The organism is Camelimonas sp. FR25 (assembly GCF_059740505.1).
Genome location: NZ_JCAWFG010000103.1, coordinates 1 through 57,045 on the forward strand (window position 1 = coordinate 1; position 57,045 = coordinate 57,045).

Below are 57,045 nucleotides of genomic sequence, written 5' to 3' on the forward strand. Positions count from 1 at the left end.
TATAGGGCGAGGGCGCGGCGTCACAGCCAGGCGACCCAGCGCCACAGCGCCGCACGGCATCGTTCAGGGATCCATCCTGAGCGGTTGAGTAAAGACGTCAAAAAGGGCGTCATCCGGACAACATTCAGACACAGGGCGTGAAGCCCTGAGGTAAGTACCGGCTAAACTGTTGGGGAGACTGGCGCACCCGACACGATTCGAACGTGTGACCTCTGCCTTCGGAGGGCAGCGCTCTATCCAGCTGAGCTACGGGTGCTGACGTGTCGGGACAATATCCGAGCAGCGCGGGCGGCGCAATCGGTCTTGGCCGGGATGGGCGCGATTGCGTGGGGGTGTTGATAAGGCGGCGTTGGCCGTTGGGCGAACGAGGCGTGGCGGCGGCCGCGCGCAGGGCGGACTGGCGGCTTGCCTGGAGGGGCGGCGTCTTGAAGGGGGGACGGGCGTGGTTGGGCGCGGAGCCGGCTGCGCCTGACGGGCGGTGTGTCCCTTGGCGGTTACTTGTCGCGGCGGCGTGAGGTCGCTGGGTCTGCTGATCGACGGGGAATGGCGACAATCGCCGGATGGAGGCGGCGCGCCAGATGGCTCGATTCGCTCATGGCCAAGTGTAGCCAGCACTTGCGACAGTGAGCGAATGCGCGCCGCACAGCGTCGGCTCATTGTAGCCGGCGCTGTGCGGGGAACGTGGTTGACGGAAGGCGCGGTCAGCCGGCGGTGGCGACGGCCACAGCATAATTGACCGAAGTGACTGCCAGCGCCGCGGCGGCGGCTTCGCGGCCTTTTTTCTTGAAATGGTTATGGAAATAGGTGGTGTGCTCTGCGTGCTCGTGGAAATGGTGCGGCGTCAGCACAGCCGACAGCACCGGCACGCCGGTGTCGAGCTGCACGCGCATCAGGCCGGAGATCACCGCGTCGGCCACGAACTCATGGCGATAGATGCCGCCGTCAACCACCAGGCCCGCAGCCACGATGGCGTCATAGCCGCCCGTCTCGGCCAGCTTCTTGGCCAGCAGCGGGATTTCATAGGCGCCTGGCAGCTCGAAGAAGTCGACGCTGACCTCGCGGCCGCTTTCGGCCACAGCGTCGCGGAAGGCGTCGCGGCTCTGGTCAACGATCTCGCGATGCCAGGAGGCCTGGATGAAGGCGATACGGGTGGGGCGCTGGCCGGCGTCGGCGCCAGCAACATTAGCCGAAGAAACGTGTTGATTCATGATTGGCGTCCTCTTGTTTGCCACGACATGAATCAGGGCATACGGACGCAAACGCGCGCCAGCTCAGGCGCTGCTGCAACCGATCTCTTCCATCCGGACTGTAACCGTCGGCCCTGGAATCTCACCAGGTCTGCTTGACCCCTGCGTCGCCGATACGCCAAAGCGAAGCCGGCTACACAGGGCGCTCGCGGGCTCATGAGGCAGCGCTGTCATACAGCCCCGCGTCACATACCGCCGGTGGGGAATTGCACCCCGCCCTGAGATCATCGCCCGCTGTGAGGCGGACGCCACATTGTTAGCGGCGGCGACCGTGCTTGACAACGCCCGATGATGCAGCGGCCTGATAATTCGCAAAGCTGTTGCCATAACAGGGCTTATGGCGGGAAAAATCACCCGTTCTGGCGCGATCTTCGCCACCCAGCCACCGCCCCAAGACGTGTGGCGCAGCTCAGCCCTGCTCATCCAGCCAGCTCAGGGCGCCGTCAGCCGCAGCCGCGCCGAGGGCGAGGCAGGCCTGCAGCAGATAGCCGCCGGTGGGGGCGTCCCAGTCCAGCATCTCACCCGCGACAAACACGCCCGGTCGCGCCCGCAGCATCAGGCGCCCGTCAACGGCGCTGGCCGCCACGCCGCCTGCGGTGGAAATCGCCCGCGCCAGCGGCGCGACGTCAGTCACCGTCAGCGGCAGCCCCTGAATACGGCGCGCAAGGCCCGCGGCATCGCGTTTCAGGCTATCGCAGCCCTCAGCCATGTCGGCCTCGCGCAGCAGCGCCACCGCCACCGGGGCCAGCCCCGCCGCCTTGCGTAGCCAGGTGGCGCCAGATTTTGAGCCGCGCGGGCCATTGAGGCGGGTCGCCAGCTCCCGGGCGCTGAGATCAGGCCGCAGATTGAGTGTGAGCTGGGCGACCCCGTCCCGGGCCAGCGCGCCACGGATGGCGCGCGACAGCGCATAAACGGCGCCGCCCTCCAGCCCCTCAGCGCTGAGCACCGCTTCGCCACGCACACAAACGCCATCGCAGGTGAGGGCGACGCGCTTGAGCGGCGCGCCAGCGAATTTGCTCCGCAAGTGCTCTGACCAGGTGATGAGCGCCCCGCTGTTGGAGGGCGCCAGAGGGTTGATCGCCACGCCCGCCGCGCCCAACGGCTGCGTCCAGCCGCCATCTGCGCCCATGCGCGGCCAGCTGGCGCCGCCCATCGCCAGCACGGTCACATCTGCTGCGACGCTGTGCGGGCCATCGGGACCGACGAGGCGCAGTGCGCCATCAGCGTCCCAGCCGCGCCATTCGCTGCGGGTCACCAGTTTCACGCCCAGCCCGTCGAGCCGGCGCAGCCAGGCGCGCAGCAGGGGGGACGCCTTGAAACTCTGGGGAAACACCCGGCCGCTGCTACCGATGAAGGAGGGCTCGCCCAGGCTATCCGCCCAGTCGCACAGGGCGGCCGGGTCAAATGCGTCGATCGCGGCGGTCAGCCACGCAGGGGCGTCGCCATAGCGCGCCATGAACGCGTCGCGGGGCTCGGAGTGCGTCAGATTGAGACCGCCACGACCAGCCAGCAGAAATTTGCGCGCCGGGCTCGGCATCCGCTCATGCACGCTAACCCGCAGGCCAGACTGGGCCAGGCGGTCGGCGGCCATCAGTCCGGCTGGACCAGCGCCGATCACGACGGCGGAGCGGGCGGCGGCGAGGCCAGGGGCAGAGGGGCTCTCGGTGGTCATGGCGGGCCTTTCGGGGCGGCGCGAGCCCGGTGGCCCGCGTCTTGCCTGTAACATGCGACTGTCGACAACAGGCGCTGCGCATCAAGTAGCCGGCTGTCGTTGGGCGACATGTCCCCATTCGCCATGCCAGACGCAAGCATCTGTTGGCGCCATAATCCGCCATGCCTGCGATTCGTGACAAATACGCCGCCATTTTCCGTTCTCTCGCCGACCGGCGGCACCTGCTGATGCTGGTGTTTGGCTTCAGTTCTGGCCTGCCGTTCCTGCTGGTGTTCGGCACCCTGTCGGCCTGGCTTCGCGAGGCCGGGGTGTCGCGCACGGAGATCGGCCTGCTTAGCTGGGTGGCGCTGGCCTATTCGTTCAAATTCCTCTGGGCCCCGGCGGTAGATCGCTTCGAGCCGCCGCTACTCGGCGCCTGGCTGGGACGGCGGCGGGCGTGGATGCTGCTGGCGCAAATCCTCGTGGCGGCGGGGCTGGTCGGCATCGCCTTCTCCAATCCGGCGACGTTCCTGCCTGGGCTGGTCGGCTTTGCGCTGCTGGTCGCCTTCGCCAGCGCCACCCAGGACGTGGCGGTGGATGGCTGGCGCATCAATCTGGCGGAGCGGGACGAGCAGGCGATGTTTGCGGCGGTGTATCAGCTTGGCTACCGTCTCGCCCTGCTGTGCTCGGGCGCCGGCGCGCTTTACATCGCCGATTTCTTTGACTGGCGCAGCGCCTATCTGGCCATGGCGCTGGTGATGCTGGTCGGCATGGCGGGCGTGCTGGCGGCGCCGCGGGTGGCGGAGGCGCCGCCATCGTCGCAGCGCAGGGGCTGGGCGGCGGCGGCGCGCGACGCCATCGTCGCGCCATTCAGCGATCTGGTCGCCCGTAAGGGCGCGGCGCTCATCCTCATCCTCGCGCTGATCGCCATCTACCGCCTGCCGGATTTCGTCGCCGGCGTCATGGCCAATCCGCTTTACATCGACGCGGGCTTCTCCAAATCGGAAATCGCCAGCGTCTCCAAGGTGTTTGGCGTCTGGGTCGGCATTTTGGGCGCCTTTGCGGGCGGCGTCGCCGCCGTGCGCTTCTCGGTGATGCCGAGCCTGGTGTTTGGCGGCGTCGCCGCCGCGGCGTCCAATCTGATGTTCGCCTGGCTGGCGTTGCGTGGGCACGACCTCACGCTGCTCACGCTGGCGATCAGCCTGGACAATTTCGCCAGCGGCTTCGCCGGCTCCACTTTGATCGCCTACATGTCGGGGCTCACCTCGCCCGCCATGGCCGCCACACAATATGCCCTGCTCAGCTCGCTCTATGCCTTGCCGGGAAAATTTGTTGGCGGCGCCTCGGGTTGGCTGGCGGATACGTTGGGCTATCCGATGTTTTTCACGCTGACGGCGCTGGTCGGCGTGCCGGTGGCGCTGCTATCGCTGGCGGTGTGGCGGCTGGAGCGCAAGGCGCGGAGGCAGGCGGACGCAGACCAGCGCGGCGTCGACGAGGCGGTCAATGCGACGACAGCGTCGCGTGACGGGAAGCCGGCCTGAGCCAGCGCCCGCGCGCCAGCCCAGTGGAAAGCTGACAGCGCAGCACCTTGCAGCCGCGCATGATCCCTTGCACGCGACCTGCATCCAACCTCGCTCCACAAAATCATGACCCAATGAGCGGTGTCCACGATTGTGGCTATTCCGGCAATGGCGGCTTTGCCTAAAGCATGGCGACAGGCGAGCCCTGACAGGCCTGTGCGCCATGTGCAGGGTCAACCTGGCAATCGTGCCAGCATGCCAGTCCTCGGCCAATCCAGCGCCCGACGCAGCGGAAAGCCTTGCCCTGTCATGCCGGACCACGATGCACACAAGGCGTCGGGCTCTGGTCAGGCCCGAGCGGCGCTTGAGTTTTGCGGGTCGCGGACGCGTCAGCATTGTCGCGGCCTGGTATCAGGAGCGGTTCATGGACATCGTGATGCTGGTGGCGACCCATATGCTGCTCGTCGTGGTCGGCCTGTTGCCGATCATGAACCCGCTGGCGGCCGCGCCGCTCTACCTCACCCTGACCCGCAACACCCCTGAGGCCTTCCAGCGCCAGCAGGCGCGACGGGCGGCGCTATACTCCTTCGGCATTCTCGCCACCTTTTTGTTGCTGGGAAACGGCGTCATCGCGCTGTTCGGCATTTCGCTGGCGGGCATCCGGGTGGCCGGCGGACTGATCGTACTGGTGCTGGCGTTCCGTATCCTGTTCTCGGCGGACGCTGGCGTCGATCAGCCGGCGGAAACCGGGGAGGTCGCCGCGCGCGAAGGCGTTGACGTGTCGTTCTCGCCCCTCGCCATGCCAGCGCTGGCGGGGCCAGCCTCGATCGCCTCGATCATGAGCTATTCCACTGCGCTGCCGCGCCTGCATCCGGTGGCGGCCTATGGGGTGCTGCTGGCGGAAATCGCCATCGCCTGCCTGCTGGCCTGGGCGACGCTGGCGTCATCACGCTGGCTGGCGCGCTTCCTCGGGCACAGCGGTATTCAGGCGATCGCGCGGATCATGGGCTTCCTGATGGCCTGCATCGCCGTGCAGTTTATCGCCTCGGGCGTGCAGAGCTTTGTCCGGGCCATGGCGTGACGTCTGCGCGGACGGCCCGGGTCGGCGCGCCCGCCAGCATCGCCACGGTCGCCACAAAAAAAGCGGCCGCCCACAGGTGGTCCCAGGGAGCGGCCGCCGCAACATGTCATCGCAAGGACTTGTCGCCTCAGGCGACCTTCACCAGCAATTTGCCGAAATTCTTGCCGCGCAGCAGGCCGATAAAGGCTTCCGGCGCGTTCTCCAGCCCTTCGACAATGTCTTCGCGATAGACAATCTTGCCCTCGCGTAGCCATTGCGACACGTCGCGCTGGAAGGCGGCGGCGTCGGCGGCAAAATCCGAGACGATGAAGCCGCGAATGGTCATACGCTTGGTCAGCGCCTGGCGCATGAGCGCCGGCAGACGGTCAGGGCCGGGCGGGGTTTCCGTATCATTGTAATGGGCGATCAGGCCGCACAGCGGAATACGGCTGAAGTCGTTGAGCAGCGGGAACACCGCATCCCACACCGCGCCGCCGACATTCTCAAAATAGACGTCGATACCCTTGGGGCAGGCGGCCTTCAGCTGCGCGGCCATATCTGGGTCGCGGTGGTCGATGGCGGCGTCATAGCCCAACTCGTCGATCAAAAAGCGGCATTTGTCTGGCCCACCGGCAATGCCGACGGCGCGCGCGCCTTTGATTTTGGCGATCTGGCCGACCACGGCGCCAACGGCGCCTGAAGCTGCGGCCACCACCACGGTCTCGCCGGCCTTCGGCTGGCCGATGTTGAGCAGGCCGGTGTAAGCGGTCATGCCAGGCATGCCGAGCACGCCGAGGTAGTTCTGCATCGGCGCGGCGTTGAGGTCGATCTTGCGCAGATCGGCGCCGTCCGTGACGTAATAGCCCTGCCAGCCGGCGTAGCCGAGCACGGCGTCCCCGGGCCTGAAAGCGTCATTGTTGGAGGCGACCACTTCGCCAGCCGTGCCGCCGACGATGACGTCGCCAGGCTCGAGATTGCGGGCGTAGGATTTGGCGGCGCTCATCCGGCCGCGCATATAAGGATCAAGCGACAGCCACTGGGTCTTCACCAGCACCTGGCCAGGGCCTGGCTGCGGGATCGGGGCGTCAATGACGCCGAAATCTGACAGTTTGGGCTCGCCGACCGGGCGCGTCGCCATGGTGACCTGACGATTGACCGACATGTGTTCTCTCCCTGCATGGGGCGCTTGCGGGCCGCAGCCCTGCGCCTTTCTGACCATGGGCGGGACAGTTCCATGGGGCGCGGCTTCGCGCAAGCCAGCGGAGCGCAGGCTTTCAGGCGCCCGCGGCAGCCAGGCTCAGCTGGGAAAGGCGCTGTGCCTGTGAGCGGCTCCCTGGCGCCGCAGCCTCGCCCGCCTTGCGAGCATGCACTGCGGCCGGGTCAAGGCCATAGATCGTCAGGTCGCGTGGCGCCCATCCGCCGCGCAAGACGCCGTCAGCCTCGCACAAGACGCCGTTAGCCTCGCACAAGACGCCGTCAGCAAAAGAACGCGCCGTCAGCAAGAGAGCCCGCTGGCGGGACATGAAGCTGTGAGGGGAGAGCGGCGGCAGGCCTCGGCCGGCCCACGTCAGATCAGCAACGCAGGCACTGGCCTGAGGCTGACGAGCGGGCCCCAAACCCGGTTTTCAGCGCGGCATTTACAGCGCCAGCAACCATTAATCCGGCGTGTAGCGGTGCGGCGTGTCGCGGTCGCACAGGCTGCGACCAGGGCCGCCCGGGCCGCCGTCGGGGTTTGGTACGGTGGCGTTGCACCAGCTGTCACTGACCCAGCGGCCATTGAGAAACACCTCGCCGCGCATCGACCGTGACCCCAGTGGGACGACGCCGTCACGTGGGGCCGCCGCGCTGGCGGAGCCCGCGGTGACGACAATGCTGGCAAGCCCAAACAACAGGCCAGCCATGGCCGCGTGGGCGGCGCCGTGGCGGCGCGGGCTCAGACCCGGCGGGTGAATTGGAAACACGTCACGTAAATGCCAAGTCGACATGAGCGAAACTCCAGCATGAGCATAAATGACGACGATATCGCGCCAATGCGCCCCCCTCATACAATCCTTGGGTAAGGACATCGGGCCGTGCGGGCGCGCACCCGGCGACCATGGCGCTGGTTAACATGGCGCACGGCCAGCACGCGCCAATTCAGGCCAGAGGCAAAGCAGGCCAGGGCCCCCCGGAGACGGGCGGGCGCCGCCACACCACGCCAAGGTTAAGCCATAGGTGGGCGGTGCAGCCATTGAAATCAACGTGTTTCATGGGGCGCATCAACCCCAGCCAGCGCGGGGCGCGGCCTGTTGAACCCGGTCGGCGGCGGGGGATGGTCCGTCGCCGGGCATGGCTGAACGAGCAGGAAATTGCTATCACTGACGCCATGACCGCATCAGCCGCCACCGGGGTCGCCCCCGCCCTGACGCCCGACGACCAGGTTTTGCTGGTCGACGGCTCGTCCTTCGTGTTTCGCGCCTATTTCCAGTCGATGAACCAGGACAGGCGCTACAACACGCGCCCGTCGGATGGGCTGCCGACCGGGGCGCTGCGGCTGTTCTGCGCCAAGCTGCTGCAATTCGTGCGCGACGGCGCCCTCGACGTGAAGCCGACGGTGATGGCCATCGTCTTCGACAAATCCGAGGATTCATTCCGGCGTGAGCTATATCCGCAATACAAGGCCAACCGGCCTGAGCCGCCGCCAGAGCTGATCCCGCAATTCCCGTTGATGCGCGCCGCCGTACGCGCCTTCGGCCTGACGCCGGTGGAGATGCCGCGCTGGGAGGCGGACGACATCATCGCGACCTATGCCCGCGAGGCCTCGGAGGCCGGGGCGCAGACGCTGATCGTCTCCGCCGACAAGGATCTGATGCAGCTGGTTGGCGACGGCGTCACCTTCTATGACTTTGAATCCGGCGTGCGCGGCAAGCCAGGCTATCGCCCCGAACGGCGCCTCGACCGTGACGGCGTCATCGAGAAGTTCGGCGTCGCGCCCGAACAGGTGCCGGATGTGCAGGCGCTGGTCGGCGACGCCTCCGACAATGTGCCGGGCGTGCCAGGCATCGGCATCAAGACCGCCGCGCAGCTGATCAATGAATATGGTGGGCTGGAGGCGCTGCTGGCGGCGGCGCCGCAGATCAAGCAGCCCAAGCGCCGCCAGTCGCTGCTGGATAACGCCGATGTCGCCCGGCTGTCGCTGAAGCTGGTGACGCTTGACGCCCATACGCCGACGCCGATGCCGCTCAGCGACCACCGGCTGGTGGATTTTGACCCCAAACGCCTCGTCGCCTTCCTGAAGGCGATGGAGTTCAACCAGCTGGTCAAGCGGGCGGCCGAGCTGTTCGAGGTCGACGCTGGCGCGATTGAGCCGGACGCAGAGCTGGCGGCTGGAGCTTCGTCCGCCGCCGCCGGTTCCGGGGAAACTGCGCCGGCTCGCGCGGCCTCCCCTGAGGCCGCCGCCGGAACGACAGGCGCAGCGCCCGCCGCTGGACAGGCGGAGGCAGGGGCTTCGGCGCCGGCGGCGCTGGCGGCGGCGCGCCGCCTTGCCGGCGCGTCTACACCGGTGGACCGCAGCGTGTATGAATGTGTGCGCGACGCCAGCGCCCTTGAGCGCTGGATCGCCGCCGCCCGCGAAGCCGGCGTCGTCGCTGTCGACACCGAGACCAATGCGCTTGACGCCATGGCGGCGGATCTGGTGGGCGTGTCGCTGGCCACCGCCGCGGGCCAGGCCTGTTATATTCCGCTGGGCCATCGCGGCGGCGACGATCTGTTCAGCGCCGGCCTGCTGCCCGACCAGCTGCCGGTGGCGACGGCCATCGCCTTGCTCAAGCCGCTGCTGGAAGACCCGCAGGTGCTGAAGGTCGGCCAGAACTTCAAATATGATCTGCTGGTGTTCGCCCGCTACGGCGTGCGGGTCGCCGGCCATGACGACACCATGCTAATGTCTTACGTGCTCGATGCGGGCCGCGTCGGGCCTGGCGGCCACGGCATGGATGCGCTGGCGCAGAGCCTGCTCAATCACAGTTGCATCGCCTTCAAGGACGTCGCCGGTTCGGGCCGCAACGCCATCACCTTTGATCTGGTGGCCATCGACAAGGCGACCGAATACGCCGCTGAAGACGCCGACGTGACGCTGCGGCTGTGGCAGGTGCTGAAGCCGCGCCTCGTGGCCGAAGGCAAGACAGAAGTCTATGAGACGCTGGAGCGGCCGCTGGTGCGGGTGCTGGCCGATATGGAAAGCCGGGGCATCGCCATCGACCGGCAGCTGCTGTCGCGCCTGTCGGGTGAATTCGCCCAGTCGCTGGCGCGGCTGGAGGATGAGATTTACGAGCTGGCGGGTGAGCGTTTCAATATTGGTTCGCCCAAACAGCTCGGCGACATCCTGTTCGGCCGGATGAACCTGCCCGGGGCGCGCAAGACCCCGACAGGGCAATGGGCGACAGGGGCGCGTTTCCTCGAGGAGCTGGCCGACGATGGCCATGAATTGCCGCGCCGTATTCTCGACTGGCGTCAGCTGGCCAAGCTGAAATCCACCTATGCCGACGCGCTGCCGGGTTTCGTAAATCCGCAGACCCAGCGGGTGCACACCTCTTATTCGCTGGCGGCGACCACCACGGGACGGCTGTCGTCGTCTGATCCGAATTTGCAGAACATTCCCGTGCGCACCGAGGAAGGTCGGCGTATCCGCCAGGCCTTCGTCGCGGCGCCTGGTCACAGGCTGATCTCGGCTGACTATTCGCAGATCGAGCTGCGCCTGCTGGCCCATATCGCCGACATCCCGCAGTTGAAGCGGGCGTTCGCCGAAGGCATCGACATTCACGCCATGACGGCGTCGGAGATGTTCGGCGTGCCGGTGGAAGGCATGGACCCGATGGTGCGCCGCCGGGCCAAGGCGATCAATTTCGGCATCATTTACGGCATCTCGGCCTTCGGCCTCGCCGCGCAGCTCAGCATCCCCCGCGAGGAAGCCGGCGCCTATATCAAGCGCTATTTCGAACGCTTCCCCGGCATCCGCGACTATATGGACGCCACCAAAAAGCAATGCCGCGAGCAGGGCTATGTGACCACGATCTTTGGTCGGGTCTGCCATTATCCGGATATCGCCTCGCCCAACGCCTCGCAGCGCGCGGCAGTGGAGCGCCAGGCGATCAATGCGCCGATCCAGGGCAGCGCCGCCGATATCATCCGGCGGGCCATGACGCGCATGGAGCCGGCGCTGCAACAGGCCGGGCTGGCCGCCCGTATGTTGTTGCAGGTGCATGACGAATTGATCTTCGAGGCGCCGGTAGCTGAGTGCGACCGCACTATTGAGGTGGCCCGCAAGGTGATGGTCGAGGCGCCGCTGCCTCTGCTAGCATTGTCCGTGCCGCTGCAGGTCGACGCCCGTGCGGCCGACAATTGGGAAGAAGCGCACTGACGGCGGTCGCCGCCCTCACATCGCGCCAGGCATATGTGTCTGGAGGGACGTCCGATGACCCTATCCGCGCGGCTGGCGCTGTCCGACCGCGGCATGGCTGTGCTGGCGCGCTGGCGCGGCCCATGATCTGGCGCGCCTCCGTTTTCCCTTCCATAGCCGCGCCGCTCGCCACCCGATTCGGCGTCCGATCTGGCGTCGGCATCGCGCTGCTGACGCTGCTCGCGTCGGCGTCGGCGTCGGCGTCGTCGTTGACCTTGCCCGGCAAGGCGGCGCCATGGACAATTGGCGCTCTCGCCATGACCATCGCGGCGCAGCGTGAGCCCGCCGCGACATTGGCGCGGACCAGCATTCCGGCGTCGCTGTCTGGCAGGCTCGATGGCTTGCTGTCCCAAAGGAAATACGTCGAGTTGGGCGATGCGCTGGAAGGCGAGCATCGCGCCGGGCGTGGCCTGCCGGCGCGGCAATGGCAGGAGCAGCGGCTGCGCGATGGGGCCAGCGCCTATCTCGGCTTCGTCTTCAGTCGCGAGATGATGCGCGCGGCGAGCGGCGCGCCGCGACAGCGCAAGCCGGCCCTGCAGGAAAAGGCGGCGCTGATCGCCATTTACACCATGGCGGTGCTGACGATTGACGGCCCGCGCTGCGCCGACGCCTCCGCCGCGACGCGCCGCACCGAGCAATTGTTCGATCTGGCCGCCGAGGCCTTCGGCTGGGCGGCGGCCTTGCCGGAGGCGCGCCGCGAGCTCCTGATCGACGCCGCCCTGACGCTGGAGCAGCACACCTCTGCCCAGCGCGCCGATGATGCGTTTATTTGCCAGGGCGGCGCCGAGGACGTGGCGCGGGCGCTGGAGGACCCAGGCTCGCGGCTCGAACCGAAAACCACGCCGGACGGTGGCTACACGCTGACGCCGGCCACACCATCGGTTGCGGAATTTGTCGAGGCCAGCCGCTCGCGGCCATTGCAGGCGCTGGCCCGCCGCACCATCCGCGCCGATCTCTGTCGCATGCTTGAACAGATGCGCAGCTGAGGCGCACGCCATCTTCCTGACGCGAAGCACCGACACAAGCATGCTTCGCGTCGCCCCAAGGCCACGGGTGCGCCGCCCAGTCTTCCGGGAACTCCTCATGCGCTTCATGGATTTTCTTGGCGTCGCCATCGCTGGACGCGCCGCTGCCCTGACGCTCGTCGCCGTCGTCGTCGCGACGCTGGCGCCCACCCAGGCCGCCACTGCGGCGGGCCTGTGCCGCAAGCAGGCGTTTGAAGGCGTCGGCTACGTGGTGTGCGAGGCCAGCCTCGATCGCCATGAGGTGCGGATGTTTCTCAACGACCGCAGCGGTCAGCCCTATGGCCGGCTGGCGCGACTGGTCGACAGCGCCCCTGGGGCCAATCTGCTGATGGCCATCAATGGGGGCATGTATCGCGACGACCGTTCGCCGGTCGGGCTGTTCGTGGAGAATGGCCGGCAGATCCGGGCGGCCAATACGCGCAATGGCGCGGGCAATTTTCACCTGAAGCCGAATGGCGTGTTCTATGTCACCGCCACGGGCGCGGGCGTCGCCACGACCGAACGCTTCCTCAAGGCAAAACCCAAAGCGCTTTACGCAACCCAATCCGGCCCGATGCTGGTGATCAACGGTAAATTACACCCGCGCTTCGCCGAGGAGGGGGCGTCGGCCAAGATCCGCAATGGCGTCGGCGTGCGCGGCAGGTCGGTGGTGTTCGCCATCTCCGAGCAGCCGGTGAGCTTCGGCGCTTTCGGACGGTTGTTCCGCGATGAACTGAAGACGCCCGACGCGCTCTATCTCGATGGCACCATTTCCAGCATTTTCGCGCCCGATGTCGGTCGGCGCGACTGGCTGTATCCGGTTGGGCCGATCATTGGCGTGGCGCCACGCGCGCCAGTGGGCCAACAGCGCCCGCCCCCAAAGAGCCGCTGATACCAGAACCCGATGAGCGTGATAGATCGGGTTCTGGCTAAGCCCGTGCGGCGTCTGAGCCTTTCAGGATGCAGATGCGTCAGCATCTTCGCATCCTGGCTAAGCCCGTGCGGCGTCTGAGCATTTCAGGATGCGGATGCGTCAGCATCTTCGCATCCTGGTATGAGCCCCTGGTTGCGAACGGCTGCGACGGGTCAGGCGACAGCGCCGCAGCGTGCCCAACAAGTGACAGCGGAGACGCCTGTGGCGCTCCGCTGTCATGATCTGTCGTCCCGTTGCGCAGGCAGCCATGCTGACAGGCACACGCAGGGTAATGCTGGGAGCAGGGCGTAACGCCCGTTCAGGACGCCATTCGGGAAGCGCCGTTTACGCTGCCCTGGATCCTGGCCGTTTCAATTGTCCGTATCGACCAACGGGCCCTTGAGCACGTCGGGAGCCGCGGCCTGTTTACTGGCGTTGCGCAGCGGCTGGGTTGAAGACTGACCACCCTTGCGCCCTGCCATCGCGGCCAGCTCCCGGTTCTGGGAAAAGCTGCGGGCTTCAGGGCTGACATTCTTGCCGCCCTTGCGCCCTGCCGAAGCTGCAAGATCGCGATTGCGCGAGAAGCTGCGCTTTTCCTCTGGAACGCTCCTTCCGCCCTTGCTGGCGATTTCCTTCTGGCGCTCGCGATCCATCGACGCGAACCCCCGGCGCGACTTACCGGTGTTCTCGGTCATCATTGCACATTTACCCTCGGTTGCACCCACACGGAGGCAAGCGTCTGCATTCAGCGAAACGGCTGCTGGTGGTTCTGAATGTGTTGTGTTGATTGTCGACCGGTGTGGCGCTGCGCGGGTCGCGTCCAGTCATTATTATGTGGCCGTCGGCGCGCCCGACAGACCGCAAAGCTGCCCTGGCTATTTGCCATCGCGGCTTCGTACAATAAGAACTGGCGTCACCGGGTTTTGTTCCCAGAAAATTATCAGTCCGACGTTAGGGTTGCCGTTACGTCAAATAGGGAAAATTTTTCTCTCCCATCAAAGGCTTGGGCTTTGCCATATTCACGTTCCGCCTTGCCGGTCGAAGAGATTGTCGCGCCGCTGCAAACGGCCCTGGCCGGCGGCGGCGTCGCCGTGGTCATCGCTCCGCCGGGCGCCGGCAAGACCACCCGGCTGCCGCTGGCGCTGCGCGACGAGCCGTGGCTGGGCGGGCGCAAGCTGATCGTGCTTGAGCCGCGGCGGCTCGCAGCACGGGCGGCGGCGACGCGCATGGCGCAGACCCTGGGCGAGCCGCTCGGCGAGACCGTCGGCCTGCGTGTCCGCATGGAATCCCGCGTCAGCGCACGCACCCGCATTGAAGTGGTGACCGAGGGCGTGTTCGCCCGCATGGCGCTCGATGATCCGGAACTGACTGGCGTCGGCTGCGTGATGTTCGACGAGTTTCACGAGCGCTCACTTGATGCGGATTTCGGCCTGGCGCTGGCGCTCGATATCCGCGGCGCCCTGCGCGATGACCTGAGACTGGTGGTGATGTCCGCCACCCTCGACGGTGGTCGCGTCGCCACACTGTTGGGCGAAGACACGCCGGTGCTGCAGAGCGCCGGTCGGTCGCATCCGGTGGAGACGCGCTGGGCCGGTCGCAACGCCGGACAGCGGCTCGAAGACGACATGGCCGATGTCATCATGCGGGCGCTGCGCGCTCATCAGGGCTCGGTGCTGGCGTTCCTGCCCGGCCAGGGCGAGATCAACCGCACGCAAAGGGCGCTGACTGAGCGACTGGCGGGACTTGACGGCGGCGCCCTGTTCGATGTCGCGCCGCTCTATGGCGCGCTGCCGCCCGCGGCCCAGGACCGGGCGGTCGCCGCCGCCCCTGAAGGCCGGCGCAAGGTGGTGCTGGCCACGTCCGTGGCGGAGACCTCGATCACCATCGAAGGGGTGAGGGTGGTGGTCGATAGCGGTCTGTCGCGGGTTCCGCGCTATGAACCGGCGGTGGGCATGACCCGACTGGAGACGGTGCGCGCCTCCCGCGCCGAGGCTGACCAGCGCCGGGGCCGCGCTGGCCGCACCCAGCCTGGCGTGTGCTATCGCCTGTGGTCAGAGGCAGCCGAGCCAGGCATGGAGGCCTTCGCCCGGCCAGAAATTCTCAGCGCCGACCTGGCGCCGCTGCTACTCGATTGCGCCGCCTGGGGCGTCAGCGATCCGGCGACGCTGAGCTTTCTTGATACGCCGCCACGACCGGCGCTCAATGAAGCCGGCGCGTTTCTGCGCGACATTGGCGCCCTCGACCCCGATGGCCGCTTGACGCCGCTGGGCCAGGCGCTCAGCCAGCTGCCGCTGTCGCCCCGGCTGGCGCGTATGGTGCTGCTGGCCTCGGCCAGTGACAATGGCCAGCAGGCGGCGCTGCTCGCCGCCGTGCTGTCAGAGCGCGGCGCTGGCGGCGATGGCGTCGACCTGGCGGAACGGCTCGAGCGTCTGGCGCGGGACCGCACGCCGCGCGCCGGGGCGCTGCGCCGTATGGCGGACAATTGGGCGCGGCAGGCGCAGCATCTGGCGCGGGGGCAAGAGTTACGCGCAGCGCTAACAGGCGCATCGACCGACGCGAGCGCCCCATCCCATGCGCCTGTCCTGGCCCATGGAGCCGCGTCCGTCGGAGCATTGCTAGCTCTGGCCTATCCGGATCGCATCGCCCGGGCGCGTGGCCGTGACGGCCTGTTTCATATGGTCAATGGGCGCGGGGCGCGGCTGGAGCAGGGCGGCGCGCTGACGCGTTCGCAGTTGATCTGCATCGCCGAGGCGACTGGCGTCGCCGCGTCGGCGCGGGTGTTGCTGGCGGCGGCGCTGGAGGAGCAAGAGGTGCTGGCCCTGGGCGCTGGCCGCATCGCCGAGCGCCGCGAGGTGAGTTTCGATCGCGAGGCGCGCGCCGTGCGCGTGCGACTGCAGCGGCGGCTTGGCGCGCTGGTGCTGACCGAGCAGACGGCGGCGCCAACACCGGGCGATGATTGCGCCGGGGCGCTGGCGCGTGGCCTCGCCAGTCTCGGCCTCGAGGTGCTGCCCTGGTCAAAGGCGCTGCGGCAGTGGCGCGCCCGGGTGCTATTCATGCGGCGCGCCGCGGGAGGGGCGGGGGCGGATAATCCCTGGCCCGATCTGTCAGACGCGACGCTGGTCGCGGATATGGCCTGGCTCGAACCGTTCCTCGACGGCAAGACCGCCCTGAGCCAATTGGGGGCCGATGAGCTTGGCTCGGCCCTGCACGCTTTGCTGCCCTGGGAGTTGCAGCGCGCGCTTGAGGCCGGCGCGCCGACGCATTTTGACACGCCGGCCGGAACCCACGTCGCCATCGATTACAGCAGTGAAGAGGGCCCGGCGCTGGCGGTGAAGGTGCAGGAGCTGTTCGGGCTCGCCACCCATCCTGCCCTGGCGGGCGGACGGGTTCCGCTGGCCTTGCACCTGCTGTCGCCAGCGCAACGGCCAGTGCAGATCACCCGCGATCTGCCTGGCTTCTGGCGCGGCTCATGGGCGGATGTGCGCGCCGACATGCGCGGCCGCTATCCGAAGCATTTCTGGCCCGATGATCCGGCCTCCGCCCCGGCAACCCGCCGCGCCGGGCGACCGCCAGGGGCCTGACGCCAGACCACACCGGCTGGCGCGCCTGCGCCGCCTCGCTGATGTGCAGCCCAAAGAAAATGTGGCTCAGAAAATCTTGCGCTCGCCAGCCGGACCTTCGATCTTCATGCGGTCGGCCGTGGGCAGGCGGGCGACGATGTCCTGCAGGATCGTCGGCGACAGGTCGATGGCGTAGAGCTTCCAGCGCATGCCGCTGATGCGGAAGCGCCAGCCGAGCCGCCGCTGCGGATCGCCGTCGACGTTCAGATAAATCCGGAAATGCGTCAGGCCGGTGAATGAGGCGTTGGACAGATGGGCGAAGGCGTCGCCGACGCCGTCGATGCCGAGGCTGGCGGTCGCCCGCGCCTTGCCGTCCTCAACCGGCCAGCCGCGCTCCAGCAGTTCAGCCAGCGTTTCTGGCGTGGTCAGCTGGTTGAGCGCCGGATACAGCGCATTGGCGGCGATGCCGGAAGCGATCTGCTGGGCGAACGGGCTGGCGCCGTTCTGCTTGCCGTGGATGGTGAGATAGGCGCGGATGACCTGCCGGGTCAGCGAACGGCCCAGAGATCCCTTGTCGATGCGGGCCAAAATCGCGGTTGCGTCACGTTGTTTCACCGCGTCCGCCAGACCTGCGGCGGCGATGAACGGCGTCGCCATATAGGCCAGAACCAGAACGATAAAGGCGATGATCCAGAAGGTATAAGAGCGCAATAGCGCTGGCATGATAGCCGTCTCCACCCATACCAGAGAACGCAAACGATGCGCTTGACCACGAATCAGCCAACACCCCCTGTTTAACGTGGAGCAGCGGCGGACAAAACCGTTTGTCAGGCGATGGTCGGAAATTCTGGCATGAGGTCAACGGCGCTACCCGCGAAAGTGATGCATTTGCGTCCTGGATCTGGTGGATGAAGCTCCCGTCGCGCTCGCTGGCGCAGTGGCCTGTGTCACAGGCCCGGATGGCGTTGTGTGCGCCGGTGGACAGCGGCGTTTCTGCGTTGATGCGAAGCCGCGAAGATGCTGGTGCACCCACGACCTGAAATGCTCGGGCGCCGGTATGAAGGCCCGCTCTGGCAGAGGCCCAGACAGGTATTTTGCCTCAACGGGTCTCAGCCGATGGCGAACAGCCGCACCAGGCCCGCCGCCAGCAGCGCGCCGACCAAAGGCGCCAGCACCGGGGTCAGCGCATAGCCCCAGTCAGAGCTGCCCTTGCCGGGGATCGGCAGCAGCGCGTGCATCAGGCGCGGGGCCAGATCGCGGGCGGGGTTGATGGCGTAGCCGGTCATGCCGCCGAGGCTGAGGCCGATGCTCCACACCAAAAGGCCGACGAGGATCGGCCCGACGCCTGCCGGCAGTCCCTGCGGGGCGACGCCTGGCGAGGCGATGGCGGCGATGGCGACGCCAAGCACGCAGGTAGCGAGCGCCTCGGCCACCCAACTGGCGCACTGGCAGTCGCTGGCCGGGCTGGTGCAGAAGGTGGCGCGCTTCAGCTCCGCATCCTCGCCCGTCGCATAGAGCGGCAGATAGAACAGCCACACCAGCGTGGCGCCGATCGCTGCGCCGAGGAACTGCGCCGGCACGAAGCGCCAGAGCAGGTCCCAATCGCCGCTGCGCGCCGCGACAAACAGGCTGACGGCCGGATTGAGATGCGCCTGCGGGCTGCCCGCAGCTTGGGCGCAGAGCACGCCGATCAGCACGGCGAACGCCCAGCCTGCGCTAATGGCGACCCAGCCAGCGCCTTCCGCCTTCGAGCCGCGCAGCAGGGTCGCCGCCACGACGCCATTGCCAAGCAGGATAAGCACGGCCGTGCCGAGCAATTCGCCTCGAAAAATCGCATCCATCACCGTCCCTCCTGAATGGCGGTGATGAAGCTAGGGCGCAGCGTCAGGCGCGAAATCCCGATTTGGGGACGCGGCGTGTTGCGGGAGCGTGTGGGTTCTGGTCAAGCCCGTGCGGCGCCTGAGCATTTCAGGATGTGGATGCGTCAGCATCGTCGCATCCTGGTATGAGCTGTCCCGGCCGTGCGTCAGCGCTGGCTGGCGATGCGCTCGACCAGCGCCAGCGCCGCGGCGAAGGCCGCCTCGACATTCAGCTCGGTGGTGTCGAGCACGGTGGCGTCGGCGGCTGCGCGCAGCGGCGCCACGGCGCGGGCGGCGTCATCGGCGTCGCGCTTGCGGATGTCGGCGAGGATGCGGTCATAGCTCGCCGACGCGTCGCCTTCGACCAGTTCGCGGAAGCGCCGGTCGGCCCGCGCCTCGGGCGAGGCGGTGACGAACATCTTCACCTGGGCGTCGGGGCAGATCACCGTGCCGATGTCGCGGCCATCGAGCACCGCGCCCTGGGGCTGGGCGGCGAAAGCCCGCTGCACGTCGAAGAGCGCGGCGCGCACCGCAGGAAACGCCGCAACCCTGGAGGCAGCTGCGCCAGCCTCGCCCGTGCGCAGGGCCGGGTTGTCAGCGAAATCGGCTGGCAGATTGCGGGCGACGGCCGCCGCCGCTGCCTCATCGTCCAGGCTTGCCCCCTGGGCGAGCACGCCATGCGCCACGGCGCGATACAATAGGCCGGTGTCCATCCACGGCAGGCCATAATGCGCGGCGAGCTTGCGGGCCAGCGTGCCCTTGCCAGAAGCAGCGGGGCCGTCGATGGCGATCACCAGTGCGGCGGGACTGGCCATGCTCAGCCCTCGCCCATCTGGATATCGGCGCCAAGGTCGCGCATCAGCGGGGCGAAAGCCGGGAAGCTGGTGGCGATCATCGCGGCGTCATCAATGCGCATGCCCTCAGCCGCCGCAAGGCCGAGCACCAGGAACGACATGGCGATGCGGTGATCGAGGTGGGTAGCGGCGCAGCCGCCGCCCTTCACCTTGCCAGCGCCGCCGCTGACGATCAGGTCATCGCCCTCGATCCGCGCCGTAACCCCCGCCGCCGCGAGGCCATCGGCGATGGCGGCGAGACGGTCGGATTCCTTGACGCGCAATTCGGCGAGGCCGCGCATGCGCGTCTCACCGCTGGCGAAAGCGGCGGCGACGGCGAGCACCGGATATTCGTCGATCATCGACGGCGCCCGCGCCGCTGGCACATCGACGCCGGTGAGCGGGCTGTAGCGCACGCGTAAGGTGGCGATGTCCTCGCCGCCCTCGCTGGACCGCTCGAGCACCTCGATCTGCGCGCCCATCTCGGTGAGCGTGGTGAACAGGCCGGTGCGCAGCGGGTTCATCATCACGCCCTCAAGCGTGACGTCCGAGCCTGGGGTGATCAGCGCCGCGACCAGCGGGAAGGCGGCGGACGACGGGTCGGCGGGGATGACAATATCGGCGCCGCGCAACTCGGGCTGGCCGGTGAGGGTGATCTTGCGGCCATGCTCGCCAAAGGGCTCAACCTCCACCGTGGCGCCGAAGTGGCGCAGCATGCGTTCGGTGTGGTCGCGCGAGGCCTCGCGCTCGATAACAATGGTCTGGCCCGGCGCATTGACGCCGGCCAGCAGCACCGCTGATTTGATCTGCGCCGACGCAACCGGCGTCTCATAGACGACGGGAACCGCCTCGCGTGCGCCAGCGAGGGTAATCGGGCAGCGACCGCCCTCCGCCTCAGACACCACACGGGCGCCCATCTGCAGCAGCGGGTCGATGATACGGCGCATCGGGCGCTTGCGCAGCGAGGCGTCGCCATCGAAGGTCGCCGTCACCGGGTGGCCGGCGACCACGCCCATCATCAGCCGCGAGCCGGTGCCGGCGTTGCCGAAATCCAGCACATCGGTCGGCGACACAAGGCCGCCGACGCCGACGCCACGCACGCTCCAGGCGCCCTCGCCGGTACGGGTGACCTCGGCGCCAAGCGCGCGGGCTGCGGCGGCGGTGGCCAGCACGTCGTCCCCCTCCAGCAGGCCGGTGACGCGCGTCTCGCCGACGCTGAGCAAGCCAAAGATCAGCGCCCGGTGCGACATGGATTTGTCGCCTGGGGCCCGCACCGCGCCCTTGAGCGGGCCAGACGGACGGGAGGAGGAAGGAACCGGCGTGGAATGAGCGCTCACGGGCATTTCCTGCTTTAGATGATCTGTGGCGTGGTCGGGAGCGGGCCGATGCCACCGGCGCTCCACCTCACAGGTGATTCAGACCGGCGCAACAACTTGCTGCGCCCCACAAGCGACAGATTTCCTCGCAGGTCAAATCCCGGCAGGTCAATCTCCGCAGGTCAGATGCCGCCAGCGCCAGGAAGATCACAGGGGCAGGCAGCCGCGTAAGCTGCGGGCGACCGTGCGTGGGTCAAATGGCTAACTGGCGAGAACGCTGCCACAGCACGCCCTACGGCGTCGGAGTCAGAGCAGGTTCCGATGTCGGATGATCGGCGCCTGCGCGCTACCTCGGGCAAAGAGTCCATTCGGGCCGATCAGGCGATTCCGCCTGATCGGAAAGCCCTTTAGTTACCGCCGCATTGCGACTTCACCGCCTGGGAGTATTCGGCGACGCCAGCATTGGCGTTGGCGACGTTGCGGCTGCGCTCCGCGCCGCTCTGGCAGCGGCCATAGAAGGCGGCGGCCTTTTTCAGCGCCGCGATCTGATTGCGCCATGCGGCGCAACGCTCGCGCTCAGAGCCGGTGGCAGCCTCCGAAAGGTCTGCGCGGGCCTGGCGCACCTGCTGTAGCACGATGATGGCGTCGCGCTGGCAGGTCTGGCTGCTGGCGGCGACCGGCGACGGCAGCGCGCCCAGCGCCATGCCCGCCGTCAGCAGCAGGCCGCGCATGGCGGCGATGGGGCGGCGGCGAGGCGTGGCGCGGGACATGGGGTCACTTCCTGCTGGGCTGGAGCGCTCTGTGGAGCGCCCCGCAGCATGATCCGTCGATATTAACGGATCATGGCGAGGCCTCGTGAAGCGCCGCCGTGATGCGCCGGCGCCACGCGGAGGCGGCGCTGTGCAAGCCTTGCGGCCTCAGCTCAGATTGAGCTCACGGAAGAAATCATTGCCCTTGTCGTCGATGACGATGAAGGCAGGGAAATCCTCCACTTCGATCTTCCAGATCGCTTCCATGCCGAGCTCCGGATATTCCAGAACCTCGACCTTGCGGATGCAATCCTGGGCAAGGCGGGCGGCGGGGCCGCCGATCGAGCCGAGATAGAAGCCGCCATGCTTCTGGCAGGCCTCGCGCACCTGGGACGAGCGATTGCCCTTGGCCAGCATGACCATCGAGCCGCCGGCGGCCTGGAACTGGTCGACATAGGCGTCCATGCGGCCAGCGGTGGTGGGGCCGAATGAGCCGGAGGCGAAGCCCGTCGGCGTCTTGGCCGGGCCGGCGTAATACACCGGGTGGTTCTTGAGATAGTTCGGCACGGCGCCGCCCTGCTCCAGCCGCTCGCGAATCTTGGCGTGGGCGAGGTCGCGGGCGACGATGATCGTGCCGCTGAGCGACAGGCGGGTGCGAATCGGGTGCTGGCTCAGCGTGGCGAGGATGTCGCTCATCGGCTGGTTCAGGTCGATCTTCACCACATCGCCGCCAAGGGCGCTCTCGTCGACTTCCGGCATGAAGCGGGCCGGGTTGGTCTCGAGCTGCTCAAGAAACACGCCGTCGCGGGTGATCTTGCCCTTGGCCTGGCGGTCCGCCGAGCACGACACGCCAAGGCCGATTGGCAGCGAGGCGCCGTGGCGCGGCAGGCGGATGACGCGGACGTCGTGGCAGAAATATTTGCCGCCGAACTGGGCGCCGACGCCGAGGCTCTGGGTCAGCTTGTGGATTTCTTCTTCCATCGCCACGTCGCGGAAGGCGTGGCCGTCAGCCGAACCGGAGGTGGGCAGCTCGTCGAGGTAGCGGGTCGAGGCCAGCTTCACCGTCTTGAGGTTCTGCTCGGCGCTCATGCCGCCAATGACAATGGCGAGATGGTATGGCGGGCAGGCGGCGGTGCCGAGCGTCAGGATCTTTTCCTTGAGGAAACTGATCATGCGGTCGTGGGTCAGCAGCGCTGGCGTGCCCTGGAACAGGAAGGTCTTGTTGGCCGAGCCGCCGCCCTTGGCGACGAACAGGAATTTATAGGCGTCCTCGCCCTCGGCGTAGATGTCGATCTGCGCCGGCAGGTTGGAGCCGGTGTTCTTCTCCTCGAACATCGACAGCGGCGCCAGCTGCGAATAGCGCAGATTGCGCTTGAGATAGGCGTCCTTGATGCCCTGGCCGATCGCCTCTTCGTCCTGGCCGTCGGTCCAGACCATGCGGCCCTTCTTGCCCATGACGATGGCGGTGCCGGTGTCCTGACACATGGGCAGCACGCCGCCCGCGGCGATATTGGCGTTCTTCAGCAGGTCATAGGCGACGAAGCGGTCGTTGGAGGTCGCTTCCGGGTCCTGCAGGATCTTCGCCAGCTGCTGCAGATGGCCGGGGCGCAGCAGGTGGTTGATGTCCATGAACGCCGCTTCCGCCAGCGCGCGGATCGCCTCCGGCGCAACGTTCAGGAACTCCCGTTCGCCGATCTTCTCGACGCTGACGCCCGCATCGGTGACTTTCCGGTAAGGGGTCTGGTCGGGGCCAAGGGGAAACAGGGTCGAAGTGGCGGCGAGGCCGGGTGCATCAGACATGGATCTACCGCAGGGCTGTCAAAAGGGCGCCCATCTGCGATGGGCTGACCTTCCATAAGACCTGTGAACGGTTTGATAAAGTGATTTGGTATGTTTCCAGACTGCGCCGCCGCCATGGTCTGGCCTCGCGCTGGGCCAGGGCGCTCAGACGACGGCTGCCCTGGCGGCGCCGGTCGGGCTTTCTTCGGTCAGGAGCGCATAGAGCGCGTCTGGGTCGCGCGTGGCCCTGATCCGGTCGAGCATGGCGGGCACGCGCAGCACGCGGGCGACGCGGGCGAGGGCCTTGAGATGGTCAGCGCCTGCATTTTCCGGCGCCAGCAGCAAAAACATCAGATCGACCGGCTGGCCATCGAGCGCGTCAAAATCAAACGGGCGCTCGGCGCGGGCAAACAGGCCAAAAACGCGGTCAAGCTTCTCAGGCTTGCCATGCGGAATGGCGATGCCGTCGCCAATGCCCGTGGAGCCGAGGCGTTCACGCTGCGCCAGCGTGTCGTAGATTTCCCGTTCAGTCAGTTCCGGAATCAGGCTGGCTGCATGCGCCGCCAGCTCCTGAAGCGCCTGCTTCTTGCTGTTGCACTTGAGGGCCGGGATGACTGCCTCGGGTGTCAGAAGATCGGTCAGGGGCATGTTGTCTCGCAAGCGGCGTCGGGCAGACTGCAACGGCAGGCCGCCCGGCGACATCCATCAATCTATCTGGCGGACGCCTGACAAACACGGTCAGGTCGTCGCGCGGCGCCTTGGTGCCGGAATCAGAAGCGGCGCTGGCCGGGCCTGCGCCGCATCTTCATTCAGCCCCTGTCGGACGGGGGTGGATCAATCCAGCCAATGGTCCCGTCATTGCGCCGATATACGATGTTCAGCCTGGAAGTGCCAGCGTGCCGGAACAGAAGAATTGGAGCGCCCGTCACATCGAGTTGCACCACTGCCTCACTGACGGGCAGGAGCGGCAAGGCTTTCGTCATCTCTGCGACAACCACAGGGTGAAAGTCTTCATTGTCAGCTTCCTCGCCAGGTTCGGCGAATACGGTGGCCGATACTATATCGGCGTCATCGCCGCCGCTGCTGAGCGCCGGGTTGGCCCAGCCATTCTGGCTGCCCTGGCGGGCTTTCAGCCGCGCGTTGTAGCGCCGCAGCCGCTTCTCGATGCGGTCGGCCGCCTGATCGAAACTGATGACCGGATCGTGCGAGCTGCCCGACGATTCAAGGGTAATGCCCGAGTTGAGGTGCAGGCCGCAGTCGGTGCGGTAAGCGCCGCCATCGCGGGTCACCGTCACATGCCCGGAAGCCGCTCCCCCAAAATATTTGTCCACCGCCGCGTTGACGCGGACCTCGATCTGTCCCCTCAGGGCGCTGCCGATGTCCATGTTCTTGCCAGATACGCGTAGCGTCATATCAACCTCCCATGCGGCAGGGCGACACGGCCACCCTGCGCCGCCGAAGCGGCGATTTGCGATGGTTTCTCCGGTAGGTTGAATCGTAGGAACGGCGCCTGGCCAAGTCAATGGAGCGCGGCGCGCGCCGTGCCCTCTGGTCAGGCGGCCCGCGCCGCTCAGCCAGCGGGCGCCTTGAGGCGGCGGCGGTCGACAGACGAGGGAATGCGCAATGATTCCCGATATTTGGCGACGGTGCGCCGGGCGATGTCGACGCCATCCTCGCGTAAGGAGCGCACAATGGCGTCGTCCGAAAGAATGGCGTCAGGCGCTTCAGCGTCGATCATCTGGCGGATGCGATGGCGCACCGCCTCCGCCGCATGCGCCTCGCCGTCACCTGCTGCGGCGATCGCCGTCGAGAAGAAGTATTTCATCTCGAACACGCCACGCTCGCAGCCGATCGACTTGTTGGCGGTGACACGGGAGATGGTCGATTCATGCATGCCGATAGCGTCGGCCACGGCTTTCAGGGTCATCGGCCGCAGGCCGCCGACGCCCTCGGTGAAGAAGGCGTCCTGCCGCCGCACGATCTCCGTCGCCACGGTGAGGATGGTGCGGGCGCGCTGGTCGAGGCTGCGATTCAGCCAGCTGGCGTTCTGCCACGCCTCGGTGACGAAATTCTTCTCCGCTTCGCTACGTGTCGCCTTCGACACCCGGCTGAAATAGGCCCGGTTGACGAGGACGCGCGGCAGGGCGTCGCTGTTCAGCGCGACCATCCAGCCGCCTTCCGGCGCGCGCCTGACGACGGCGTCGGCGAAGAGCGGCGTGGTGGGCGTCACGTCGAAGGGGCGGCCGGGGCGCGGCTCCAGCGCGCGAATCTCGCGCAGCATGTCGTGCAGATCGTCATCATTGACGCCGCACAGCCGCCGCAGCGCAACGAAGTCGCGCTTCGCCACCAGATCCAGACGGCTGACCATCGCCGCCATGGCCGGATCGTAACGGTCGCGCTGGCGCAGCTGGATGGCGAGGCATTCCGCCGGGTCGCGCGCCCCAACGCCTGGCGGGTCGAGCTGCTGCACCACCGTCAGCGCCGCATCAATAATCGTGCGGGCCACGCCAAGCCGCTGCGCCAGCGCGTCGAGGCCCTGGGCCATGTCCTGCTCAAGATAGCCAGTAGGGGCGATGGCGTCGATCAGGGCCAGGGCCGCAAGCTGCGTCGGCACGTCGAGCCGTTGCAGGCCCAGTTGCTGGCGCAGATGGGCGCGCAGATCGGGCGGGGCGCTGAGCAGCGTCATCGGGTCGAAATCGTCGCCGCCGGCGCCGCCTCCGCCAGAAACCGCGCCGCCAGAACTGGCGCCGCCCAAATATTCGCCGCCTGCATGGTCGCCGCCAGACGTCGCCGGCCCGGTTACGCCTGCGCCGTCATCGGGCTCGAAACTGTTGCTCAGATCGGTGTCGAGACTGGCTTCCAGCGCCGCCTGGCTGGTTTCCAGCTCGCCGGCGTCCCAGGGGCGACCGGCGTCCTCCGCCGCCTGTCCCTCAAGCGCCAGCTCCGGCGCATTGTGTATTCCGGCGTCGCGATTGTCGCGGGCGAGGCGGGCGGCGCTGTCGCCGGTCTCCGCTTCCAGAAACGGGTTGCGCTCCAGCTCTTCCTGCACCCAGGCCGACAGCTCCAGGCTCGACATTTGCAGCAGTCTGATCGCCTGCAGCAATTGCGGCGTCATGACCAGGCTCTGCGCCTGCCGGATTTCGAGCCGGTGCGAAAACGACATGCATGACACCGCAAGCGCGCGCCGCCATGGGCGAGGCGAGCGTCAGGACCCAGATGAAGCGCGCCTCACGGAGTTTCGATCACACGACCTGCGTCAATGGGCACGGAACTTGCATATCGCACCATCCGCCTGTTGTCGAACGCTGGTCCGACACAATTGACGGCTGTCACGGGCGGTTCGCCGGGTCTCACGCCGCAATTGCCCCGTTTCTGTCGCAATCACGCAGGGTCACATGCGGCTTTGCAGCGCAGCCGCGACCATGAGGGCTTTCGCGTGTGACGTTCGGCAGCGCACGCAAGACGGCAGCGCACGCAAGATGACGGCGCATGCAAGACGACAGCGCGCCAGGCGCCGCGCCGTCAGAGACGGAAGTCTTCGCCCAGATACAGCCGGCGCACGTCCGGGTTGGCGATGACGTCCTCGGCGCGACCCTCCATCAGCACCTGGCCGGAGTGGATGATATAGGCCCGGTCGACCATGCCGAGGGTCTCGCGCACATTGTGGTCGGTGATCAGGACGCCGATGCCGCGCCGGGTCAGCTGGCTGACCAATTGCTGGATATCGCCGACGGCGATCGGATCGATGCCGGCGAACGGCTCGTCGAGCAGCATGAACGAGGGGCGGCCGGCGAGGGCGCGGGCGATCTCGCAGCGGCGACGCTCGCCGCCCGACAGCGCAATCGACGGCGATTTGCGCAGCCGGGTGATCTGGAACTCCTCAAGCAGCTGATCCAGCTCCTCTTCGCGCTTGCGGCGATCCGGCTGGGTCACCTCAAGCACGGCGCGGATATTGTCTTCCACCGACAGGCCGCGGAAAATGGAGGCCTCCTGCGGCAGATAGCCAATGCCGAGCCGGGCGCGGCGATACATCGGCAGGCGGGTGATGTCATAGCCGTCGAGGCCGATGACGCCCCGGTCGGCGCGCACCAGGCCCGTGATCATGTAAAAGATCGTGGTCTTGCCGGCGCCGTTGGGGCCAAGCAGGCCGACGGCCTCGCCATTGCGCACATACAGGCTGGCGCCCTTCACCACGGTGCGGCCGCCATAGGATTTCTGCAGGCCTTCCACCGACAGCACGCCGCCAGGCGCCGCCGCCAGCCGCGCGGCGTGGTCGGCGTGGCTCCAGTCCTGGTCGGTGGGCGCAACGCCCGGGGCTGTCATCGGCTCATACATCATCGGTTCCGTCTCGTGCATTGGCTGCGCCCGCTGGCCGCGCACGCCAGAGGCGACCACGCAACCGTGCGATCCGCAACCCGCGCCGCCTGGGGACAGGGGCGGCGCTGGCCAGCGCCATGTGGCGACGGCCTGTCATAACCTGCGGACGCGCCGGACATGTGGCGCGCCCAGGAGCACCGCTGTTCTCAACGCTACGCCGATTCGTGAGGCGAGGGCCTCGCAAACGCTACGCAGGCCTCTCAAACGCTACGCGGCGGTTCTCATCGCTGCGCGCGCAAATTTCCCTCGCTGCGCGGGAATTCTCATCGCTGCGCAGGAAATTCTCATCGCTGCGCGGGCTTGGCCTGCGGCTTCTGCTGCTTGTCCTCGCTGCCAGGCACCAGAAGGGCGCGGACGCGCTGACCCGGCTTGCGCTCAACCGAAGCGCGGCTATTGGCCAGATCATAGATCAGCCGGTCGCCGGTAGTGACGTTTTCGCCCTGGCTGAGCTTGGCGTTGCCGTTGAGATAAACCTTCTGCTCGGCCTTGTCATAGATCGCGTTGTCGGCGGTGGCGATCTGGTCCTTCGACACCACGGTCATCGGACCTGCGCATTCGAGCCGGCGCACGCCATTGTCGCTGGCAGAGCCCGTCGCGGCGGCGCCGGCGGGAGCAGCGCCGCCCTGGGCGTTGACGCCCTGCTCATAAAACACTGTCAGCGTCTTGCAGCGCATGGTGGTCTCACCCTGCACGGCGATGACATTACCGGCGAAGATCGCCTTCTTGTCCTTGTCAAACACGTCGAGGCGATCGGAATCGATCTTGATCGGCTCCTTGCTGTCGGCGCCGCCAAAACCGGCGAGGCCGCTGTTGGCCGCAGGCTTGGCGGGCGATGGCCGCGCCTGCGCCTCGGCCGGGCCTGCAGGCAGCGAAAAGGCGGCGGCCAGCACGGCCAACGCCGCCACGCCAGAGGCAAGGGTCAGGCCGGCGCGGCAAGGCCGGGAAGCTGTGGACGCTGTGGCGAAACGGCTCGTCATTGTTTGAAACCTGTATCCGTCGTTTCGAGGCCGCCGTGTTGCGGGGCCGTTTCACCGGTCGATGGCGCCTTTGCGCCTTTTTGCTCGCCGTTCTGCGGGTATAGCACGGTTTTAACCCGACCTTCGAACACGATCACTTTGCCATTGTCGCTGACGCGCATGGCGTCGGCGTCGACTGAGCCGCCATTGGCGGTAGTGATGCGCACTGGCTCGCTGGTGTGCATTTCACCGGCCTTGAGATTGACGCTGGCCGCCTGCAGCTTCGCCGTATCGCCATTGTCCGTGTTGACATGGACGCCGCCTGACAATTGCAGCTGTTCCGACTTCATGTCGTAGACGCCAGCGGCGGAGCGCAGATGCGTGGCGTTGTCGCCCACCGCGCCGAGCCGCGCCGTGATCTGCTCGAGCTCAACCACGCCTGGCTTGCGCACGTCCTGGGAGGCGGCCACCGACGTCACCTGATAGGGTTTGCCGTCCTTGCGGAAGCCATTGAGCTTGGGGTTCTCCATGGTCACCTTGGTGCCGCTCAGCGCGACCGGCCCCATCTCCAGACCCGCGATATTTGCCCCGGGTTTGAACAGGCTCCAGCCGATCAGTCCGGCCACCGCTGCGGCGGCGGCCACGGGGATGAGCATGCGCAGGCCGCGCACCAGCCGTGAGTGCCGCAGCGCCGCCTTGTAGGCAGCGAGGCGCTCACCGTGCAGCAGTCCTGGAGCGCGCCGCGCGGCGCCTCCCTGAACTGCGTGTGTGGCCAAAGCCATCTGGTTCATCAACTCTATCCCGCTCCGCCGCCCGCAAATTCGTCACTGGCAAATTCGCAACTGGCACATTCGTCACCAGCAAGTTCGCCACCAGCAAGCCGCGCCTCACGTTCCTGGTCTCGTCCCGCGGCGCCGCCGCGTTCACCCTGATATGGGCATGGCCGGTGCAATCGCCATGCCCCCTGCGCATATGCTGTAGGTGACTGCGCATCGCAACCATACAGCACATCGATCTTGCCAATGTGTTGTTGCACGCATTGGCATGCATCACAGCGCGCCGCCGCCTGGGCAGGCGACTGCAACCACACTGCCCGATGTAATGGGCGTATCTGGCGACAATTGGCCGCCAGAGCGTTGTGATTGCGTCACAATCGGTGAGGGAGGCAACGATTATCGCCGCTCACATATGCGCAAAAATATCCGTATCGGGCCAGCCGGCGAGGTCGAGCCGGGCGCGGGTGGGCAGAAATTCAAAGCAGGCCTGGGCGAGCGCGGCGCGGTCCTCACGCGCCAGCATGGCGTCGAGCCGCGACTTGAGCGCATGCAGATGCAGCACGTCGGAGGCGGCGTAGGCCACCTGGGCGTCCGACAGCGTCTCCGCCGCCCAATCCGATGACTGCTGCTGCTTCGACAGATCGACGCCGAGCAATTCGCGGGTCAGATCCTTGAGCCCGTGCCGGTCGGTGTAGGTGCGGGTCAGCTTCGAGGCGATCTTGGTGCAATAGACCGGCTGGGTCGCCACATCGAGATAACGCTCGAGCACCGCCAGATCGAAACGGGCGAAATGGAAAATCTTGAGCACCGCCGGATCGGCCAGCAGGCGGATCAGGTTCACGGGCGGCGGGCCGTCGCGCAAGATCTGCACCACATGGGCGTCGCCATCGCCGGCCGACAATTGCACCACGCACAGGCGATCGCGTAGCGGGTTGAGGCCAAGCGTCTCGGTGTCGACGGCCACCGACGTTCCAAACTGGACCTCAGCCGGCAGATCGCCGCGATGAACGTGATTGGTCACAGCTCCCCTCCAGGCAGGCGGCCTCCGGCCAGCGGCCGGCGACGCATGTGGTCAAGCGACGCCCGCTGACGCGTCAGGCTGATCACGCCGCCAGGCGCGCGCGTCGATGAGGACGCAGCTGGCGAGCCAAGGCGTGATCGAAGCGGGGCCGCAAAACCGTCATAGACCGGGCGATCAGCCACGTCATGCAGTTTCGCCGGTCGTGCGCGTCGCCAGCGGCGCCCGTTGCAGCAAAGGCTCAGCTTGCCCACACTGACCATGCATCCGCGCTGACCTTGCGTGTGCGGATGACCTTGCGCGCGAAGCCTGGCTCGGACAGAAGCACAGCAGATTCCACATCCATGGGGAGCCGCCGCTGTGACCGCCACTGAACCATCCGCCTTGCTCGACATCACCGGCGCCGTCGCCACCATCACCCTGAACCGCCCCAAAGCGTTCAACGCCATTGGCCTTGATGAGGCGCGCTATCTTGAGGAGCTTGGCGCCCGGATCGTCGCCAATCCGGACGTGCGGGTCGTGGTGATCCGCGGCAATGGCCCGGCCTTTTGCGCCGGCGGCGACATCCGCTGCTTCATCGCTCATCTTGACGACATCGGCACCATGGCGCGCGAATTGCTCGGCGCGCTTAACCGCTTTCTGGTCATGCTGCGCGACGGCCCATACCTCTTGCTGACCAGCGTACATGGCGCGGCGGCAGGCGCCGGCTTCTCACTGGCGGCGCTCGGCGACATTTGCATCGCCGCCGATACGGCGAAATTCACCGCCGCCTACAACAAGCTCGGCGTCACGCCAGATGGCGGCGGCTCGATCGGCATTGTCGAGCGCGTCGGGCCGCGCAAGGCGCTGGAGCTGTTCCTGGCCAGCGACAGCATCGACGCGGCGGAGGCGCTGCGCCTCGGTCTGGTCAATCAGGTGGTCGCCGCCGATCAGCTGGAGGCCGCGACCCAGGCGATGGCGCAGCGCCTGGCCAGCAATGCGCCGGAGTCGATCTTGCGCACCAAGCAACTGGTGCAGCAGGCGAGCCGCTCCCCGGCCGTGGCGCAACTCGACGCCGAGATGGAGGCCATGGTCGCCTGTATGCAGACCCAGACCTTCCGCGACGCTATCGACCGCTTCGTCAAGAAGTGAGGCGCGGCCGGACGCGCAGCGCGTGAAGCCCGTACAGTCATGACGACGGGGCCGGACATGGTCCGGCCCCCTCGTCGTTGCGCACAACGTCTCATGCCGTGTGAGGCGCGGGCGCGGGCGCGTCAGCCCGGAGCCATCCTCCGGCCCAAGTTCAGAGCCCGAGCTCCTGCAGGATCGCCCGCTTGAGCTTGTATTTCTCGATCTTGCTGGTGGGGGTCAGCGGCAGCGCGTCGACAAAGCGCACATGCGCCGGCTGCATGTATTTTGGCATCACCGCGCGGGCGTGATCGCGCAGCGCCGCTTCATCCATGACTTCGCCTTCCACCAGCTCGATGAACACCGCGATGTCTTCCTCCGAGCCTTCGCGCGCTGGCACGGGCACGGCGGCGGCGGCGCGCACCTTGTCATGGCGCTGCAGCAGCGCCTCGACCTCATAGGACGAGACGTTCTCGCCGCGCACCCGGAAGAACCCGCCCATGCGATCGACAAAGGCGTAAGCGCCAGGCAAGTCCGGCAATTGCTTCGCCGCATCGCCGGTGTGGAACCAGCAGCTGCGCAACACCCTGGCCGTGGCCTCAGGCTTGCGGAAATATTCCAGCATCATCATGCCGGGATAGCGCGGGCGGAAGGCCAGCTGGCCGACCTCGCCCGGCGGCAGACGATTGTCATCCTCATCGAGGATGGCCACCTCATAGAGCTGGTTGGGCGTGCCCATGAAGCCCTTGGGCACGGGACCTGCGCCATCAAGGATCATGCGGTCGCAGTCGCGGGCGCGGGCGCGCAGGGCGTCCTTGTCAAAGCCCTTCCACAGGCGCGGCGGCGTGCCCTGGGCGTCGCCGAACTGGTCGAGCAGGCCGGCGAAGCCGAGCCCTGATTCAGTCTGGCCAAACCCTGCGGTGACAAAATCAAAACCGAAGCGCTGCGCCACCTCGTGATGGTTCGGCGGCAGCGGCTGCATATGCACCTTGTTCAGCGTATTGGCGCGGTCGTCGTCGCGCGGCGGCGCCGACATCAGCCAGGGGACCATCACATCCAGCAGCACGCAGCAGCTGGCGCCGCATTCGTCGATGCGATCCCAGAATTTCGTGGGGCTGAACTTGTCCCACAGCCCGACGGTGTTGCCCTGCCACACCGCCCGCGCCAGCAGGAAGAAGGCGCCGCCGACGTGATACATCGGCAGATCGCAATAGATGACGTCATCCGCCGTGGTCATGCGCCGCATGATGTAAAGATAATTGTTCAGCCAGCGGAACGGCTGCAACACCCCCTTCGACGGCCCGGTGGTGCCGGAGGTGTAGACGATATTGGCCGGATCGAACGGGCTCAGCGCCAGCTGCGGCGGGGCTGTGGTCGTCGCTGTAAGTTCCGCCAGATCGCTGATCTGCAGGCGGGCGAAGGCTGGACCGAAGCTGGCCTCAGTGGCGTCGTGATCGCCGGGAGCCGGGGTGTGGACGATCAGCCGCTCGAGCGGGACCTCATCGATCACCTCCGCCAGCACGGGCGCGAAATGCGGATCGGTGATCAGCGCGAACGGATCGGTGTCCTTGAGCTGGTAGGACAGCAGCGGCGCGGTGAAGTTGAAATTCACCGGCGCATAGACGCCGCCGGCCCGCCAGATGGCGAACATCGCCAGCGCCGCCATCAACGAATTGCGCGTCAGTACGCTGACCGGGCGACCGCGCGGCAGGCCCATTGCGGCGAGGCCGGCGGCGATGGCGTCGGCGCGCTGGCGGAACTCCGCATAGGTGATGCGGATATTATCCTCGCCGTAGTGGATGAACACCTTGTCCGGCAGGCGCGCCGCGATGTCATCGAGCCGCACCAGCACCATGTCGCCTTCCGACGTCATGTCGGCGAACATTTCCTCAGGGGTCATTACAGGCTCCCTCATACCGGGCCGCGAAGATGCTGATGCATCTGCGACGTAAAATGTTCGGTCGCCGCACGGGCCTGATCAGGACCCGATGAACCATGCGCATCGGATCCTGGCGTCACGCTGCGGCTCGACGGGCTAGCTGGCGGGCGGCGTCAGCGCCGCGCGCTCACAGCTTCTTCATGGTGGGGTCGAGGGCGGTGCGCAGGGATTCGCCCAGCGTGTTGAAGGCCAGCGCCGTCAGCATGATGATCAGCCCAGGCGGATACATCTGCTCCGGGGCGATCTCCATGTTCTGATAGGCGCGGGCCAGCATGGCGCCCCAGCTTGGCTCCGGCGGCTGGATGCCGAGTCCGAGGAAGCTCAGGCTGGCCTCGGCCAGCAGCGCCGCCGCCAGCAGCAGCGTCACCTGGACGATCACCGGCTGGATGGCGTTGGGCAGCACATGGCGCAGCAGGATCTTCCACGTCGGTGTGCCAAAGCAGCGGGCGGCGTCGACATACAGCTCATTGCGCACCACCAGCGTCCGGGCGCGCACCAGCCGGGCCAGCATCGGCGAAAACACGATGCCGACGGCGATCATGCCATTGGTCAGGCCGATGCCGAGCGCGCCGGTCACGGCGATGGCCAGAACGATCGCCGGAAACGACAGCAAGCTGTCGATGCAGCGGCTGATGATTTCGTCGGTCCAGCCGCCGGCATAGCCGGCGATCAGCCCGACCGGCACGCCGATCAGCACGGCGATGGTGACGGCGAGCACGCTGGCGTAGAGGCTGGCGCGGGCGCCATAGAGCAGGCGGCTGAGGGTGTCGCGACCCAGATCGTCAGCGCCAAGCCAGTGCGCCGACGACATGGGGGCAAGGGCGGCGTCGATGTCCTGGGCGGTCGGCGAATAGGGCGCCAGCCAGGGCGCGGCGATGGCCACGACGACCATCATGAGCAGGAAGGCCAGCGCCACCGCGCCGACGCGATCGCGGCGCAGCCATTTGCCGAAGGCCGAAGGGGCGCGGGCCGGGGCGGCGGCGGGGGAAAGGGAAATGTCCGCCATCAGCCAATCCTCGGATCAAGCACGCTGTACAGCACGTCGGTGACCAGATTGACGCTGACCACGATCAGCACCATCACGAACACCACGCCCTGAACCACCGGGAAATCACGCTGGATCGCCGCATTGACGATCAGGCTGCCCATGCCGGGAATGGCGAACACCGCCTCCACCACCACGGTGGCGGCGAGCAGGCGGTTGGCGAGCAGGCTGATGACAGTCAGCAGATTGACGCTGACATTCTTCAGGCCGTGCTTCCACAGGATCGCCCCGGGGCCGACGCCCTTGGCGTGCAGGGTGCGCACCTGCTGCGACGACAGGATCTCCACCAGCGAAGAACGCAATTGCCGCGCCACCTCGGCCACGCCGCCCGAGGCCAGCGCCACCGCCGGCAGAATGGCGTGCCGCAAGGATTCCCACGGGTTCTCCGAGAACGGCACGGAGCCAGTCGCCGGCAGCCAGCCGAGGCCCAGCGCCAGCCACGCCACCAGCAGCATCGCCAGCCAGAAATTGGGGATCGCCACGCCGAGCGAGGCGATGGACATCACCAGCCGGTCGACCACGCCGCCGGGACGGCTGGCGGCGAGAATGCCCAAAGGGATGCCGATGGCCATGGCCAGCAGCAGCGCCAGGGTGACGATCAGCATGGTGTTGGGCAGGCAACGGGCGATGGAGGTGATCACCGCTTCGCCCGACAACAGCGATTTCGACAGATCGCCCTGCACCGCCTTCAGCAGCCAGCCGCCATATTGCACGAAGAATGGCTGGTCGAGCCCATACATGGTGCGGATTTCGGCGATGCGTTCGTCGGTGGCGTTGTCGCCGGCCAGCGTCACAGCGATATCGCCGGGCACCAGCTTGAGCAGGCCGAATACAATCAGGGTCGCCAGAATGACCACGGGGATGGTCTGCAGGAGCCGTCGCCGGATCATCTGGCGTTTTGCTGGAGCGAGCATTGCTATTTACCGTCCCGAAGGGGAGGGAGCGCGGGCCGGCGGCCCGCCTCCGTCACAGAACTCAGCCGAGGCTGACGAATTCAAACTTGGGTTTGCCGAGCAGGTCGGGTTTGTAGCCCTTGACCTTGGGCGACAGGGCGTCGAGCTCGAACTGGAACGCCACCGGCGCCGACAGCGCCTGGCCCATGGTGATCTGCTGGATCTTGTCGAACACCGCGGCGCGCTGCTTCAGATCCTCGCTCTCGCGGCTCTGGCGGATCAGCGTGCTCAGCTCGTCGGTGGCTTCGCGGCTGGCGTTGTAATAGGCGCCCTTGTCGAAGCCGAGCGCATAGGTCATCGATGGGTCCGGGCGCCCCGTCCACGCCGACAGCAGCATGTCATAGGCCTGGTTGAAGAAATTGGCGCTGATCTCGGCCACGGTGCCGCGGGTGAACTTCAGCCGGATACCCACCTTGCCGAGCTGTTCCTGCAACACTTCGGCGCGTCGCACGCTATCCTGGTCGGTATAGGCGCCGACGGTCAGCTCGAAGCCCTTGTCGAAGCCTGCCTCGGCCAGCAGCTGCTTCGCCTTGTCGATGCTGTGCGGATACAGCTTCGATGCGGTCTCCGACCAGGCCCAGTGCGACTTCGGCAGCGTCATGGTCGCCGGCTCGCCGAGGCCCGCCATGGTGGCGCGTACGAAGGCATCGCGATCGATGGCGAAATTGATCGCCTGCCGCACCTTGAGATTATCCAGCGGCTTGCGCTTGGTGTTGAAGTAAAACTGGATGCAATACAGTGTCGGGGCGGTGATCATCTGCAGGTCCTTGGCCCGCTCGATCACCGGCTTCAGCCGCGCCGCAAGGCTGAAGGTCATGTCATTCTGGCCGGCGACCACCGAGCGCAGGCCCGTCGCCTGCTCCGGCATGACGCTGAACTCAATGCCGTCAAGGAAGCCGCGATCCTTGCGCCAATAGGCGTCATTGCGGCTCACCACCACCTTCTGGTTGTCGGCCCAGCTGACGAATTTCCACGGCCCGGCCCCCACCGGATTACGGTCGGAGGCTGCGCCATGGGTCTTCACCGCGGTCGGCGAGATCATCATGCCGCAACGGTCCGACAGGATGGCTGGCAGCGCGCTGTCCGGGTTTTTCAGCTTCAGCGTCACCTGCAGCGGGCCGGTGACCACGACCTCGCCGACCGAGGTCAGATCGGCCTTGACGTTGGAGCGCTGGTCCTGGCGGCTGCGGTCGATGTTGAACTTCACCGCCTCGGCGTCCAGCGGCGTGCCGTCGTGGAATTTCACGTTGGGCTCGAGGTCGAGCACCATGGTTTTCGGATCAGGGAAGCTCCATTTGGCAAGGCCAGGCTTGGGCTTCAGCGTGTCGTAATCCCATTCGGTGAGCGTGTCGTAGATGGTCCACAGATAGCAGTGATCAAAGCCTGAGCCGCCAGTGGCCGGGTCGAGCGACGAGGGGTTGGTTGCGGCTGACAGACGCAGCACCCCGCCGCGCTTCGGCTCCTGCGCATGGGCCGGAAAACCTGTCAGCGCGGTGGCGCCTGCGGCGCCGACCAGAGCCAGAAAGCTCCGGCGATCAAGGTGGGCGACCGGAATCCGTAGCGGGATGTCAGCATGGGTCATCGACGTTTCCCCTCAACGTGGCGCAGGACGGGCTGAATGCCGGTCCGCAGTGAATGGCGGCGTGGGTGTGACGGGTGGCTGGTCTCGTGCGGTTGGCGTGTGTGGCGATGGTCTTGCGAAAAGCCGCGATGGGCGGCCCAGGCGCTGCGTGCTGCGTGCTGCGTGCTGCGTGCTATTGCGCCGCCATGGGCGGTCCGTCCTCCGTGGCGAAATGGCAGGCGACCCAATGGTCGGGGCGCAGCTCGCGCCACGCTGGCTCCTCGGCGGCGCAGCGTTGCTGGGCGGCGGGGCAGCGGGTGCGGAAGCGGCAGCCGCTGGGCGGCGACACCGGGCTTGGGATCTCGCCCTGCAGCATGATGCGCCGGCGGGTGCGCAGCGCTGCAGGCAACGGCATCGGCTCAGCCGACAACAGGGCCTGGGTGTAGGGGTGCAGCGGATGTTCGGCGACGGCTTCCGCCGGGCCCAGCTCCATGAAGCGGCCGAGATAGGTCACGGCGATGCGGTCGGAGATATGCGACACCACCGAAATGTCGTGGGTGATGAACACATAGGTCAGGCCAAATTCGCGCTGCAGATCGGCGAACAGGTTGAGCACGTCGCCGCGGATCGACACGTCAAGCGCCGCCACCACCTCGTCGCAGACAATGACGCGTGGCCGCAGCGTCAGCACGCGGGCGATATTGACGCGCTGCTTCTGGCCGCCGGACAATTGATGCGGATAGCGCTCGCCCGCCTCCTGCGGCAGGCCGACGCGCAGCAGCGCCTCGGTGGCGATGCGGCGGCGTTTGGCCCCATCACGTTCGCCCGCCGTCAGCAGCGGCTCCATGACGCTGTCGAGGATGGTCATACGCGGATTGAGGGCGGCGTTGGGGTCCTGGAAGACGATCTGGTAATCGCGCCGGTGCTCGCGGAACGCCCTGGCGCCCAGGGTGGCGGGGTCGACGTCGCCATGGCGGATGCGCCCCGACGTCGGCTTGAGCAGGCAGACCAGCGCCCGGCCAATGGTGGTTTTGCCGGAGCCAGATTCGCCGATCACCCCAAAGGTTTCGCCCTGGCGTACCTCGAAACTGACGCCATCGACCGCCTTCACGGTCTCAAGCCCGTTGTTGGTGGGAAAGCGGATGCACAGATCCTCAACCGTCAGCACCGCCGGGGTGGCGTCTGCGCCAGCACCTGGCGCGGGCGCGATGGCGGCTGGGGCGTTGGCGGTGCGAGGATTTGTGTTGATGACGCTGCTCATGACGCGGCTCCCTGGGGTGCAGCCATCTGTCCGGCGGCTAGCGCCGCAAGGGCGTCCGGGGTCACCGAGCCAGGCAAATCCAGCTCCGGCGCGCGCCAGCAGCGGGCGACGTGGTCGGCGGCCAGCGGCAGCAGCGCCTGCTCGCGCTCGCAGCCGGCGCCGGCCTCGGCGCAGCGCTCGCGGAAGCGGCAGCCCGCCGGCATGCGGGCCGGCGACGGCACCCGGCCCGGAATCGACGGCAGCACGCCGCGTCGGGCGCTTAGGCTGGGGAGGGAGCGCAGCAGGCCAGAGGTGTAAGGGTGGCGCGGCCGGGTCAGCACGTCATCGACCGGCGCATCCTCGACGATCTCCCCCGCATACATGGTGATCATGCGCGTGCAGGTCTCGGCCACCACGCCGAGATCGTGGGTGATGAAGATCAGCGCCGCGCCGGTGCGCTCGCACAGATCGCGCAGCAGGTCAGTGATCTGGGCCTGGATGGTCACGTCCAGCGCCGTGGTCGGCTCATCGGCGATGATCAGGCGTGGCTCGCAGATCAGCGCCATGGCGATCATGACGCGCTGGCGCATGCCGCCCGACAATTGGTGCGGATATTCGTCGAAGCGCCGCTCTGGCGCCGGAATGCCGACATTCTCCAGCGCCGCCATGGCGCGGGCGCGCGCCTCATTGCGCCGCTCAGGAAAATGCACCCGCCATGCTTCCGAAATCTGTTCGCCGACCGTGAACACCGGATCAAGCGCGCTCATCGGCTCCTGAAAGATCATGGCGATGTCACGACCACGGATGGCGCGCATGCGCCGCGGCGACAGCGTCATCAGGTCTTCGCCATCAAGGCGGATTTCGCCCTGGATCCGCGCCATCTGTGGCGGCAGCAACCGCATCAGCGACAGCCCGGTGACAGACTTGCCGCAGCCGCTCTCGCCCACGAGGCCAACCCGCTCGCCGGCCTGAAGGCTGAACGAGATGTTGCGCGTCACCGGCAGCACGCCGTCATTGGTGATGAAAGACGTCGCGAGGTTGCGAATGTCGAGCAGCGGCGTGGCGGTCTTGCTCGCCCTGTCGCCGCGCGCGGCGACGGCAGACGGCGTCGCGGTGGTTGCCGCCGTGTCGCTTGCACAATGGACGTCACGCAAATGGCCGCTCTCAGCGCCGTCGCGATGCGCCTGCACGGCAAGATGGCCAATGGTGTCAGTGTCCGCGCCGCCCGCAGCCTGGCGCGCAGCTTTGCCTCGAGCCTTGCCTGGTCGCTTGCCTGAAACCTTGCCAAACCCCTCGGCGAGCCCATGGGCGATCGCACGCCGCAGACCTGGCCATGCTGGAGAAAACGGCATACCGGCGCTGACGCCTGTCATAGGGGCCCTCCCACACGCTTGCTTGCTGGCGCTGCAATCAGGGCAAGCGCCAGCCGTGGCCGACGCGCAATGCGACGGCGCAAGGCGCGGCCCGGCCGCGCATTCTGGCGTTCTCTCCCCGGCGACATGCGCCTGCTCCAACGCAGACTTGTGCCTGTCGTCAGATTCTCAGCCCCATGGCTTGACGCCCTGAGGCCTTGTTGCTGCGCCGTAGCTCCGCGCCGGATGCGAGGCCAGCGGCCCCACGACGGCATGCGTAAAAGCGGTCGCAGGCAAGGGCGACGCATTGGCCACACCCTGCTTTTCTATTTTTTATCAGAGATGACATATTCCGGCGTGTCAATGAGGATGTGTCAACATGATGACGGATTAATGCGTCCCCCCTCGCTAGCTGCAGATCGCCCCGTCGCTGACGCGACTGGTGAAACTGTTCCGGCGCGAGGCGGCCAGGCGGCGCAAGCTGTTGAACCCAAAGCTGGAGCTGGCGTGACGCGACGTCTGGACAAGCGATATGACAGGCGTCAGGCAGGCGGACGATCGCCGGCCAGGGACGGGGACGCAATGCGCCATCGCCAGGACGCGGTCGCGCGGCGCAAAATGCTCTGGTTGGCGGCCGGGAGGATCGCCTAAATGGCTTCAGATACAGGAGAATTGCGCCGCTCAATGCGCTCCCGGCGCAGGCGCGGGTTGTTTGGGGACAAGCCCTGCCTGAGCCATCACGACCTTGCGACTGCCCCATTGGCGGGCCCCCGATGCCGACCCGCGCGCCTCCGGGGACTTGAAAGGGCCTGCGAGGGCGTACGGGGGCGAGATGCGCCACATTGGCGACGTGCGCCAGAGGCGAAGGGGCGATCGCCCAATGGCGCGGGTCCGGCGCAGCGCATGGCGTCCGGGCCCGCCCGGACGTCTCAGTCGGCGCCCTTGTCGCCGGTCTTTTCACCGGACTTTTCGCCGGTCTTCTCGCCGGTCTTTTCGCCCTTGGCGCCCTTGCTGATCTTGCTAAACAGCCGGCGGATGTCCGGATCGAGCGGGCGCGGGGCCAGATCGACGCCGGCGTCGAGGCGGTCGGCGATCTCGGTCATGGCGGCGATGCGGGCGTATTTCTTGCAATTGGCGGGAATGATCTTCCACGGGGCCCATTGCGTGTTGGTGTTGGCGAACATGTCATTGGCCGCCTGCTCATAGGCGTCCCATTTGTCGCGATTGCGGAAGTCCTCATAGCTCAGCTTCCAGCGCTTCAACGGATCGTCGAGGCGATCATGGAACCGTCGCAATTGCTCATCGGGGGTGATGTAGAGAAACACCTTGGCGATGCGCGCGCCGTCATCGGTCATCAGCCGCTCGAACTCATTGATCTCGTGATAAGCGCGGCGCCACTCCTTGTCAGACGCAAAGCCCTCGACCCGCTCCACCAGTACCCGGCCATACCAGGAACGGTCGAAGATGCAGAGCTCGCCAGTCGACGGCGCCCGGTCCCAGAAGCGCGCCATATAGTGTCGTTTCTGGTCCTGCGGTTCAGGGGCGGCGATGGGCCAGACCTTGAAGCCGCGCGGGTCCATCACTGAAGAAATCCGCCGGATGGCGCCGCCCTTGCCAGCGGCGTCCCAGCCCTCAAACGCCACCATGCCCTTGTGGCCATGGTAGAGATAGGCCTGCTGGATCTTCTCAAAGCGTTTCTGCAGCGCTTTCAGCGCCTTGTCATAGGCCTCGTCATCCAGGGTCAGGGTCATGTCGAGGTCGGAGAGGCGGGTGACTGGACCGATGGCGAGCGCGTCCCGCTCCTGCGTCGCCGACCGGTCGCCCTTTTTGCCGTTCTTCTTCTCGCCCATGGCGCGTCCTTTCTGCCAACTCAGTGCAGCCGGCGCGCCGACGGCCATGGCCGCTGCGGCGCCGCTGCTCACCCAGGGTAGGGCTGCCGCCGCGTCGGGCGCAAGGCGAAGCGCGGCCGCCCAGCAGCGCACGGGCGCAATTCAGCGCGCCAGATAGAGCGGCGTCGACAGCGCCAGCTGCACCGATGGCTTCGGCGACCACCCCAGCATCAGATTGACCGCGAACAGCCGCGCGTCATCCTTGTCGACGTGTTCGATCTCCAGCTGCACGTAAGGCGTGGTCACCGGCTTGAGCTGCAATTTCAGCGCCGACGAAATCTCGGCCCCGGCGAAATATTGCACCCCGACCTGCGCCGAGACATTGAGCTGGGCCGACGGTGACCAATAACCGCCAATATAGCCGTCATATTGCGCGCCAATATGGGCGCGGGACGCAGACACCATGGTGCGCGAGAAGCTGAAGCCGGCGGTGAGGCCACGGGTCTCGTCCTTGTCGAGGGCGTAATCAAGATCGATGCCGCCGGTCCAGCTGGTGGTGTTGACGCCGCCGAGGATCGGCTCCAGCGGGCGAGACACCGAAGCGGACAGGGTGAATGACGGCAGCAAGCCCTGCTGCTCATTCAGCGTCGCCGAGCCGCCGACGCTCCACGAACCAGATGACAGCTTGCTCCAGCGTTCTCCTGGCGTCTGGGAGGCGCTGCCGTCGATGCCGGCGTAGATGCTGATGCTGTCGGTAATGTCGATGGTCAGCGGCGCCGAGATATACAGGCCGCGCGACGTCTCGCCGCTGAGATGACGCAGATTGCGCAGGCCGAAGCCGATGACCCCGCCAGGCGTTGAACTCCATCCCGTTTCCAGATCGATGTAAGTCGTTGGCCAGGACGTCGGCGGCGCCAGCGGATTATCATCCGCGTCGTCATCGTCGTCGCTGTCGTCCGTATCGTCGGTGTTCTCGCTGTCATCGTCCTGGTCGTCGGCAGCAGCCTGCGCCGCCCGTCCGGCCTGCGCCGCCACGGGGCTGGCGTCGCGGGCAAGGGCTGGGCCAGCCAGCAAGGCCGGGCCAACAAGCAAGGCCGAACTGGCGAGGAGAGCCGCGCCGACGAGCAGCGGGCGCCATTGCGGCTGGCGCCGCATAGCCTTGCGAGGCGGCGCCATGAGGTCAGGCGGCGTCGGCGTGGCCAGGGCGCAGGCGTCGCCACAGCGGGCGGGCGACATAGGCGGTAAGCAAGACAAGGATGATCCCCAAGGCAAGGCCAAGCAGGGCGTCGAGGAGTGCGCCAGCAAGCCACAGCACTATGGGCCGCGCGTCATGCGGCGCAAGGTCGGCGATCGCCCCGGCCCACAGGCCGTGGAGATCATGGGGCAGATGCCAGCCGAGATTGTGCAGGCTGTGCTGGAAGATGCCGCCGCCCACCCACAACATGGCCACCACCCCGACCGTGCTGAGCACGGTGAGGATCACCGGCAGGCTTTTCACCATGCCCCGGCCCAGCGCCCGTGTGACGCCGAACCGCGCCCGTCGCGCCATGAACAGGCCGACGTCATCCAGTTTGACGATCACCGCCACCACGCCATAGACGGCGGCGGTGACGAACAGGCCCGCCGCCACCAGCACCAGCGCCTGCGCCCAGATTGACGGAGAGGCGATGGCGGCCAGCGCCACGGTCATGATCTCGGCGGAGAGAATGAAATCGGTCTTGATCGCGCCGCTGACCCGGGCTTCTTCCAGCGTCGCCGGATCGCCGATGCTGTCGTCGTCACCGGCGGCGTCCTCGGAGTGCGGCGCAAAGTGATGCCAGACCTTCTCCGCGCCCTCAAAACTCAGATAGGCGCCGCCAATCAGCAGCAATAGCGACACGCCCGCCGGCCACGCCCAGCTCAACAGCAACAGCGCTGGCGCCAGAAACAGCTTGTTGCGCAGGCTGCCCATGGCGATGCGGCCGATCATCGGCAATTCACGCTCGGCCCGCACGCCATGCACGTAGGCCGGCGTCACAGCCGCATCGTCGATCACCACGCCGATCGCCTTGGAGCCCGCCTTGGCGGCGTTGGCGGCGATGTCGTCGATGGACGCCGCCGTCAGGCGGGTCAGCGCGGCGACGTCGTCGAGCAGGGCGAGCAGGCCGCTCATGGGAAAGCTCCAGGGCTGCGCCGCCCCGCATTCGCCCGGCAGGGGTGACGGCTGGCAAGGGAGGCGGCGAAACGGGTCAGTAAGCCATCGATCGATGGGCGCGCGTCCGAGGGGGGTGACGAGCCTTGTCCGGTGAGGCGCCGATGCGGCCTTCGGCGCGCCATTGTGCCGAAGCTGTTGACGCAGAGGCAGCGCCCTGGCGAACACAATGGCTTGATAGCGCAGGCGCCTGTGACCGGTTCCGCCGACCCGCGCCGCCGCTCACAGCAGCAGGCGAGGATGCTCTCGCATTCACTGCGTGACATGCTCAGGCTTCGCAGGCGAGTGACCGAAGCGCGATGAGCCGGGCACACGGCGCTCAGGGTTCAGTCCGGCGCGCGCTCCGCCTCCTGCATGGTCATCACCGCCCCGATGAAAAAGCACAGTGAGCCGAGCAGCAGCCAGACATTGGCCGACCAGCCGATCCACGCCGGCTCAGACCCTGCGGGCACATAGGCCAGCGTCGACGAGATCATGAAGAACACGCAGCCGGCGAGATTGATGAACACCAGCCGCCATTGCGGGTCCGCCGGCGCCCAGCGCCAGTAGCGGTGCGCCACCTCGATAAACGCCAGATAGCCGGAGATCAGGAATAGCACCGAGCCGACAAAGCCAGGCGCCCAGATGCTGATATCCTGGGCCAGCCAGCCGGCGGGCGCATCAATGGCGTCGCCGGTGTTGAAATTGAAGGCCAGCGTGCCGAGGAACTGGCTGAAGGTGCTGATCCAGCCTGGGGCGCGCGGCCGCCAGCCGATCAGCGCCACACGGCCTGCGGGGCGGGCCTCGCCACCGTCGAAATCGCCGGCGTTGGCGGACTGGAAATGCTGCAGATAGCCGGCGATGGTGAAGGGAATTGATCCGGCGAAAAACACCAGATTGTTGACCGTCATGCTGGTCAGTGGCTGCGGCAACAGCGCCAGCACGCAGCCAAGGGCGAACAGCGCCGAGCCGAGCGCGAACAACAGGCCGATCAGCCAGTTGAACCAGCGTCGCCGCCACAGCGGCTGCGCCTGATGGCCTGCGCCGCGATCAGCTGGCGACAGGCCCTTGCGGTGATCGCGGGCCCGCCAGATCAGGTCACGCCCATGGCGGCGGATCGCCCGCAAGGTGACGAAGGGCCAGGCGCCGTGCTGCCTGGCGTGGCCACGCGGCCCGTCAGCCGTGGGCTGGTTCGCCGCCATGGCGGCTCAGGCGGCCGGGCCGCGCAGGGCGGCGGTGACGTCGCCCGCCGATTGCGCCAGCTTCGCCAGCGGCGCGACGCGCGGCGTGGTCACATCGGCCAGCGCCCCCAGGTCGATCTGGAAGAAGTTGAGGCCGGCGTAATCGCGCACGAAAAACAGTTTGCGGCCAAGGTCGCTCAGGCTGGTCCAGGAAGTGAATTCGGTGGCGTAGGCCGTGGCGCTGTCCGCCGCCAGACCCTTGACCTCCATATGGCCGCCGCCCTCGCCAGGATAGTCGATGGAGACGCCGCGCGGCCGGTCGAAATTGTTCATGATATGCGCCAGCGTCCGCAAAGCGGTGTCCGGATCGGCGGCCTTCTCGGTGTATTGCGCGTAATAGGCGGCGCGCACGAAGCGACCGACGGAGGTCGATGACGATGGCAGACCCGCCGTGGCGATGCCGGAATCCGGCTGCGTCACCTTCAGTCCACCGAAGACGCCAGTCGAGCGGTCGACATTGGTCAGGAAGCTGTAATTGTTCAGATTGGTCAGGTGCCAGTCGAAGGACGGGCCGTTGGTCATCACCCCGACCGGATTGTCGAAGACGTTCATGGCGCCCTTGTCAAACTCGATGACCAGCGAGGCGCCCGTACTGTCATGGGCCACGTAATGGAAGGGCGACACCGCGCCGCCAAGAATGGCCAGCGGCTCCAGCAGCACCGGCTGCTGCGCCAGGCCGGCGCGAATCTCCGCCACCGTGCTGAAGCTGCCGAGAATCCAGCCGCCAAGGTCCGACGCCGCCAGCGCCGCCTGGGTCATGTCGACTGACTGCCTGCCGCCCGCCGCAGGATAGGACAGCAGGCTGAAGCTGAGCCCCTGGTCGTTGAGGCCCTCGATGACCTTCAGATCATCCGGACCGAGCGGCGCTTCGGGCGTGGGCAGGCGGCCAGGAATGGTGATGGCGATGATGGTGTGGGCGCGGGTGTAGGCAACCGGCGGATGGCCCTCGACCTGCGACGTGCAGGCGACGCCTTTCGGGAAGAAGGCGATCTGGTAGGGAAGGGCCACGGTGAGCTCAAGGGTGCGCCCGAAATAGGGGCGGTTGGCGGCGTCCGTATAGATGAGGGATGTGCACATCGCGGAGAGCTCCAGACCTGCGTGACCCTGCCGCGCAGGGCGTCGAATCAATTCTCAAGGGGTACATGATCGCTGGGCGCGAGGGAATGTCACAGAACGCGACAATAGCCGACGACACAGGCGTTGATCGTCGCTTTTATTGTCAGGATGGCGTGAAGATAAACAAAGGATGGTTTGACGCAGATGCGTGGACAGTTCTGTCATAAAGCTGTCGAATTGCGCCGATCCTGGCGATATTTGGCGCTTTACATCTAGAAAGGCGAATAACTTGCGCATTTTCTTATGGCTATAACCGGGCCTTCACGCAAACACGCAGCGATCGGCCCGGCGCAGCGTCGCGCCACGCTTGCGTAGACTTGACTGTAGTCAGCGCCAGTCAGCTTCAACGCTGCGTTAGCATGGCGTCGCCTCCGCCGCCACGCGCGGCCCCGGGCGCCAGCGCCGCGCTGCGGCTTGCCGCATCCTGAGGTTTTATCTAGGTCTGGGAAGCGTCGACGGTGCAGGACGGCGCAGAGGCAACGCAGGTCTGGCGCCCTGCGCTGGCGGTGGAGGACGAGGTGCGGCGCGACGAATTTCCAGGCTGTGGCGGCATGCGCTGGCCGGCGCTGCGCATCCGGGCGGCGCGTGTCCCCCAGAGGCTTGCGCTAATGGCGCCTCTCCCCCTGGGTCTTGTCTCTCTGGCGCTTGTCTCCGTGACTCTTGGCGGTTGCGCCGGACCCACGCCCCTGGGCGCTCCCGCCATTCCGCTGTTTGATGCATTTTTTCCAGCCTGGCTGTTGTGCGCGTTTGGCGGGGTGATCGGCGCGGTGCTGGTGCGCGTCGGCTTCATCGCCATTGGCCTCGACGACATCCTGCCGGTGCGCCTGCCGGTCTATGTGGCGGTGGCCGTGATCATCGGGCTGCTGATCTCGCTCTTCGGTTTTGGCAGGTAAGGCATGGCGGACAGCGGCAAACGCAACAGGCTCATCGGCGGCGTCGCCGGGCTCATCATCATCGTCGTGGCGGTGGTGTTCGCGTGGCGCTTCATGCAGCGCGCTGACCACAATCCGCTGTCGCAGGACGCCACGCTGAGCGCCACGGCGATCCCGGTGTCGGCCAGCGTCGCTGGCCGCATCGCCCGCCTCAATGTGGCCGCCAATCAGGCGGTGGCGCAGGGCGATCTGCTGTTCGCGCTGGAAGACGAGCCTTATCGCCTCGCCCGCGACCAGGCCGCCGCCGATCTGCGTCTGGCCGAGGCGGCGCTGGCCGACCGGCGGCGGGCCATCGCCGCGGCGCAGAGCAATGCGGAAATCGCCGGGGAGCAGATCAGCCGCGCCCGCGCCAATCTGGCGCTGGCCGCCCAGACCCTCGCCCGGCTCGAGGCGCTGCGCCCCAAGGGCTATGTCAGCGCCCAGGAGGTCGACGCCGCCCGCACCGCCAGGCGCGACGCCGAGATCAGCCTGAGCCAGGCCCAGCGCCAGAAGGACGCCGCTGACGCGCTGGTCGGCGGTCTTGCCGCCGCTGAAGCGCTGGTGGAGGCGCGTCGCGCCGCCCTTGCGCTCGCCGAGCGGGCGCTGGCCAATACCCAGGTGCATGCGCCGTTCGCCGGCAAGGTGGCGGGGCTGAACGCCGGCGTCGGCGAATATGTGCTGCCGGGCCAGTCGACGTTCATGCTGATCGACACCGGCGCGTGGTTCGCCATCGCCCCCTTCGTCGAGACCGAGCTTGCGTCGATCAGCGTCGGCGATTGCGCCACGGTCTATGCGCTGGCCGACCGCAGCGTCGCCATGCGCGGCGTCGTCGACAGCATCAGCTGGGGCGTCGCCTCGGAGAGCGTGATCAATCTGCCGCGCACCCTGCCGGTGTCGCCCAAGAGCCTCGACTGGGTGCGCATCGCCCAACGCTTTCCGGTGCGCATTCGCCTGCAGTCGCCGCCAGACAATCTGATGCGCGTGGGCGCCTCGGCCACCGCCATGGTGCACCATGGCAAACGCTGCTGACGCGCCGCTGCGCATGATCGGCCAGCAAGTCTGGCGCGATCTGCAGCCCTTCGAGGGACGGCTCGGCCTGACCTGGCGGGTGGCGCTGCTGTGCGCGCTGGTGGCGGGCACGGCGATGATGCACAAGATCCCGGAATCGGCGATCAGCTGCTATCTGATCATCTTCCTGATGCGGCCAAATGGCGCCGAATGCGTCGGCCAGGCCGTCGGCCTGATCGTGCTGGTGTCGCTGCTGGTGCTGGCGCTGGCGCCGGTGATCCAGGCGCTGGCCGACACGCCGCTGTTGCGCATCGCCGTCATCGCCGGCGCCTCCTTTGTGTTTCTTTATCTGAGTTCGGCGACGCAACTCGGCGAGATCGGGGCGATCATTGGCCTCGTCATCGCCTTTATCCTGACCATGGTCGATCTGATCCCGGCTGGCGAAATCGTCACGCGTGGGCTGCTTTACGCCTGGGCGATGGCGTGCATGCCCATGGCGTGGATGGCGGTGTTCTGCCTGGTGCTCGGCACGGGCCCGCACACTTTGGTGCGGCGCAGCATCGCGGAGCGGCTGCAGGCGGCGGCCGATGTGCTGGAGCGCGACGACCGGCGCGCCGCCACCGCCATCGCAGCTGAAGGCCAGACCGAACTCGACAAGCGCATGATGATGGCGCAGCTGTTTCACACCGCGCCAAAGGCCGAGACGCGCTGGCTGGGCGGCGCCGCCGCCAGCGCCTGGCGGCTGATGTTCGCCGCGAGCGCCTTGCCCGCAGACGTGAGCGCCAGTGTGCGCCAGACGCTGGCCGACCAGTGCCGCGCCGCCGCCGCGAGCATCCGCGACCGGGGCCGGCCTTCGCCGCAAACTGCCGTGGCGGGGCATCAGGCGCCACAGGCTGGTGAGGCGCCATCGGCTGCGCAGGCCGGGCAAGCAGAGCAGCCCGCGCCTCCCCCAACCGGGGCCGAGGCCACGGTGCGCGCCATGCTTCAAGGTCTCGCGAGGCCAGACGGCGGCAGCGTGGCGCGGCCGGGCAAGGTCCCATTCATCGCTGCCGACGCCCTGAGCAATCCCGAGCACCAGCAGTTCGCGCTGAAGACCACGGCGGCTGCGCTGTTGGCCTATTTCACCTATTCGCTGCTCGATTGGGAAGGCATCGCCACGGCGATGGTCACCTGTTACGTCGCGGCGCTCGGCACCACGGGTGAAACCGCCCACAAGCTGATGCTGCGCATCTGTGGTTGCCTGATCGGCGCCGCCATCGGGGTCGGCGCTATCCTGTTCGTCGTGCCGCACCTCAGCTCGGTGGGCGGGCTGATGGCGCTGGTGTTCTGCGCCATTCTGCCCGCCGCCTGGGTGGCGATGGGCCCGGAGCGTATCTCCTATGGCGGGGTGCAGATTGGCCTCGCCTTCCTGCTCACCGTGCTCACCGGCTTTGGACCCAGCACCAGCCTCAGCGCCGCCAGCGACCGCATCATCGGCATTCTGCTGGGCAATACGCTGATCTTCGTGATGTTCACCAATTTCTGGCCGAAGAGCGCGGGCGTCGAGGTGCGGCGCCAGCTGGCCGGGGCGCTGGAGGCGCTGGCGCGGCTGGCGGCGGCGCCGCCGGGGCGACGCGAGGTCGAGGTCAATGACGTCGCAACCGTCGCCACCATGACGGCCAGAGCCAAAGAGGCGCTCGACATGACGCCGTTCGAGCCGCGCAGCCAGCGCCCGGATCCGGCGGAGGTGCGCCGGCTCTATGGCGTGGTGGAAGAGATTGCCGCGATGCTGCCTGCTGCGCTATTCAGCCCGCAGGCGCTGGATGACGTCGCCGCGCAGCTGCGCGCGGCCGCCGCCCGCCTTGATCCGGCAAGAGTCGGGGCGGACGCCGCGCCTGTTGCGACCATGCCGCCGCCGGCTGCGCCTGACCTGGTTGGCGGCCCACTTACTGGCGGCGCCGAACCCGCTGGCGCCCTGCTTGGACGCGCCGTGCAGATCGGACGCCTGGCGGCTGGAGGAGCCGGATGACCCTGTTCCGCACACGGCCTGACCGCCATGCGGTCAATCACCCATCGAGGTCCGGCTTAACCCGTCTGGTCATCCGGCGCGGGCGCCCCACCGTGGCGCTTGGCGTGATGGTGAGCCTGTCGCTAGGCCTGATGCTCGGCGGTTGCGCGACCGACGCGCTGACATCGGCGCCGGCTGATCCGTCGCGACCATGGACGCCACAAGGCGGGCAGGCGGCGGCCAGCGGCAAGGATTTTTCTGTCCCCGCCAATCCGGCTGTGGCCGAGATCGAGGCGGCGCCGCAGGCGCGCAGCGACCGGCCCTATAGCCTGCCCGAACTGATCGACCTCGCCCAGTCGCACAACCCCGCCACGCGCCTCGCCTGGCAGCAGGCGCGCCAGGCGGCGCTGTCCCAGGGGCTGGTGGAGGCGACCTTCCTGCCGGTGATCTCGGCCAATGTGGTCGGCGGCCGCCAGCGGGTGCAGGCGGGTCTGGACGATAACCCGCTGCCTGGCGTGCTGCGCGCGCCGACGACCACCGTGGGGGGCGTCACTCCCGCGGTGTCGGTGCAATGGCTGCTGTTCGACTTTGGCCAGCGCAGCGCCCTGCGTGATGCGGCGAAGCACAACGCCACGGCGGCCAATGTGCTGTTCAATGGCGCGCATCAGAAGATCATCTTCGACGTCACGCGCGCCTATTTCCTGTATGGCGCGGCGCGCAGCCGCACGCGCATCGCCGGCCAGACCCTCGCCAACGCCCGCGAGATCGAGGCGGCGGCCCAGGCGCGTATGAGCAATGGGCTCGGCAATACCGTTGAAGTGGCCCAGGCCAATCAGCAGGCGGCGCAGGCCCGCTTCAATCTGGTGCAGGCCCAGGGCAATGAGAGCGCGACCTACCAGGCCCTGCTCGGGGCCATGGGCATCTCGCCCATGACCAAACTGCAAATCCGCGACGCCAGCGGCCGCGCGCTGGCGGCGAAGTTCGAGGCGCCCACCGAGGCCGCCATCAAGGAGGCGCTGGCGCGCCGTCCCGACGTGCTCGCCGCCTATGCCGCCACACGGGCGGCGCGGGCCGGCGTCAAGGCGGCGCAATCGGAGTTCATGCCAAAGGTGTTTGTGAGCGGCGTCGCCGCCAGCGGCAGCAGCAGCCTGAGCACCACCGGCCTGCCGAGCATCGGCCAGCAGGGGTCGACCACAGGGTTCCTCGTCGGGGCGACCATGCCGCTCTATGACGGCGGCCTGCGCGCCGCGCAATTGCAGAAGGCCGAGTCGCTGGCCGATTCCAGCGACACCATCTTCAACCGCGTTCGCGCTGATGCGGTGCGCGAGATCATCGTGGCGGCGGACGCCCTGCGCTCGGCGCTGGCCTCCTATCGCGCCGCCTCGGCGCTGGCCGCCGCCGCCAACACCACCTGGCAGGCCGCCTCTGCCTCCTATCGGGCTGGAACCGGCTCGATCACCATCGCCGCCGCCGCCGACAACGGCCTGCTCACCGCCCGCCAGGCCCAGGCCGACGCCCACGCCGCCTCGCTGGTGGCCGCCGCCAACCTCGCCTTTGTGCTCGGGGCGATGAACTCCGGCGACACTGCCTCCGGCCTGCTGGCGCGATAGGGACCGGCCGCGCCGACGCATTCGCGCCCTGCGCCGCTCCGCCGCCGCCCGGTTGCTGGCGTATGGCGCCGCGCTTCGCCCTGGATGCATCGCATTTCGGTCATGGCAGCGTGATGGAACCGTCGCCACGCGGGACGATTGTCGACCAGGAAGCGCTTTGGTCCATCTCACGTGACCCAGGGGCCGGGGGCGATTCATCCCAGATCAGGCGCGCAGGCGAAGAGGCGAAGCCATGAGCCATAACTCCATGCCGGGCGACGCGCCGTCGCAGGCCGTAATGGGCCGCCGCGCTTTGCTGCTGCGTAACCCTGGCGCGCGGCGGGGCGGAGAGGCGCTCGACGCCGTGTTGCAGCGGCTTGAAGCAGGCGGCCTGTCGGTCACCGTCGAGAATTTCGACGCGCTGCCCGAGATCGCCCGCGATATCGTGCGGCTGCGCGATCGCGCCGATCTGGTGATCATCTGCGGCGGCGACGGCTCGGTGTCGTCTGGAGCGCTGGCGGTGATGGAGAGCGGCCTGCCGCTCGGCGTCATCCCCATGGGCACCGCCAATGATCTAGCGCGTACGCTTGGCATCCCGATGGATCTGCCGGAGGCGGCGGCGGTGATCGCCGACGGTCATACGCGCCGCATCGATATGGGCACGGTCAATGGCCACGCGTTTTTCAACGTCGCCAGCCTTGGTCTCAGCACCGCTCTGGCCCAGCGGCTCGATCCTGATCTGAAGCGGCGCTTCGGCCGGCTGGGCTATGCGCTGGCGGCCATCAGGGTGCTGGCCGGCGCCCGCCGTTTCAGCGCCTCGATCGAGCAGCGCGACGGGGCCGTGCGGGTCAAGACCTTCCAGATCGCCGTGGGCAATGGCCGCCACTATGGCGGCGGCAATGTGGTGCAGGAGGATGCGGCCATCGATGACGGCCATCTCGATCTCTACAGCCTCGAGATGACCAATCTGTGGAAGCTGGCGCTGATGTTGCGCTCGTTCCGCTCAGGGTCGCACGGTGCCTGGCGGGAGGTGCGCACGGCGCGCTGCGTTGAATTCGACATCGTCACCCGCCGCCCCATGGCGGTGAACGCCGACGGCGAGATCGTCACCCAGACCCCGGCGCATTTCCGCGTGCATCCCAAAGCGATCAGCGTGTTTGCGCCGCGTGAGGGCGCCGTGGTCAACCCACCCTGGCTGTTTCATCGCTGAGCGGTGAGGCGGCGAAGATCGCAGGCAAGGACGCGCCCATGGCTACTGCCAGGACGCTCTGCAGGAGCCAGGGCCGCTGCGCTCGCACCAGCCCAAAACAGCCAAAAGCCCCGCGCGACCTGCTGGTCGCCGGGGCTTTTTGGTGCACCGGAGAGATGGTGCCCAGGAAAGGACTCGAACCTTCACGAACTTGCGTCCACTGGCACCTGAAGCCAGCGCGTCTACCAATTCCGCCACCTGGGCCCGTTTTCGTCTTCAGCGTCGCCGCTGTCGTCGTCCGGTGAGCTGGGGTTTAAGGGGCGCCGGGGCTGGTGTCAACGGCCAAAAACCGGGCCACGCATAACTCTTCAGCTATCCACAGGTCGCTGTCTGGCGCAGCCAGGGCGCGGGCTTGCGGCCGCCGCGCCTTCACCCGCTGAGCGCCGTGCGAACACTGCCAAAAGCCTGGCTTGCGCGCCAGAGAGCGGCCATGCTGATGTCCTTCACAACACTCAATAATCATGGGAGGAGCACGGCATGGGGTCAGCGGCACAAACGGGGCGGATGGCGCGCCCGGCGCGGGAGAGCTTCGGCCTGTTCATCCCGATCCAGACGCGGTGGCTCGACAACGACATTTACGGCCATGTGAATAATTCGGTCTACGGCCATTACATCGACACCGCCATTAACGACTGGCTGGCCCAGAACCAGATCGTCGACGTCCACGCCGCCACCGGGCTGATCGGGCTCGTCGTCGAAACCCGCTGCCATTTTTTCGACAGCGTGGCTTTTCCAGACCGGCTTGAGGCCGGCCTGCGCATTACGCAGCTGGGGCGCTCATCGGTGACATTCGAGGTGGGGGTGTTTCGGGCACAGGAGGCGCTGGCTGCGGCGCTCGGCGTCTGCGTGCACGTCTATGTCGACCGAACGACGCGGCGACCGACGCCGCTGCCGCCGAAGGAGCGCGCCAGTTTCGCCCAATTGCTGACAAGCGACGGCGTGATGGCGACCTGACGCCAGACCCCGATGAGCATGACGCATCGCGGCCTGATTGAGCCCGTGCGGCGCGTTGAGCATGTCAGGAAGCGGATGCGCCAGCATCTTCGCATCCACTTACGAAACCGGAAGGTGATGAGGCGACATGCCCTGATGGGGCGTATCTGGCGCCCAAACGGGGCGCCAGAACGAACGTGCAACCCGGGCACGTCAATCGGCTGCGGTTCAGAGGCCCAGCGCAATGAGATGCGGGATCAGCGGCTCATCAGCCGGCGGCATGGCGAAATCGCGCAAACCGGTCGGGCGCACCCATTTCAGCGCCTGACCTTCGCGCGGCGTCACCAGCCCCTCCCAGCGCCGGCAGACATAGAGCGGCATCAGCAGGTGGAAGTCGTCATAGGCGTGGCTGGCGAAGGTGAGGGGGGCGAGGCACGCCTCCTTCACGGTTATGCCCAGCTCCTCATGCAACTCGCGGATCAGCGCCGCCTCCGGCCGCTCGCCGGGCTCCAGCTTGCCGCCGGGGAACTCCCACATGCCGGCCAGCGCCTTGCCGGCAGGCCGCTGGGCGATCAGCACCCGGCCATCCTGGTCGAGCAGGGCGCAGGCCACCACCAGCACCAGCCGCATGGCTGGCTGGGCGGCGGGCTGCTCCACAGGCGCGGCGTCGGTCAATGCGCTCATTCAATGGTCCATGAGGTCTGCACGGTGGCCGACAGGGTCATCTCACCGGCCTCGACCGGCACGGCCTCTGCAGCAGGCGCTGCTGCGCGCATCATCTTCATGCCGTCATAGGGGCGCGGGGCCATGTGGCCGGCGCCGATGCTCTGCAACTGGCCGAGCTTGGCGCCCGCCGCCTCAACCAGCCGTTGCGCCGTGGCGCGGGCATTGCGCACCGCCTCCGCCTGCAACTCTTCCTGAACCTTGCTGCGGCCCGAGAAGTCGAAGCTCAGATTATTGATGCGATTGGCGCCTTCGCCTGCCGCCGCCGTCAACAGCGGGCCGAGCCGCGCCAGATCACGCACCCTGATGGTCACCGTATTGCTGACGGTGAAGCCATCTTCTTCGCTCGACATGGCGCCAGAGCTGTCGCGCCGGTTGCGGTAATTGGGCGTGATCGAGACATTGTCCGTGCGCACGTCGCGGGCCTCAAGGCCGGCCTTGCGCACCGCCTCGATCACCTTTGTCGCCGCCGCCGAATTGGCGGCCAGCGCCTCGGCGGCGTTCTTGCCGCGATTGCTGACGCCGATGGTGATCACCGCCATGTCCGGGGTGACCTCGCGGGTGGCGACGCCCGACACGCTGACAATGCGGGGCAGCTTGCGCACGCCGTCCGGAGTTTCTGCTGAGGCAGGCGCGGCCAAGGCCAGCAGAACGGAGGCGGCGACCACCGGCGCGGCGGCAAGCCGGCGGGTGGTCACGATGCGGCGTGCGCGTGCGGTCATGAGCGATAATCCCCGTTGATGGCGACGTACTCTTTGGTGAGGTCGCAGGTCCATACGGTCGCCGCCGCGCGGCCGAGGCCGAGATCGACGGTGATGGAGATTTCATCGCCCCGCATATAGGCGGAAGTTTGCTCTTCGTCGTAGGCCGGATCGCGCGCGCCCTGGTGGGCGACGCGAATATCGCCGAAGGAGATGGCGACCTTGTCGCGGTCAGCCGGCTCGCCAGCCTTGCCAATGGCCATCACCACGCGGCCCCAATTGGCGTCTTCGCCCGCCACCGCGGTCTTCACCAGAGGCGAATTGGCGATCGACATGGCGATGCGATGGGCCGACCGCTCGCTGGTCGCGCCCTGGACATTGACGGTCACAAGTTTGCGCGCGCCCTCGCCGTCGCGCGCCACCTGCTGGGCGAGGTCGCGCAGCAGCGTGGTCAGCGCCTTGCGGAACGGGGCCAGCCGGCGATCGCCCGAGGCGCTGATCTGCGGCGCGCCGCGCTCGGCCGCCGCGCCGGTGGCGAACAGCAGCAGTGTATCGGAGGTCGAGGTGTCGCCGTCGATGGTGACGCAATTGAAGGTGCGGTCGGTGGCCTTGCGCAGCAGCGCCTGCAGCGCCGGGGCGGCGATCGGCGCATCGGTGACGACAAAGGACAGCATCGTCGCCATGTCGGGGGCGATCATGCCAGCGCCCTTGGCCATGCCATTGATGGTGACCTTGACGCCGCCAAGCGTGGTGGTGACCGTCGCCACCTTCGGGAAGGTGTCGGTGGTCATGATGGCGCGGGCGGCGTCCTGCCACAGCTCCGGCGTGGCCCTGGCGGCGCACTCCTCGAGCACGCCCTCGAATTTGCTGGCGTCGAGCGGCTCACCGATGACGCCAGTGGAGGCGATGAAAATCTGGTTGGCGCGGCAGCCGACGGCCTTGGCGGCGACGCGCGCCGTGTGCTCAACCGATTTGCGGCCCTTGAGGCCGGTGAAGGCGTTAGCGTTGCCCGAATTGACCACCAGCGCCCGCGCCTCGCCGCCCGGCAGGCGGTCGCGGCACCAGTCGACCGCCGCCGACGGGCATTTCGACCGGGTCAGCACGCCGGCGACGGCGGCGGGACGATCGAAGATCGCCAGCATGACGTCGGTGCGTCCCTTGTATCGGATCCCCGCCTCGGCCGTGGCGAAGCGCACGCCCTCGATCGGCGGCAGCTCCGGCGTGAACTTGGGCGCGAGGGGAGAAATGGCAGACGACATTGGTCGCTCCTGAGGGTTGCGAACGACGCCCGATCGGATGCGCCGGTGAAAACACGTGTTGTTCCGCGCCCCTTCATGGCGACGCGGCTGCTGTGATGGCGCTGCGCCTCAGCGACGATTGTCCTGAGGCGGCGTCTGGCCTCCTGCGCGCGGCGGCGTGGCCTTGCCCGGCGACTTTGGCTCAGACCTGCTTTGTTGAGGCTTCTGCTCCTTGCCACCCGTCTGGCCACCCGCTTGGCCACCTGCCTGGCCGGCGTCTTGCCGGACCTCTTGCCCGACCTTTTGCCCGACCTCCTGCTTCGCCCCCGAGCCAGACCCAGGGCCGGGGATGACGCTGGCGTCCTTTACGGCGCCAGACGTCGGCGCTTGCGGCTCAGGGCTCGCGGGCGCGGGCGGGGGCGGGGCGGGCAGGGGCACACGCTCGATCTTTGCCTTCGATCGCAGGCCCAGCACCAGATCCTGCTGCGCCTTGCGCGTCAGATAGGCCTCGATCTCCGGGCGCACCTCGTCGAACGACGCGGCGGGTCTTGTGCGGCGTTCCTCAAGCTGGATGACGTGCCAGCCGAACTGGGTCTTGACCGGCGACGATACTTCCCCTGCCTTCAGGCGGAAGGCGGCCTCGGAAAATTCCGGCGCCATGCGATCGCGCGAGAACCAGCCGAGCTCGCCGCCATTGCGGGCGGCGGTAGGGTCGGTCGACATCTCACCGGCCACTACGGCGAAATCCTCACCGGCCTTGAGCCGGGCAAGCGCCCTGGCGGCGTCGGCCTCTGTTGCGGTCAGGATATGGCGGGCGCGCACCTCTTCTTCCGGGCGCACGTCCTTGAGGGTCTGCTGATAGGTTTTCTGCGCCGCTTCTGGCGTCACCGCCCGCCGCGCCTCGCTCGCCAGCAATTCATCGAGCAACAGCTTGTTGCGATTGTAGGTGGCCTTGCGCTCGAACTCAGGCGTCAGATCGAGCTGCTGCGCGATGGCGGCGCGGCTGCCCAGATGCAGATCAATGAGATAGCTCAGCACATGGTCCTTGCGGCTCTCATCATTGAGACGCGGCAGCCGGTCGGCCATGTCCTTCATGGCGAT

At 67.3% G+C, this 57,045-nt stretch carries 47 protein-coding genes, 2 tRNA genes and 1 riboswitch (1 of these 50 only partly in view); of the genes, 14 read left to right on the top strand and 35 right to left on the bottom strand.

Going from position 1 to position 57,045, the window contains the following annotated elements; genetic code table 11:
• Positions 1-179: 179 nt before the first annotated feature.
• From AC6A67_RS15010 to AC6A67_RS15020, 3 genes are all read right to left on the bottom strand, one after another.
• Positions 180-256: transfer RNA gene (locus tag AC6A67_RS15010), tRNA-Arg, on the bottom strand.
• Positions 257-701: 445 nt separating this feature from the next.
• Positions 702-1,208 carry a 6,7-dimethyl-8-ribityllumazine synthase gene (locus tag AC6A67_RS15015; RefSeq protein ID WP_498037366.1) on the bottom strand — a complete coding sequence of 169 codons (507 nt, stop codon included), beginning with the start codon at positions 1,206-1,208 and terminating at the stop codon, positions 702-704.
• Positions 1,209-1,285: 77 nt separating this feature from the next.
• Positions 1,286-1,477: riboswitch (FMN riboswitch) on the bottom strand.
• 179 nt (positions 1,478-1,656) lie between these two features.
• Positions 1,657-2,919, bottom strand: a complete 1,263-nt coding sequence (locus AC6A67_RS15020; RefSeq protein ID WP_498037367.1) for a BaiN/RdsA family NAD(P)/FAD-dependent oxidoreductase — start codon at positions 2,917-2,919, stop codon at positions 1,657-1,659.
• Positions 2,920-3,080: 161 nt separating this feature from the next.
• Between AC6A67_RS15020 and AC6A67_RS15025 the strand changes: the two genes are divergently transcribed.
• Together AC6A67_RS15025 and AC6A67_RS15030 are read left to right on the top strand one after the other, a co-directional pair.
• Positions 3,081-4,439, top strand: a complete 1,359-nt coding sequence (locus AC6A67_RS15025; RefSeq protein ID WP_498037368.1) for an AmpG family muropeptide MFS transporter — start codon at positions 3,081-3,083, stop codon at positions 4,437-4,439.
• A 403-nt stretch (positions 4,440-4,842) separates the two neighbouring features.
• Positions 4,843-5,499: a MarC family NAAT transporter gene (locus AC6A67_RS15030; RefSeq protein ID WP_498037369.1), complete on the top strand. Its 657-nt coding sequence runs from the start codon at positions 4,843-4,845 to the stop codon at positions 5,497-5,499.
• A 127-nt stretch (positions 5,500-5,626) separates the two neighbouring features.
• On the opposite strand, the gene curA is transcribed toward AC6A67_RS15030, so the two are convergent.
• Both curA and AC6A67_RS15040 read right to left on the bottom strand, forming a co-directional pair.
• Complete coding sequence (curA, locus tag AC6A67_RS15035) at positions 5,627-6,640, bottom strand: NADPH-dependent curcumin/dihydrocurcumin reductase (RefSeq protein ID WP_498037370.1); 1,014 nt, start codon at positions 6,638-6,640, stop codon at positions 5,627-5,629.
• Between the two features lie 493 nt (positions 6,641-7,133).
• Complete coding sequence (locus AC6A67_RS15040; protein ID WP_498037371.1) at positions 7,134-7,463, bottom strand: hypothetical protein; 330 nt, start codon at positions 7,461-7,463, stop codon at positions 7,134-7,136.
• Between the two features lie 380 nt (positions 7,464-7,843).
• On the opposite strand from AC6A67_RS15040, the gene polA reads away from it, so the two are divergent.
• From polA to AC6A67_RS15055, 3 genes are all read left to right on the top strand, one after another.
• Positions 7,844-10,873 carry a DNA polymerase I gene (gene polA, locus AC6A67_RS15045; protein ID WP_498037372.1) on the top strand — a complete coding sequence of 1,010 codons (3,030 nt, stop codon included), beginning with the start codon at positions 7,844-7,846 and terminating at the stop codon, positions 10,871-10,873.
• Between the two features lie 122 nt (positions 10,874-10,995).
• The gene (locus AC6A67_RS15050) at positions 10,996-11,898 is read left to right on the top strand and encodes a hypothetical protein (protein ID WP_498037373.1); all 903 of its coding nucleotides are present in this window, start codon (positions 10,996-10,998) and stop codon (positions 11,896-11,898) included.
• A gap of 97 nt (positions 11,899-11,995) precedes the next feature.
• Positions 11,996-12,808, top strand: coding sequence for a phosphodiester glycosidase family protein (locus tag AC6A67_RS15055; protein WP_498037374.1), 813 nt, complete (start codon positions 11,996-11,998; stop codon positions 12,806-12,808).
• A gap of 392 nt (positions 12,809-13,200) precedes the next feature.
• Here AC6A67_RS15055 and AC6A67_RS15060 read toward each other — a convergent pair whose 3' ends face one another.
• Complete coding sequence (locus AC6A67_RS15060) at positions 13,201-13,524, bottom strand: con-10 family general stress protein (protein ID WP_498037375.1); 324 nt, start codon at positions 13,522-13,524, stop codon at positions 13,201-13,203.
• Between the two features lie 315 nt (positions 13,525-13,839).
• On the opposite strand from AC6A67_RS15060, the gene hrpB reads away from it, so the two are divergent.
• On the top strand, positions 13,840-16,410 hold the full coding sequence (gene hrpB, locus AC6A67_RS15065) for an ATP-dependent helicase HrpB (RefSeq protein WP_498037376.1): 2,571 nt from the start codon (positions 13,840-13,842) through the stop codon (positions 16,408-16,410).
• A gap of 66 nt (positions 16,411-16,476) precedes the next feature.
• On the opposite strand, the gene AC6A67_RS15070 is transcribed toward hrpB, so the two are convergent.
• The 13 genes from AC6A67_RS15070 to AC6A67_RS15130 all read right to left on the bottom strand — a co-directional run bounded on the left by AC6A67_RS15070 (position 16,477) and on the right by AC6A67_RS15130 (position 30,055).
• Positions 16,477-17,112 carry a DUF2939 domain-containing protein gene (locus AC6A67_RS15070; RefSeq protein ID WP_498037377.1) on the bottom strand — a complete coding sequence of 212 codons (636 nt, stop codon included), beginning with the start codon at positions 17,110-17,112 and terminating at the stop codon, positions 16,477-16,479.
• 386 nt (positions 17,113-17,498) lie between these two features.
• Positions 17,499-18,230 carry an MIP/aquaporin family protein gene (locus AC6A67_RS15075; RefSeq protein ID WP_498037378.1) on the bottom strand — a complete coding sequence of 244 codons (732 nt, stop codon included), beginning with the start codon at positions 18,228-18,230 and terminating at the stop codon, positions 17,499-17,501.
• A 185-nt stretch (positions 18,231-18,415) separates the two neighbouring features.
• Positions 18,416-19,063 carry a (d)CMP kinase gene (gene cmk / locus AC6A67_RS15080; protein WP_498037379.1) on the bottom strand — a complete coding sequence of 216 codons (648 nt, stop codon included), beginning with the start codon at positions 19,061-19,063 and terminating at the stop codon, positions 18,416-18,418.
• A gap of 2 nt (positions 19,064-19,065) precedes the next feature.
• Positions 19,066-20,418 carry a 3-phosphoshikimate 1-carboxyvinyltransferase gene (gene aroA, locus AC6A67_RS15085; protein ID WP_498037380.1) on the bottom strand — a complete coding sequence of 451 codons (1,353 nt, stop codon included), beginning with the start codon at positions 20,416-20,418 and terminating at the stop codon, positions 19,066-19,068.
• A gap of 386 nt (positions 20,419-20,804) precedes the next feature.
• Entirely contained in the window at positions 20,805-21,167 is a 363-nt protein-coding gene (locus tag AC6A67_RS15090; protein WP_498037381.1) for a hypothetical protein, read from the bottom strand.
• Positions 21,168-21,314: 147 nt separating this feature from the next.
• A complete protein-coding gene (locus AC6A67_RS15095; protein ID WP_498037382.1) occupies positions 21,315-22,946 on the bottom strand; it encodes a fumarate hydratase in 1,632 nt (543 codons plus the stop codon).
• Positions 22,947-23,090: 144 nt separating this feature from the next.
• Entirely contained in the window at positions 23,091-23,573 is a 483-nt protein-coding gene (gene ptsN / locus AC6A67_RS15100) for a PTS IIA-like nitrogen regulatory protein PtsN (protein ID WP_498037383.1), read from the bottom strand.
• A 161-nt stretch (positions 23,574-23,734) separates the two neighbouring features.
• Positions 23,735-24,337, bottom strand: a complete 603-nt coding sequence (hpf, locus tag AC6A67_RS15105) for a ribosome hibernation-promoting factor, HPF/YfiA family (protein WP_498037384.1) — start codon at positions 24,335-24,337, stop codon at positions 23,735-23,737.
• Between the two features lie 158 nt (positions 24,338-24,495).
• Entirely contained in the window at positions 24,496-26,088 is a 1,593-nt protein-coding gene (gene rpoN / locus AC6A67_RS15110; RefSeq protein WP_498037385.1) for an RNA polymerase factor sigma-54, read from the bottom strand.
• 359 nt (positions 26,089-26,447) lie between these two features.
• Positions 26,448-27,281, bottom strand: coding sequence for an LPS export ABC transporter ATP-binding protein (lptB, locus tag AC6A67_RS15115; RefSeq protein WP_498037386.1), 834 nt, complete (start codon positions 27,279-27,281; stop codon positions 26,448-26,450).
• A 305-nt stretch (positions 27,282-27,586) separates the two neighbouring features.
• Positions 27,587-28,279, bottom strand: a complete 693-nt coding sequence (gene lptA, locus AC6A67_RS15120) for a lipopolysaccharide transport periplasmic protein LptA (protein WP_498037387.1) — start codon at positions 28,277-28,279, stop codon at positions 27,587-27,589.
• Positions 28,276-29,049, bottom strand: coding sequence for an LPS export ABC transporter periplasmic protein LptC (gene lptC, locus AC6A67_RS15125; RefSeq protein ID WP_498037388.1), 774 nt, complete (start codon positions 29,047-29,049; stop codon positions 28,276-28,278). Before lptC ends, lptA begins: the two co-directional genes overlap by 4 nt.
• Before the next feature lie 391 nt (positions 29,050-29,440).
• Positions 29,441-30,055, bottom strand: coding sequence for a ribonuclease D (locus AC6A67_RS15130; protein WP_498037389.1), 615 nt, complete (start codon positions 30,053-30,055; stop codon positions 29,441-29,443).
• A gap of 357 nt (positions 30,056-30,412) precedes the next feature.
• On the opposite strand from AC6A67_RS15130, the gene AC6A67_RS15135 reads away from it, so the two are divergent.
• A complete protein-coding gene (locus AC6A67_RS15135) occupies positions 30,413-31,183 on the top strand; it encodes an enoyl-CoA hydratase/isomerase family protein (RefSeq protein ID WP_498037390.1) in 771 nt (256 codons plus the stop codon).
• Positions 31,184-31,334: 151 nt separating this feature from the next.
• On the opposite strand, the gene AC6A67_RS15140 is transcribed toward AC6A67_RS15135, so the two are convergent.
• The 6 genes from AC6A67_RS15140 to AC6A67_RS15165 all read right to left on the bottom strand — a co-directional run bounded on the left by AC6A67_RS15140 (position 31,335) and on the right by AC6A67_RS15165 (position 38,952).
• On the bottom strand, positions 31,335-33,059 hold the full coding sequence (locus AC6A67_RS15140) for a class I adenylate-forming enzyme family protein (RefSeq protein WP_498037391.1): 1,725 nt from the start codon (positions 33,057-33,059) through the stop codon (positions 31,335-31,337).
• Positions 33,060-33,225: 166 nt separating this feature from the next.
• The gene (locus AC6A67_RS15145) at positions 33,226-34,104 is read right to left on the bottom strand and encodes an ABC transporter permease (RefSeq protein WP_498037392.1); all 879 of its coding nucleotides are present in this window, start codon (positions 34,102-34,104) and stop codon (positions 33,226-33,228) included.
• A complete protein-coding gene (locus AC6A67_RS15150) occupies positions 34,104-35,057 on the bottom strand; it encodes an ABC transporter permease (RefSeq protein ID WP_498037393.1) in 954 nt (317 codons plus the stop codon). Before AC6A67_RS15150 ends, AC6A67_RS15145 begins: the two co-directional genes overlap by 1 nt.
• A gap of 61 nt (positions 35,058-35,118) precedes the next feature.
• The gene (locus AC6A67_RS15155; protein ID WP_498037394.1) at positions 35,119-36,678 is read right to left on the bottom strand and encodes an ABC transporter substrate-binding protein; all 1,560 of its coding nucleotides are present in this window, start codon (positions 36,676-36,678) and stop codon (positions 35,119-35,121) included.
• Positions 36,679-36,850: 172 nt separating this feature from the next.
• The gene (locus AC6A67_RS15160; protein ID WP_498037395.1) at positions 36,851-37,918 is read right to left on the bottom strand and encodes an ABC transporter ATP-binding protein; all 1,068 of its coding nucleotides are present in this window, start codon (positions 37,916-37,918) and stop codon (positions 36,851-36,853) included.
• On the bottom strand, positions 37,915-38,952 hold the full coding sequence (locus AC6A67_RS15165) for an ABC transporter ATP-binding protein (RefSeq protein WP_498037571.1): 1,038 nt from the start codon (positions 38,950-38,952) through the stop codon (positions 37,915-37,917). The genes AC6A67_RS15160 and AC6A67_RS15165 overlap by 4 nt, the downstream gene beginning before the upstream one ends.
• Positions 38,953-39,051: 99 nt before the next feature.
• On the opposite strand from AC6A67_RS15165, the gene AC6A67_RS15170 reads away from it, so the two are divergent.
• Entirely contained in the window at positions 39,052-39,174 is a 123-nt protein-coding gene (locus AC6A67_RS15170) for a hypothetical protein (RefSeq protein WP_498037396.1), read from the top strand.
• Between the two features lie 1,004 nt (positions 39,175-40,178).
• Here the strand turns inward: AC6A67_RS15170 and AC6A67_RS15175 are convergent.
• From AC6A67_RS15175 to AC6A67_RS15195, 5 genes are all read right to left on the bottom strand, one after another.
• Positions 40,179-41,099, bottom strand: coding sequence for a polyphosphate kinase 2 family protein (locus AC6A67_RS15175; protein WP_498037397.1), 921 nt, complete (start codon positions 41,097-41,099; stop codon positions 40,179-40,181).
• A 141-nt stretch (positions 41,100-41,240) separates the two neighbouring features.
• Positions 41,241-42,254 (bottom strand): hypothetical protein, encoded by a 1,014-nt coding sequence (locus tag AC6A67_RS15180; protein ID WP_498037398.1) that lies wholly within the window; start codon positions 42,252-42,254, stop codon positions 41,241-41,243.
• Between the two features lie 4 nt (positions 42,255-42,258).
• Positions 42,259-43,230: a DUF808 domain-containing protein gene (locus AC6A67_RS15185; RefSeq protein WP_498037399.1), complete on the bottom strand. Its 972-nt coding sequence runs from the start codon at positions 43,228-43,230 to the stop codon at positions 42,259-42,261.
• Between the two features lie 365 nt (positions 43,231-43,595).
• Positions 43,596-44,450, bottom strand: coding sequence for a hypothetical protein (locus AC6A67_RS15190; protein ID WP_498037400.1), 855 nt, complete (start codon positions 44,448-44,450; stop codon positions 43,596-43,598).
• A 6-nt stretch (positions 44,451-44,456) separates the two neighbouring features.
• Positions 44,457-45,566, bottom strand: coding sequence for a linear amide C-N hydrolase (locus AC6A67_RS15195; RefSeq protein ID WP_498037401.1), 1,110 nt, complete (start codon positions 45,564-45,566; stop codon positions 44,457-44,459).
• A gap of 497 nt (positions 45,567-46,063) precedes the next feature.
• On the opposite strand from AC6A67_RS15195, the gene AC6A67_RS15200 reads away from it, so the two are divergent.
• The 5 genes from AC6A67_RS15200 to AC6A67_RS15220 all read left to right on the top strand — a co-directional run bounded on the left by AC6A67_RS15200 (position 46,064) and on the right by AC6A67_RS15220 (position 52,310).
• On the top strand, positions 46,064-46,498 hold the full coding sequence (locus AC6A67_RS15200; protein WP_498037402.1) for a hypothetical protein: 435 nt from the start codon (positions 46,064-46,066) through the stop codon (positions 46,496-46,498).
• Positions 46,499-46,501: 3 nt separating this feature from the next.
• On the top strand, positions 46,502-47,545 hold the full coding sequence (gene mdtN, locus AC6A67_RS15205) for a multidrug transporter subunit MdtN (RefSeq protein WP_498037403.1): 1,044 nt from the start codon (positions 46,502-46,504) through the stop codon (positions 47,543-47,545).
• The gene (locus AC6A67_RS15210) at positions 47,529-49,532 is read left to right on the top strand and encodes an FUSC family protein (protein WP_498037404.1); all 2,004 of its coding nucleotides are present in this window, start codon (positions 47,529-47,531) and stop codon (positions 49,530-49,532) included. The genes mdtN and AC6A67_RS15210 overlap by 17 nt, the downstream gene beginning before the upstream one ends.
• Entirely contained in the window at positions 49,529-51,121 is a 1,593-nt protein-coding gene (locus AC6A67_RS15215) for a TolC family protein (RefSeq protein WP_498037405.1), read from the top strand. Before AC6A67_RS15210 ends, AC6A67_RS15215 begins: the two co-directional genes overlap by 4 nt.
• Positions 51,122-51,353: 232 nt before the next feature.
• On the top strand, positions 51,354-52,310 hold the full coding sequence (locus AC6A67_RS15220) for a lipid kinase (RefSeq protein ID WP_498037406.1): 957 nt from the start codon (positions 51,354-51,356) through the stop codon (positions 52,308-52,310).
• 156 nt (positions 52,311-52,466) lie between these two features.
• Here AC6A67_RS15220 and AC6A67_RS15225 read toward each other — a convergent pair.
• Positions 52,467-52,553, bottom strand: a tRNA-Leu gene (locus tag AC6A67_RS15225).
• A 273-nt stretch (positions 52,554-52,826) separates the two neighbouring features.
• On the opposite strand from AC6A67_RS15225, the gene AC6A67_RS15230 reads away from it, so the two are divergent.
• On the top strand, positions 52,827-53,303 hold the full coding sequence (locus tag AC6A67_RS15230; RefSeq protein ID WP_498037407.1) for an acyl-CoA thioesterase: 477 nt from the start codon (positions 52,827-52,829) through the stop codon (positions 53,301-53,303).
• A 207-nt stretch (positions 53,304-53,510) separates the two neighbouring features.
• Here AC6A67_RS15230 and AC6A67_RS15235 read toward each other — a convergent pair whose 3' ends face one another.
• The 4 genes from AC6A67_RS15235 to AC6A67_RS15250 all read right to left on the bottom strand — a co-directional run.
• Positions 53,511-53,912 carry a (deoxy)nucleoside triphosphate pyrophosphohydrolase gene (locus tag AC6A67_RS15235; protein WP_498037572.1) on the bottom strand — a complete coding sequence of 134 codons (402 nt, stop codon included), beginning with the start codon at positions 53,910-53,912 and terminating at the stop codon, positions 53,511-53,513.
• A gap of 50 nt (positions 53,913-53,962) precedes the next feature.
• Positions 53,963-54,727, bottom strand: a complete 765-nt coding sequence (locus AC6A67_RS15240; RefSeq protein ID WP_498037408.1) for an SIMPL domain-containing protein — start codon at positions 54,725-54,727, stop codon at positions 53,963-53,965.
• On the bottom strand, positions 54,724-55,965 hold the full coding sequence (gene argJ, locus AC6A67_RS15245) for a bifunctional glutamate N-acetyltransferase/amino-acid acetyltransferase ArgJ (RefSeq protein WP_498037409.1): 1,242 nt from the start codon (positions 55,963-55,965) through the stop codon (positions 54,724-54,726). The genes AC6A67_RS15240 and argJ overlap by 4 nt, the downstream gene beginning before the upstream one ends.
• A gap of 108 nt (positions 55,966-56,073) precedes the next feature.
• Positions 56,074-57,045, bottom strand: partial view of a peptidylprolyl isomerase gene (locus AC6A67_RS15250; protein ID WP_498037410.1) — the 3' portion only. Its footprint extends 246 nt past the window's final position; only the last 972 of its 1,218 coding nucleotides appear in the window; the start codon falls outside the window, past its right edge; it ends in the stop codon at positions 56,074-56,076.

What these genes read in the sequence shown, in the direction of transcription:
- AC6A67_RS15050 (WP_498037373.1), top strand. Translation starts at nt 10,996, where the DNA reads ATGATCTGGCGCGCCTCCGTTTTCCCTTCCATAGCCGCGCCGCTCGCC.
- ptsN (WP_498037383.1), bottom strand. Translation starts at nt 23,573, where the DNA reads ATGCCCCTGACCGATCTTCTGACACCCGAGGCAGTCATCCCGGCCCTC.
- AC6A67_RS15175 (WP_498037397.1), bottom strand. Translation starts at nt 41,099, where the DNA reads ATGGGCGAGAAGAAGAACGGCAAAAAGGGCGACCGGTCGGCGACGCAG.
- AC6A67_RS15090 (WP_498037381.1), bottom strand. Translation starts at nt 21,167, where the DNA reads ATGTCCCGCGCCACGCCTCGCCGCCGCCCCATCGCCGCCATGCGCGGC.
- AC6A67_RS15015 (WP_498037366.1), bottom strand. Translation starts at nt 1,208, where the DNA reads ATGAATCAACACGTTTCTTCGGCTAATGTTGCTGGCGCCGACGCCGGC.
- AC6A67_RS15030 (WP_498037369.1), top strand. Translation starts at nt 4,843, where the DNA reads ATGGACATCGTGATGCTGGTGGCGACCCATATGCTGCTCGTCGTGGTC.
- cmk (WP_498037379.1), bottom strand. Translation starts at nt 19,063, where the DNA reads ATGGCCAGTCCCGCCGCACTGGTGATCGCCATCGACGGCCCCGCTGCT.
- AC6A67_RS15160 (WP_498037395.1), bottom strand. Translation starts at nt 37,918, where the DNA reads ATGAGCAGCGTCATCAACACAAATCCTCGCACCGCCAACGCCCCAGCC.
- AC6A67_RS15185 (WP_498037399.1), bottom strand. Translation starts at nt 43,230, where the DNA reads ATGAGCGGCCTGCTCGCCCTGCTCGACGACGTCGCCGCGCTGACCCGC.
- AC6A67_RS15235 (WP_498037572.1), bottom strand. Translation starts at nt 53,912, where the DNA reads ATGCGGCTGGTGCTGGTGGTGGCCTGCGCCCTGCTCGACCAGGATGGC.
- lptA (WP_498037387.1), bottom strand. Translation starts at nt 28,279, where the DNA reads ATGACGAGCCGTTTCGCCACAGCGTCCACAGCTTCCCGGCCTTGCCGC.
- AC6A67_RS15195 (WP_498037401.1), bottom strand. Translation starts at nt 45,566, where the DNA reads ATGTGCACATCCCTCATCTATACGGACGCCGCCAACCGCCCCTATTTC.
- polA (WP_498037372.1), top strand. Translation starts at nt 7,844, where the DNA reads ATGACCGCATCAGCCGCCACCGGGGTCGCCCCCGCCCTGACGCCCGAC.
- AC6A67_RS15145 (WP_498037392.1), bottom strand. Translation starts at nt 34,104, where the DNA reads ATGGCGGACATTTCCCTTTCCCCCGCCGCCGCCCCGGCCCGCGCCCCT.
- AC6A67_RS15230 (WP_498037407.1), top strand. Translation starts at nt 52,827, where the DNA reads ATGGGGTCAGCGGCACAAACGGGGCGGATGGCGCGCCCGGCGCGGGAG.
- mdtN (WP_498037403.1), top strand. Translation starts at nt 46,502, where the DNA reads ATGGCGGACAGCGGCAAACGCAACAGGCTCATCGGCGGCGTCGCCGGG.
- AC6A67_RS15220 (WP_498037406.1), top strand. Translation starts at nt 51,354, where the DNA reads ATGAGCCATAACTCCATGCCGGGCGACGCGCCGTCGCAGGCCGTAATG.
- lptC (WP_498037388.1), bottom strand. Translation starts at nt 29,049, where the DNA reads ATGAACCAGATGGCTTTGGCCACACACGCAGTTCAGGGAGGCGCCGCG.
- AC6A67_RS15055 (WP_498037374.1), top strand. Translation starts at nt 11,996, where the DNA reads ATGCGCTTCATGGATTTTCTTGGCGTCGCCATCGCTGGACGCGCCGCT.
- AC6A67_RS15170 (WP_498037396.1), top strand. Translation starts at nt 39,052, where the DNA reads ATGGCCGCTCTCAGCGCCGTCGCGATGCGCCTGCACGGCAAGATGGCC.
- AC6A67_RS15040 (WP_498037371.1), bottom strand. Translation starts at nt 7,463, where the DNA reads ATGTCGACTTGGCATTTACGTGACGTGTTTCCAATTCACCCGCCGGGT.
- AC6A67_RS15155 (WP_498037394.1), bottom strand. Translation starts at nt 36,678, where the DNA reads ATGACCCATGCTGACATCCCGCTACGGATTCCGGTCGCCCACCTTGAT.
- AC6A67_RS15070 (WP_498037377.1), bottom strand. Translation starts at nt 17,112, where the DNA reads ATGCCAGCGCTATTGCGCTCTTATACCTTCTGGATCATCGCCTTTATC.
- lptB (WP_498037386.1), bottom strand. Translation starts at nt 27,281, where the DNA reads ATGCACGAGACGGAACCGATGATGTATGAGCCGATGACAGCCCCGGGC.
- AC6A67_RS15060 (WP_498037375.1), bottom strand. Translation starts at nt 13,524, where the DNA reads ATGACCGAGAACACCGGTAAGTCGCGCCGGGGGTTCGCGTCGATGGAT.
- AC6A67_RS15095 (WP_498037382.1), bottom strand. Translation starts at nt 22,946, where the DNA reads ATGTCTGATGCACCCGGCCTCGCCGCCACTTCGACCCTGTTTCCCCTT.
- AC6A67_RS15210 (WP_498037404.1), top strand. Translation starts at nt 47,529, where the DNA reads ATGGCAAACGCTGCTGACGCGCCGCTGCGCATGATCGGCCAGCAAGTC.
- AC6A67_RS15215 (WP_498037405.1), top strand. Translation starts at nt 49,529, where the DNA reads ATGACCCTGTTCCGCACACGGCCTGACCGCCATGCGGTCAATCACCCA.
- AC6A67_RS15190 (WP_498037400.1), bottom strand. Translation starts at nt 44,450, where the DNA reads ATGGCGGCGAACCAGCCCACGGCTGACGGGCCGCGTGGCCACGCCAGG.
- AC6A67_RS15020 (WP_498037367.1), bottom strand. Translation starts at nt 2,919, where the DNA reads ATGACCACCGAGAGCCCCTCTGCCCCTGGCCTCGCCGCCGCCCGCTCC.
- AC6A67_RS15140 (WP_498037391.1), bottom strand. Translation starts at nt 33,059, where the DNA reads ATGACCCCTGAGGAAATGTTCGCCGACATGACGTCGGAAGGCGACATG.
- AC6A67_RS15075 (WP_498037378.1), bottom strand. Translation starts at nt 18,230, where the DNA reads ATGGATGCGATTTTTCGAGGCGAATTGCTCGGCACGGCCGTGCTTATC.
- curA (WP_498037370.1), bottom strand. Translation starts at nt 6,640, where the DNA reads ATGTCGGTCAATCGTCAGGTCACCATGGCGACGCGCCCGGTCGGCGAG.
- AC6A67_RS15240 (WP_498037408.1), bottom strand. Translation starts at nt 54,727, where the DNA reads ATGACCGCACGCGCACGCCGCATCGTGACCACCCGCCGGCTTGCCGCC.
- argJ (WP_498037409.1), bottom strand. Translation starts at nt 55,965, where the DNA reads ATGTCGTCTGCCATTTCTCCCCTCGCGCCCAAGTTCACGCCGGAGCTG.
- AC6A67_RS15180 (WP_498037398.1), bottom strand. Translation starts at nt 42,254, where the DNA reads ATGGCGCCGCCTCGCAAGGCTATGCGGCGCCAGCCGCAATGGCGCCCG.
- rpoN (WP_498037385.1), bottom strand. Translation starts at nt 26,088, where the DNA reads ATGTCGTTTTCGCACCGGCTCGAAATCCGGCAGGCGCAGAGCCTGGTC.
- AC6A67_RS15150 (WP_498037393.1), bottom strand. Translation starts at nt 35,057, where the DNA reads ATGCTCGCTCCAGCAAAACGCCAGATGATCCGGCGACGGCTCCTGCAG.
- hpf (WP_498037384.1), bottom strand. Translation starts at nt 24,337, where the DNA reads ATGACGCTACGCGTATCTGGCAAGAACATGGACATCGGCAGCGCCCTG.
- AC6A67_RS15025 (WP_498037368.1), top strand. Translation starts at nt 3,081, where the DNA reads ATGCCTGCGATTCGTGACAAATACGCCGCCATTTTCCGTTCTCTCGCC.